Source organism: Streptomyces sp. NPDC048370, assembly GCF_043200825.1.
GTDB lineage: Bacteria > Actinomycetota > Actinomycetes > Streptomycetales > Streptomycetaceae > Streptomyces.
On sequence record NZ_JBICYI010000011.1, the window covers coordinates 195789 to 251566 of the forward strand.

A 55778-nucleotide genomic window follows, 5' to 3' on the forward strand; every position below is an offset into this window, starting at 1 on the left:
CTGGAGCTCGTCACCGTGCTCGCGCTGCTCGCCGCGCGGGACGGGGAGCGCGCGGCGCTGACGGAAGGGCCCCTGCTGCCCCGGGCGGCGCTGCGCGAGGCGGGTGTCCTGCCCGTACCGGACACGGCCCGCCGCCCCGCCTCGGTCCTCGACCATCAGGAGGAGGGCCCGGAGGGCCAGTTCGCGCTGCTCTAGGGCGTGTCCGACCCTGATCCGCCGGACAGGCCCCAGGGCCGTCTACGCCTGGACGAACGAGTCGAGCGCGCGCCCCAGCGTCCGGTCGAAGATCTCCTCGGGGTCGAGGCGCTCGACCCCGGCCGCACCGAACACGGCGGCCAGCCGGGGGTAGGCGCCTCCGGCGAGCCGCTCCATCAGATAGGCCCCGCGCACGGCCTGTTCCTGCTGCTCCGACCAGGGCAGTCCGCGGGCGCGCTCGGCGAGGGCGAGTTCGTTGGCGACGATCGTCATCACGGTGCCGTTGACGGTCGCGATCAGCTCCATCTTGGTGCCGCCCGGCAGGTCGAGACCGTCCAGGCAGGCCAGGCACCCTTCGAGGAAGCGCAGGGCGTTGGGGCCGAAGGCGTACCCGGTCGTCATCAGCCTGATCACCCACGGGTGGCGGTGCAGGATGCCCCGGGCCTGTCGGCCGACGTGGAGCATGTCCGCGCGCCAGTCCCCGCTCGGCGGGTCGGGGAGCTCGTACTCGCCGCTGACGGCGTCGACCATCAGCTCGTACAGATCCTCCTTGCGCGGCACGTAGTTGTAGAGCGACATCGTGCCGCAGCCGATGTCGGCCGCGATCCGCCGCATGGAGAGCGCGTCGATGCCGTCGGCGTCGGCGATGCGGACGGCGGCGGCCACGATGTCGGCCCTGCTGTACGCCGGTTTCGGGCCACGGCCCGTCCGCTCGGGGCGCGCCCAGATCACTTCAGGTTCGGCCGCTCGGCCCGCCATTGATCATCACCTCGCCCACCATCGTAGTTACGTACAGCGTACGTAGTGGGGTATGGTCGGGCCATGACTACTACGTACGCTGTACTTAGTGAGGGGCTGCAGAAGCGTTACGGCGAGGTCCATGCCCTGCGCGGGCTCGATCTGGCGGTCCCCGAGGGCACGGTCTGCGGCGTCCTCGGCCCCAACGGCGCGGGCAAGACGACGGCCGTACGCGTCCTCACCACGCTGGGCGCCCCCGACGCGGGCAGCGCGCGGGTCGCCGGGTGCGACGTGGTGCGCGACCCGGCGGGGGTACGGAAACGGATCGCGGTCACCGGCCAGTACGCCTCGGTCGACGGCGACCTCTCGGGGGCCGAGAACCTCCGGCTCTTCGCACGGCTGCTGCGCGCCCCGCGCGCCCGCGCCGACGAGCTCCTTGACCAGTTCGGGCTCACGGAGGCGGCGGGGCGGCCCGCGCGCACCTACTCGGGCGGGATGCGCCGCCGGCTCGACCTCGCGGCGAGCCTGCTCGTGCCGCCGGAGGTCCTCTTCCTCGACGAGCCGACGACGGGACTCGACCCGCACAGCCGGAACGGGATCTGGGACGCCGTACGGGGGTTGGCGTCCCGGGGCACGACCGTGCTGCTGACCACGCAGTACCTGGAGGAGGCCGATCAGCTCGCCGACGACATCGTGCTGATCGACGAGGGCCGGGCGGCCCATCGCGGCACTCCGGCCGAGCTCAAGGCGATGATCGGCAGTTGGGCGGAGGTGGTGGTCGCCGACCCCGCGCTGCTCGACGCGGCGGCGGCCGTGCTCGACCATCTGACCGGCTCCGCCCCGGTCCTCGACGCGGAGCGCCGCACGGTCGGCGCGGTCACCACCGACACCACGCTGACCCTCCCCCGGATCGTCCGCGAGATCGACGCGGCCGGGGTCCACATCGTCGACGCCTCGCTGCGTCCGCCCACCCTCGACGAGGTGTTCCTGCGCCTCACCGACCGGAAGGAGCTCGTCGCATGAGCGCGCTCGCCCACGACGGGGTCGCGATCCTGGGCCGTCATCTGCGGAAGGTCCGCCGGGCCCCGGCGATCACCGTCATGACCCAGACGATGCCGATCGTCTTCCTGCTCTTCTTCGGGTACGTGTTCGGCAGCGCGCTCGCCATGCCCGGCGCCGACTACCGGGCGTACCTGGTGCCGGGCCTGCTCGTGGCGACGGCGGCCGGCGGCGTGATGACGGGGATGTTCCAGGCGGCGCAGGACGCGCACCGGGGCGTCATGGACCGCTTCCGGACGATGCCGGTCAGCCGGGCGGCCGTACCGCTGGGACAGGCCCTCGCCGATCTGCTGACCAGCGCGGTCGGCATGGTCCCGATGATCCTGGTCGGGCTCGCCATGGGCTGGCGGATCGAGGGCACCGCCCTGGAGGCACTGGGGGCGTTCGGGCTGCTGCTGCTCTTCCGCCTCGCGGCGACATGGGTGGGGATCCTGCTCGGTCTCGCCTCGCAGAGCGAGGAGGCGGCCGGCCAGCTGGGCAGCGCCACGTTCATGCTGCCGCTGCTCTCCAACGCGTACATCCCGACCGAGAACATGGCGGGCTGGCTGCGGACGGTCGCCGAGTGGAACCCGATCTCGGCGGTCACGACGGCGGTACGGGACCTCTTCGGCAACGCGCCGGTCCCGACGGACGCCGCCTGGCCGGTGGCCCATCCGGTGGCGGGTTCGCTGCTCTGGTCGCTCGCACTGATCGCGGTGTTCGCACCGCTGGCGGTACGGCGGTACGCACGGAGGTGACCCGTGGGGCGCGCGTGACGGGAGGGCGTGACGAGAGCGACGGTGACAAGCCGCCGGGCGCAGGGTAGGCAGGGCATTCATGAGCACTCAGCCACTCCCCCTGGAGGGGATCACGGTCGTCGCGGTCGAACAGGCCGTCGCCGCCCCCTTCGCCACCCGCCAGCTCGCCGATCTGGGCGCCCGGGTCATCAAGATCGAGCGCCCCGACGGCGGTGACTTCGCGCGGGGTTACGACACGGCGGCCCGGGGGCTCGCCTCGCACTTCGTCTGGTGCAACCGTGGCAAGGAGTCGGTGGCCGTCGACCTCAAGGACGGGCGCGGTCTCGACCTGGTCCGCCGGCTCGTGGCCGGTGCGGACGTCTTCGTACAGAACCTGGCGCAGGGGGCGGCGGCACGGCTCGGCCTGGACGCGGCGACCCTGTGCGCCGCGCATCCCCGGCTGATCGCGGTCGACGTCTCGGGGTACGGGCCTGGCGGGCCGTACGCGCACAAGCGGGCCTACGACATGCTCGTGCAGTGCGAGGCGGGGCTCGTGTCGGTGACCGGGACCGAGGAGCAGCCGGTGAAGTCGGGGATCCCGGCGGCCGACATCGCCGCCGGGATGTACGCGTACGCGGGGGTGCTCGCCGCGCTCGTGCGGCGCGGGACGACGGGGCGGGGCGGTCCTGTGGAGGTGTCGCTGCTCGACTCGCTGGCCGAGTGGATGGGGCATCCGTTGCACCACGGGATGCATGGAGGCGAAGCCCCGGCGCGCACGGGGCTCGCGCACGCCGTCATCGCGCCGTACGACGCCTATCCGACGGCCGACGGGAGCCTGGTGCTGCTCTCGGTCCAGAACGACCGCGAGTGGCGGCGCCTTGCGGAACGGGTGCTGGAGCGACCTGACCTGGCGGACGATCCGGCCTTCGCGACGAACACGGCCCGGGTGGCCGGCCGTGCGGCGACGGACGCGGTGGTGGCCGGGGCGCTGGCGCCGCTGACCGCGGCGGAGGCGCTGGCGCGGCTGGACGCGGCGGGGATCGCGTGCGCCCGGTTGAACACGGTGGCGGACCTGGCGGAGCATCCGCAGCTTGCGGCGCGGGAGCGCTGGCGGGAGGTGGAATCGCCGGTGGGGCCGTTGCGGTCGCTGCTGCCGCCGGTGGTCTTCCCGGACGGACCGGATGCCCGGATGGACCGCATCCCCGCTCTGGGCGAGGACACGGATGCGGTGCTCGGGGAGCTGGGCGTCACCCAGGAGGAGCTGCGGGCGCTACGGATGGACGCTGTCGTCGCGTGAAACAGGCGTTGCGGGCGCGGCGGGTGTGACAGGTGCGCGGGCGTGCCGACCCTCAGGGTCGGCAGGGTGGGCGCCCGCCGTCGTTCGGGTTGTGACCACCTTCCCCCAGGGCTTCACCTGGGGGATCCCCAGCCCTGCGGAACGTATGCCCACAACCCTTCCGGGTGGGCGACTAGCCTCTGCTGCCGAACAGGCTGCGGCGGAGGCGCCGCAGAGGGGCGAAGAGCGAGACGCGCGCGCTCTTGCTGCGGCGGGTCTGCGTGATGTCGCGCGAGGTCAGCTCGCGCATCAGCAGCGTCGCCTCGGCCGCTTCGCGCTGAGGCACGACGGGGCCGCCGAGCACCGCGAGATGACGGTCGAGCCGCGAACTGGTCGCACTGCTCCCGCATGTGATGGCAGGCACTCGCGGCCTGCTGCGCATTGCTATCTGTTCCATGACACTCCCCACCCTAACGAGGGCACCCGGCCCGGGCAGGTTAACCCTATCGCTCCGCTGTGACACTCGTGTATCCCGACGGCAGGATTCACCGCACTCGTACGGGGGTTGACGACTACTGTCCGAATCCATCTGATTCCAGGGTGAGTTGGACAGGTCTCGAACACCTGCCGAACCGTCACGAACCATCCTGCACGCAAGGACGTCAGCCGTGGTCCGCTGACGGTGTGTGATCTCCGCCACCAAGATCACTTCGCGATTCCGGGGCGGTGTTCGAAGTCCGCGACCCGGGGGCAGAAATGCTCCACCGGGCCGACCGGATCCGACCGGGACCTACCGGGGCCGACGACGGATGGGGACGCGCCATGACCGTGATCGCGGGGCGTTACCGGCTCCTGGACGTCCTGGGGCAGGGCGGCATGGGCACCGTCTGGCGGGCCAGGGACGAGAGCCTCGGCCGTGACGTGGCCGTGAAGGAGGTCCGCGCCCCGGCCGGGCTGAGCGGCCCCGACGAGCAGCGGCTCTACGCACGCCTGGAGCGGGAGGCCTGGGCGGCCGCCCGGATCACCCACAGGAACGTGGTGACGGTCTACGACGTGGCCACCGAGCACGGCCGCCCCTGGATCGTGATGGAGCTGGTCCACGGCCTCACCCTCTCCGACGTCCTGGACGCGGAGGGGCCGATGCCGCCGCGGCGCGCCGCGCTCATCGGCGCCGAGGTCCTCGCGGCGCTGCGCGCCGCGCACGAGGCGGGGGTGCTGCACCGGGACGTGAAGCCGGGCAACGTCCTGCTCTCCAACGACGGCCGGGTCGTGCTGACCGACTTCGGGATCGCGGCGGTGGAGGGTACGTCTCCGCTGACGATGACCGGCGAGCTGATCGGCTCGCCCGAATTCCTGGCCCCCGAGCGGGCGTTGGGCCGCACTCCGGGCCCGGCCTCGGACCTGTGGTCGCTCGGCGTCCTGCTCTACGCGGCGGTGGAGGGCAGTTCGCCGTTCCGCCAGGACACGCCCCTGACCACGCTGCGCGCCGTCGTCGACGAGGAACTCCCGCCACCGCACCGCGCGGGCCCGCTCGCCCCGGTCATCGAGGGCCTGTTGCGCAAGGACCCGCACGACCGGCTCCAAGCGGACGTGGCCGAGCGGCAGTTGAGGCTGGTCGGCGCGGGCGGGTCGCCCCGGTCGGGACCGGTGCACGCCTCGGAGCCGTACGGAGCCGGCGGCCGGCCCTCGGACGACGAACCGGGCCGGACCGCACCCACGGGCCCTACCCCGACTCCGCCCCTGCCGTTCCCGTCGCCCGGGTCCGCCGGCGCGCACGACCCGGCGCCGCCCCCGCCTCCGCACGGCCGGGAGTCGCAGGACCGCTCCGGGCGGGCGGTGGCCGTTCTCGCGACGGGGGTGGTCCTGCTGCTGCTCGCCGTGGGCGCCCTGACGTACGCGCTGCTGCGGAACGAGGGCGGCGGGGGCACGGGCGGTCACCCGGTGACGAGTTCACCGGCGACGGGCACGCCCTCGACCGGCTCGCCCACCACGGCGACCACCACGGCCCCCACGCCGACACGACCGACGGCCACGGCCACCACCACCGCTCCGCCCGCGGCGACGGTCCTGGTGTACGTACGGGCCGTGCGCGGGAACTACAGCGGCCCCTGCCCGCCGGCCGAGGACCGGGCCCCGGCCTTCGCCGCCACGCTCACGGTGGGCCGGACGCCCGCGTCGGTGGAGTACCGCTGGGTCACGGAGAGCGGGGAGACCTCGGCCGAGAAGGGCTGGCGGACGCTGGAGTTCCCGGCGGACGGCCCGCGGGAGAAGACCGTCGAGCACACGGAGCTGACGTACCGGGCGGACGAGACATGGCGCGACCGGATCAGGATGGAGGTGCGCGCTCCGGTCGAGAAGCGCTCGAACCGGGTGGAGTTCTCCGTGACCTGCGAGGAGGCGACCCCGACGGGCGGGGCCACCTCCCCGGACGCACCGAGCGACTCGGCTACGCCACAGCCCTGAAGCTGGGCAGGTAGCCACCGGACTGGCCGGCGGCGGTGGGGTGGTAGGACTCGCCGATGTTGAGCCAGTTGACGCTGTGCAGCCAGGACGCGCTGGAGCAGATCTCGTGGTTGGTGAAGGCGGGGACCACGCTGGAGAAGGTGTAGCCGTGGTCGGCCGCGCGCTTGGCGGTGGCCTCGTTGAGGAGGTCCGACCCCTCGTTGATGGCGCGCCGTTCGTTCTCGCTCAGCCCGGCGACGCAGCCGCCGCCGAGCTTGTAGAAGCGCGGGTAGCCGAGGACGACGACCCGGGCGTTCGGGGCCTTGGCTCTGATGGCCGAATACACCGAGTCGAGCTTCCCGGGCAGGGTGCTGTCGACATAGGCCTTGGCTTGATTCACTCGGTTGATACAGGCGGACTCCGACTGGAGGACGCAGGTGGTCATGACGTCGGCGAAGCCGGCGTCATTGCCTCCGATGGTGAGGGAGACCAGGTCGGTGGCGGTGGAGAGGGGTCCGAGCTGACCGCTCGTGACATCACCCGTTCGGGCGCCCGAGCATGCCGTGAACGCGAAGGACGAGGGTGAGTTCGCGTTCTTCCAGAGGACGGGGAAGGCCTTCGTGGAGCGCTTGCAGTCGCCGCTGGCGCTGTCGTAGCTCCCCGCTCCGACGCCGGAGGAGTACGAGTCGCCGAGCGCCACATAGTCGAGAGCGGCGGTTTCGGCGGCCTGAACGGCTCCCGCCCCGGTGAGGGCGAGGACGGCACCGAGCAGGAGCGAGGACGAGAATGCCGCGAATCGGGACAGTTTCATGGAACCTCCCTGTAGCAGGATCTCTGCGTTACTAGGTAGTAGCAGCCGATCCGGCCTTGCTGGAAGTGTCCATGCCAAGAAGATTTGGCGAGATCTTGCCGACCCCCCGTCAGCGACCCTCGATGACCGTCGAGTTCAAGCCACCTGATGGATCATGGATCGAAAAGAATTCGCACAACAATGTGCAGAAGTTCAATTCGACCTCAATGGCACCACCAGAAAAGCGGATTGCGAAAAACCGATCGGGACGCTTCCGTATCTGACCGCCGAAGGCTCGCCAATTACCGGAAACGGGAGCATCAGATCCAGGGCTTGCCATACAGTCGCATTCATCAATACCGTCGTACATCTCACCCGCATCGACCCGTCGCGCTACAGCTCAGGGGAGGGCTCAAGCGACGCGACGGAGTCGGGGCGGGGCGCGGTAGGGGGGTGCTGTGCTCGGCGTGCGCAAGCGTGCGCCGGGTCGCGTGCCGCGCGGTCTGAGATGCCAACCCACCCATGCCCGGACGGCGATCGTCGCTGCTCGGACGGGGTGGGGACCCCCCTTTCGTAACCGGACAGACCACGGGACAGCCCGGGGGCGGGCGGTCCACCGGACGAGAGGGAAACACCACTCATGAGCTCATTCCTGCGCCCGGCCGTCACCGACCACGAAGCGGTGGACCCGAGCGATCAGCGCCGAATAGCGGCCCAATACAAGGCGATCACCTCGCATTTGGCGATCACACCGCCGGTGAGCGTGGTCATCCCCGCGATGAACGAAGCGGAAAATCTTCCGTACGTCTTCAAGTCCCTGCCGGACTGGATCCACGAAGTCGTTCTGGTCGACGGAAACTCCACCGACAACACCGTGCACGTGGCCCGCGAACTCCGGCCCGACGTCAAGGTCGTCAAGCAGGTCGGCAAGGGCAAGGGCGACGCGCTCATCAGCGGCTTCGCCGCCTGCACCGGCGACATCATCGTGATGGTCGACGCGGACGGATCGGCCGACGGCCAGGAGATCGTCTCCTACGTCTCCGCCCTCGTCGGCGGCGCGGACTTCGCCAAGGGCTCGCGATTCGCCAACGGCGGCGGCACGGACGACATGACGCCGATCCGCCGGCTCGGCAACTGGGCGCTGTGCGCCCTGGTCAACCGCAAGTTCGGCGCCCGCTACACCGACCTCTGCTACGGCTACAACGCCTTCTGGCGGCACTGCCTCGACAAGATCACCCTGGACTGCACCGGCTTCGAGATCGAGACCCTGATCAACATCCGGGTCGTCAAGGCCGGCCTCAAGGTCCAGGAGGTGCCCAGCCACGAGTACCTGCGCATCCACGGCGTCAGCAACCTCAACGCCGTGCGCGACGGCATCCGGGTGCTCAAGGTCATCCTCAGGGAGAAGGGCGTGAGACGCGCGGCCCGCCGCCGGCCGACCGCCTTCTCGGTCAACGTCCCTCGGGGAGAGGTGTCTTGAGCGATCGTCAGTTCTCCGTCGTGATCTGCGTCTACACGGAGGAGCGCTGGGAGGACATCCTCGCGGCGGTCGACTCCGTACGGAACCAGTCGCGTCCGGCGCGGGAGATCCTGCTCGTGGTCGACCACAACGAGCGGCTCCTGGCTCGGCTCACGGAGCGGTTCGCGGGACGGCCCTCGGGACGGCTCCCGGACGGGGCGGAACACGAGGAGGAGGTGCGGGTGCTCGCCAACGCGGGCCCCCGCGGCCTGTCCTCCGGACGCAACACCGGAATCGCCGCGTCCCGCGGTGAGTTCGTGGCCTTCCTCGACGACGACGCCGTGGCCGAGCGGGACTGGCTGCGGTACTTCGCCGCGGGCTACGACGACCCGCACGTCATGGCGGTGGGTGGCCGGACCCTGCCCGCCTGGGCCTCGGGCCGGCGGCCCGACTGGTTCCCCGAGGAGTTCGACTGGGTCGTCGGCTGCACGTACCGCGGCCTCCCGGCCGGACGGGTCAGGGTGCGGAACGTGCTCGGCGGCAACGCGTCCTTCCGTCGTACGGCCTTCGACGCCGCGGGCGGCTTCGCCACCGGCATCGGGCGGGACGGCGACCGGCGGCCGCTCGGCTGCGAGGAGACCGAGCTCTGTATCCGGCTCTCCCAAGCCCTCCCGGACGCGGTCCTGTTGATCGACGACCGGGCCGTCATCCACCACAAGGTCCCGGCCGCGCGCGAGCGCTTCGGCTACTTCCGTACGCGGACGTACGCCGAAGGGCTCTCGAAGGCGCTCGTCTCCAGGAGCGTCGGCGCGGGCCGGGCCCTGGAGGCGGAACGCCGCTACACCACAAGGGTGTTGCCCACGGGTGTGGTGCGCGGCCTGCGGGACGCGCTGCTCGGGCGACCGGGCGGCGCGGGCCGGGCGGGCGCGATCGTGGCGGGCGTGGCGCTCGCGGCGGGCGGCTACGTACGGGCGGCGGTACGGGCGCGCGGGGGCGGGGCGACGTTCTCGTCGGGCCCGATCCCGAACTGGCCGGACGCGCAGGAGGGGGCGGTGCAGGAGGGGCGGGCACAGGAGGGGGCGGTGCAGGAGGGGCGGGCACAGGAGGGAGCGGTGCAGACGGAGGCCGCGCCGAAGAAGGCAGCCGCTCCGGAGGTGGCCGCGTGAACGGACCGGTACCGATCCTGATGTACCACGCCGTGGGCCACGAGCCCGCGCCGGCCGCGCACCGGCTGTCCGTCTCGCCCGAGGCGTTCGCCGCGCAGATGGAGGTCGTGGCCGACCGCGGGCTCACCCCGCTGACCACGGCGGAGCTGGCCGAGGCCTGGCGCACGGGCGGGAGCCTGCCCGCGCGCCCGGTCCTGATCACCTTCGACGACGGCTACGAGGGCGTGCACCGGCACGCGCTGCCCGTGCTCGCCAAGCACGGCTTCGCGTCGACGGTGTTCGTCTCCACGGGCTGGCTGCGCGGTACGTACGACGAGGGCGGGGCCCTGGACACCATGCTCGACTGGGACCAGGTACGTGAACTCGCCGCCGCCGGTACGGAGATCGGCGGCCACAGCCACAGCCATCCCCCGCTCGACCAGGTCGACGACCGGCGGCTCTGGTACGAGACCCTGCGCTGCAAGGAGATCGTCCGCGAGGAGCTGGGCCGGGCGCCGGCCTCCTTCGCCTACCCGTACGGCTACTCCGACCGTCGCGTCCGCCGGACGGTCCGCGCGGCCGGCTACGCCCAGGCGCTCGCGGTGGGCAACACCACCGCGCGTCGCCGCCAGGGACCGTACGCCCTGGAACGGCTGACCGTGCGCCGCTCCACCGACATCGAGCAGTTCGCCCGCCTGGTGGAGGGCCGTGCGATCGGACGGACCTTCGCCAAGGACCGGGCGCTGACCAAGGGGTACGCGATGGTCCGCCGCACACGTGGCGCGGTTCGGGCGGCCGGGAGGTCCGGGCTCTGACGAGGTAGGCCCCTGCCTGTGGCGGGGGCCTGCCTTCCGCCGGGGCGGCCTTGCGCTGGTGCGGCTTTCCGCTGGTGGTGGCCAAAACACGGTGCGCGGGGTGGCCCGTTGCCGGATCATGGGCGCCATGTCAGCCAAGCCAGCCGAGGGGTCCGTCCTGTTCGAACCGTCCGAGCCGTCCGAGCCGTCCGTGTCCTCCGCGTCCGAATCGCCGGTACCGGCGGCGTCGGCCGCGCCGTCGGTGCCGTCCGAGCCGCAGCAGGCGCTGCCCATCCGACTCAACGTCGACGACAACGACTCGCCGTCCGACGTCATCGACGCGCTCTTCCTCGGCCGCTTCACCACCGGCGAGCAGCCGCACGCGCAGAGCACGACCCTGGACCGGGTGAAGCCCGCCGCGACGCTCCTTCCCGCCGGGGCGAAGGTGCTGCGGGCCGCCAAGGACGACGACCGGGCCGCCGTGCTCGCCGAGGGCGCGGGCTGGACGCTGCTCATCTCCCGCTGGAACCGGGGCGCGGACGTCACCGTCACCGCGACGGACTCCGAGTTGGCGGAGCGGATCCTCAAGGAGGCGACGGACGGGGCGAAGGACGAACCCGAGCCGCAGCCCGAGAACGTCACGATGGGCTTCTGGTACGTGTCGCCCCGGCGCGGCCCGCACCGGACGACCCGGCAGATCAGCGCGGGGACGTGGGAGGAGATCCGGCCCAACTACACGGCGCCGGTGGCCGATGCGATGGACCGGCTGATGAAGGTCACCCCGGACGACATCGCCGGGCGGCTCCTGCTGCTCCACGGGCCGCCGGGGACCGGCAAGACCTCGGCGCTGCGCACCCTGGCCCGGTCGTGGCGGGACTGGTGCCAGGTGGACTGCGTCCTCGACCCCGAGCGGCTCTTCAACGACGTCGGCTATCTGATGGACATCGCGATCGGCGAGGACGAGGGCACGGCGAAGGGGCGGTGGCGGCTGCTGCTCCTGGAGGACTGCGACGAGCTGATCCGCGGCGAGGCGAAGCACACGGCGGGGCAGGCGCTGTCCCGGCTCCTGAACCTCACGGACGGGCTGCTCGGTCAGGGCCGTAACGTCCTCGTCGGCGTCACCACCAACGAGGACCTGGAGCGGCTCCACCCCGCCGTGGTCCGCCCCGGCCGGTGCCTGGCCCGGATCGAGGTGGGCGGGCTCACGCGGGCGGAGGCCGTGGGGTGGCTCGGGGCGGAGGAAGGCGTGGGGCGCGAGGGCGCGACGCTGGCGGAGCTGTACGCGCTGCGTCGCGGCACGTCACCCACGGGCATCCCGGAGTCCCGCACGCCGGAGGCGGGGCTCTACCTGTAGGGCGGTGGGCCACCGCCGAACGGCCCCGTGAACCGGGGCCGTTCGGCGTGGTGTCGGGCTCGGGCCGGCCCCGTGGGAGTGGTCGACCCGGCCGCCCCCGTGGGAGTGGTCGACCCGGCCGCCCCCGTGGGGGCGTCGGGCCCGGCCGCCCGCGACGCGGGGTCAAGCCCCGTACGTCGCCCGCAGCGCGTCCGAGATCGCCGCCGACGCCGCCTCCCTGGTCAGGCCCAGGCGCTTCGCCTCCGTCGCGTACGTCGCCGCCGCGCTCGCCGCCCGGCGGGCCGCCGCGTCGCCCGCCGCCGCGACGAACGTGCCGAGGCGGCCCCGCGTCTCGATGACGCCGTCCGCCTCAAGGGACTTGTACGCCTTGGCGACCGTGTTCGCCGCGAGGCCGAGGTCCTCCGCCAGGCCCCGTACCGTCGGGAGCTTGTAGCCGACCGGCAGGGCTCCCGAGCGGGCGCGTTCCGCGATCTGGGCGCGGAGTTGTTCGTACGGGGCGGTCGAGGAAGCCGTGTCCACGGTGATTCGCAATGTCACGCGCCGATTCTGCCCCCGCCCCGGGTGAAAATGGGAGGCGGCCGCGCCACTCCCCCACATAGCCTGCGGCACCATGACTGTGATCGTCCGTGATGTACGCCCTGAGGACGCCGAGGCCTTCGCCCTCGTCCGGCGTGCCGCGCTCCCCTACATGCTCGCCACCGGCACCCAGGCCGCCTTCGACTGGACGCACGCCCATCCCGACGCCCACCAGCGCCCCCTGGTCGCCGAGGTCGACGGGGAGATCGTCGGTACCTCCCAGGTCCGGGTCGCGCACGACGCGCCCGAGCCCGGAGTCGGCTCGGTGAACGTCTACGTCCACCCGGAGAAGCGGGGCCTCGGTGCCGGCTCGCTCCTTGTGCGCGCCTCCGAGGAGCACCTCGCGGAGCACGGGGCTTCCACGCTGTACAGCTGGGTGCTCGACGAGCCGGAGTTCCGTGCCTTCGCCGAGCGGCACGGGTACGAGGCCCGCCGTTCCGCGCACTTCCTCCGCCTCGACCTCACCGCCGGTCTGCCGCCGCTGCAGGAGCCGCCGGCCGGCGTCGAGCTGCGGACCGCCGCCTCGTTCGCCGCCGATCCCCGTCCGCTGTTCGTGCTCGACGCGGTGACCACGGCCGACGAGCCCGGCGACGTCGGTGCCACGCTGACGGACTACGAGCACTGGCTCGCGACCACGTGGAACCACCCGCTGTTCGACCCCGAGCTGACCACGGTCGCGGTGGTCGACGGCCGCGCCGCCGCGTTCAGCGCGGCCCAGACCGACGGCCGGGGCCGGTACAGCACGGGGATGACCGGCACCGACCCGGCGTTCCGGGGGCGGGGGCTCGCCAAGCTCGCCAAGAACGACTCGCTGCACCGGGCCCGCGCGGCGGGCTGCACGGAGGCGTTCACCGGGAACGACGCCGGGAACGAGCCGATGCTGGCGATCAACAAGTGGTTCGGTTACGAGATCTGTGCGACGGAGGTGCGCCATGTCCGGACGCTCGGTTGAGGTCGAGGTCGAGGTAGAGGTAGAGGGCCGGAGCGCGGTCGAGGTCGTACTCGTGAAGGGCGGGCGGACGAAGATCCGGTATCCCGCCGATGTCGTCGCCGACGACGGCTCACGGCTGACCGTGCGCGCCCCCTGGGCCGCCGACGGGGTCCGGGACTTCGGCTTCGTACGGTTCGAGCCGGGCGACGTGTTCGTCGAGCACTACTGGCGGGACCGCTGGTTCGCGGTCAAGGAGGTCCGGTCCTCGGACGGGACGCTCAAGGGCTGGTACTGCGACATCACCCGGCCGGCCGTCGTCGACGGCTGCGAGGTCGTGGTCGAGGACCTGGACCTGGATCTGTGGGTGTCGGCGGACGGCAGCGAGGTGCTGCGCCTCGACGAGGACGAGTTCGCGGCGAGCGGCCTGGCCGCCGCCGACCCTGCGGCGGCGGCCCGCGCCGTCACGGCCCTCGACGAGCTCGAACATCTCGGCCGCGAAGGGCTGGTCCGGCTGCTCGGCGGGCGGACGGCCGTCAGCCGAGGATGACGTCCGCCTCCTCCGCCGCGAGGAATCCCGGCATCGGCACGCCCAGCGGGCCCGAGGGCGTGAGCTGCATCAGGGTGGCCTTCACCTGGGCGGCGCCGGTCCGGTAGGCGGGCTCCTTCACGACGCCCGAGTTGGACCAGTCGTGGACCTGGCCGTCGCAGACGGCCCGGGTTCCGCCGATCCCGACGGAACGGTCCTTCTGGACGAGGGTGCTGCTGACGAAGACCGGGCCCGCACTGTCGTCGAGGCAGCGGTACGTGCCGGAGAGGGTGACCGTGCCGTCGGCGGCGACGGTCCCGTACGCGTCGACGGAGAGGGCGTCGGCGGGGCCCGCGTGGGCGGTACCGGCGGCCGCTGCGACCAGCAGCGAGCCGAGGGAGAGGGCGAGACGGATACGCATGAGGGGTGATCCCTTCGAGGTGGGGGGTGTATCGCCCGCCAGGGATACCGGATCACGCCATGAGCTGGCCGAAACTCACCCTATCGGGGGCGAGTTGAGGCACTCACTGCACTGCATACGATCGTACGGTCGGTTCACGCCACCCGCGCCCACCGGTGTCCGGGTGGGCGCGGGGACGGATCACGCCGAGGCGTCGCGGCGGCGGACGATCACCTTCTTCAGCAGCGGCCAGGCCAGCAGGAGCGCGACCACGGCGTAGACCGTCACCGAGAACGGCGTGTTCACCAGGCCGGTCAGCGAGCCGTCGCTGATCTGCAGGGCGCGGCGCAGCTGCTGTTCGGCGGCCGGGCCCAGGATGACGCCGATGACGGCGGGCAGGACGGGAAGTCCGTACCGTCGCATGCCGAGGCCGATCAGGCCGATGACCAGCAGGATGACCAGGTCGAGCGCCTCGCCTCCGACCGCGTACGCGCCGACGGCGGCGAAGAAGAGGATGCCGGCGTAGAGGTACGGGCGCGGGATGCGCAGCAGCTTGGCCCAGACGGGCGCGAGCGGCAGGTTGAGCGCGAGCAGCAGGACCATGCCGACGAAGAGCGAGGCGATCAGGCCCCAGACCAGGTCGGGTTCGCGTTCGAAGAGCAGCGGTCCCGGCTGGATGCCGTACTGCTGGAAGGCGGCGAGCATCACGGCGGCGACGGCGGTCGTCGGCAGGCCCAGGGTCAGCATGGAGACGAGCGTGCCCGCGGCGGAGGCCGAGGCGGCCGACTCGGGTCCTGCGACGCCCTCGATGGCGCCCTTGCCGAACTGGTCCTTGTGCTTGGAGAGCCGCTTCTCGGTGACGTACGAGAGGAAGGTCGGGATCTCCGCGCCGCCGGCCGGGATCGCGCCGAACGGGAAGCCGATGACGGGGCCGCGCAGCCAGGACTTCCAGGTGCGCCGCACGTCGTCCTTGCCGAGCCACGGCCGGCCGACCGGTATGGCCTCGCCGGCGTTCCGGCGCAGATGGGCGGCGACCCACAGCGCCTCTCCGATGGCGAAGAGGCCGACCGCGACGATCACGACGTCGATGCCGTCGGCGAGCTGGAGCGAGCCGAACGTCAGGCGCTGCTGGCCGGTCATCTGGTCGAGGCCGACCAGGCCCAGGGTGAGGCCGATGAGCAGCGAGGCGAGGCCGCGGATCCGGGAGGAGCCGAGGACTGAGGTCACCGCGATGAACGCGAGGACCATGATGGCGAAGTAGTCGGGCGCGCCGATGTCGACGGCGAGCGCGGCGACGGTCGGGGCGAGGGCGACGAGCAGCAGCGTGCCGATCATGCCGCCGGTGAAGTGGCCTATCGCGGCGGCCGCGAGCGCCTGGGCGCCCCGGCCCGCCTTGGCCATGGGGTTGCCCTCCATGGCGGCGACGACGGCCGCGCTCTCACCGGGGGTGTTGAGCAGGATCGAGGTGGTGGAGCCGCCGAACATGGCTCCGTAGTAGATGCCGGCGAACATGATGAAGGCGCCGGTCGGTTCGAGTCCGTACGTGACCGGGAGCAGCAGGGCGACCGCCATGGCGGGGCCGATGCCGGGCAGGACGCCGATGGCGGTGCCGAGGAGCACGCCGATCGCGGCCCACAGCAGGTTCATCGGGGTGAGGGCCGTACCGAAGCCGTCGATCAGGGAGTTCAGTGAGTCCATGGGTCAGAGCACTCCCATCAGCGGGCCGCCGGGCAGCGGTACTCCGAGCAGGTTGTTGAAGACGACGTAGGTGAGGAGGGAGAGGCCGGCGGCGATCAGCGGGTCGCGGTGGAGGTGGCGGCTGCCGAGGGCGTAGGCCGCGCCCCAGAAGAGCAGGGCTCCGGAGACGGGGAAGCCGACCGGTCCGATGAGGACGGCGAAGGCGAGGAAGACTCCGGCGAGGAGCAGGACCGTGCGCCAGTCGCTGGGCTCGGAGAGGTCGACGTCCTCGCCGCCCTCGGACTCGCCCCGGCCGCCGCGCAGGACGTCGACGGCGAGGAGGACGGCGACGACCAGCAGGCCGGCGCCGACGACCACCGGGACGGTCCTGGGGCCGACGGGGCCGCGCTGTGCGATGTCGACGGTCATGGTGAGGGCGTCGGTGAGGACGAGGACGCCGATGACGAAGAGGAGGAGGCTGACGCCCAGCTCGGAGTGGTCGCGCAGCCAGGACGTCCTCGTCGGTGTCGTGGGGGGCGCGGTGGTCTCGGTGGACCTGGTGGTCGTCACAGTCCCAGCTCCTTCAGTACGGAGGCGACCTGCTTGTCCTGTTCGGCGAGGAAGGTGCCGAACTGCTCGCCCGGCAGGAAGGCGTCGTGCCAGCCGTTCTTCTTCAGCGACTCGCGCCACTGCGGGGAGTCGTGCAGCTTCGTGGCGAGGCCGACGAGCTTGTCGCGCTCGGCGTCGGAGAGGCCGGGCGGGGCGACGATCCCGCGCCAGTTGATGAACTCGGTGTCGAGGCCGGCCTCGCGCAGGGTGGGCGCGTCCAGGCCGGGCACCCGCTCGGGGCCGGTGACGGCGAGCAGGCGCAGCTCGCCGGAGTCGATCTGGTCGCGGTACTCGCCGAGGCCGGAGACGCCGAAGGCGACCTTGTCGCCGAGGATGGAGGCGAGGAGCTCGCCGCCGCCGTCGAAGGGGATGTAGTTGACGCTCTTCGGCGCGATGCCGGCGGCGCGGGCCATCAGCATCGGGGCGAGGTGGTCGGGTCCGCCGGGCGAGGAGCCGCCGCCGACGGGCAGCTTGCCGGGCTCCTTCTTCCAGGTGGTGACCAGGTCCTGGATGGTCTTGTACGGGGAGTTCTTGCCGACCACGACGATGTCGGGCTCCATGGTGAGCCGGGCGATCGGGGTGGTGTCGGCGAGGGTCTTCGGGGTCTTGTTGGTGTGGACCGCGCCGACGACGCCGAGGCCCATGGACATGGCGACCTTGCCGTTGCCGTGCTCGCCGACGAGCCGGGTCAGGCCGACGGTGCCGCCGGCTCCGGGCAGGTTGAAGACCTCGATGTCGGTGGTGAGACCGGCGTCCTCGGCGTTCTTCGCCGCCGTGCGGGCGGTGATGTCGTAGCCGCCGCCGGGTGTGTTGGGGACCATGAACCGCAGTCCGGGGATCTGGGTGCCGGTGTCGGAGCCGCTGCCGGCGGAGAGCAGGGGCGGCCCCACCAACACCAGCAGCGCGGCCCCGAGCAGGGCGAGGGGGGTGCGCAGACGCACGTGTGCCGCCTCTCGATAGATGTGTGAAGTGGCCCACATGTTGCCCGCGCGTTAAGAACCTGTCTCTCTTCCGCAATCAACGGACGTTGTGGTCCTTGTGGTCGCGACCTAGCGTGTCGGCGTGACAAAGGTGCTGGTGGTCGACGACGACTTCATGGTCGCGAAGCTGCACAGCCGATATGTGTCGACTGTGGACGGTTTCTCCGTCGTCGGGGTCGCGCACAGCGGCGGTGAGGCGCTGCGCCTCGCCGACCGGCTGCGCCCTGATCTCGTCCTGCTCGACATCTACCTGCCCGACATGGACGGGATCAGCGTCCTGCGCGAGCTGCGCGGGTCCGGTCTCGCGGTCGACGCCCTGTTCATCACGGCGGCGCGGGACGCGGGCATGATCCGCTCGGCGCTGCGGGCGGGGGCGCTGCACTATCTGATCAAGCCGTTCAACCAGGCCGCGCTGCAGGAGCAGCTGCGGCACGTGGCCTCGCTGCGGACCCGCCTGGACGCGCTGGACGAGGCGCGCCAGGAGGACGTGGACCAGATCTTCGGCACCCGCCCGCCCGGCTCGCGCGAACTCCCCAAGGGCCTCGCCGCCCACACGGCGGACCTGGTGGACGGCATCCTGCGGGCGCACCCGGAGGGCCTGTCGGCGACGGAGTGCGCGGAGGCGGGCGCGCTCTCCCGGGTCAGCGCGCGCCGCTATCTCGAGTACTTCGCGGAGACGGGCCGCGCGGAGATCACGCTGCGGTACGGGGGGACGGGACGCCCGGAGCGGCGCTACCGACGGCTGGGCTGACGGCGGGGCTGACGGCGGGGAGCCTTCGGAGGCCGTGGACGTACGTGCCTGTGGAGGTGCGTCTCTGTGGTGCCGCTTAGCCGCTCCTTAAAGCGACCATAAGGATCGCCATCACCCCCTCCTCGCAGCCGATTTCGCGGTTTTCGGCGGCTAGCTTGCTGAGCAACCCCCACGTGTCCCCCCTCGAAGGAGTTGTTCACCATGACCGCTCGCCGTACCGCGTCCGCCGTCCTCTTCCTCGGTGTCGCGCCGCTCGCGCTCGCCGGGCTCGGCGCCTCTCCGGCCGTGGCGCACGGGTCGATGACGGATCCGGTGAGCCGGGTGTCCGCCTGTTACGCGGAGGGGCCGGAGAGCCCGAAGTCGGCGGCGTGCAAGGCGGCCGTGGCGGCGAGCGGGGCGCAGGCGTTCTACGACTGGAACGCGGTGAACATCGCCAACGCCGCGGGGAAGCACCGCGACCTGATCCCGGACGGCAAGCTGTGCAGCGCCGGCAACGACAAGTACCGGGGCCTGGACCTGGCGCGCGGCGACTGGCCGGCCAGCACGCTCGCCTCCGGCAAGCACACCTTCCGCTACAAGGGGACCGCCCCGCACCGGGGTTCGTTCGAGCTGTACGTGACGAAGGACGGCTACGACCCCTCGAAGCCGCTGAAGTGGTCGGACCTGGAGACGAAGCCCTTCGCGACGGTGACCGACCCGCGCATGGAGAACGGCGACTACGTCTTCGACGGCACGATCCCGAACAAGTCCGGCCGCCACCTGATCTACTCGATCTGGCAGCGCTCCGACTCTCCCGAGGCGTTCTACACCTGCTCCGACGTCGTGTTCGGCAAGGACAACGGAAGCACGGGCGGTGCGCCCGCCCCGACCGCGTCCGCGCCGACGGACGAGGAGATCAAGGAGGGGGAGGACCAGTCCTCCGTGGAGCACGGCGGGCACGGTGACAACCACGCCGGGACCGGCGCGGAGGCGACGGCCGCGGCGCCGCAGTCCTCCCGGCCGGCGCCCCCCTCGGAGCAGGCCGCCACGCCCGCGCCGAACGCGCCCGCCGCGGCGGGCTCCGACACGGGCGAGCGGCTCGCCGAGACCGGGGGCGACGCCACCACCTCGTACCTGGCGATGGGTGGCGCCGCCGTCCTGGCGCTCGGCGCGGCCGTGCTCTTCGGGGCGACCCGCAGGAGCCGTCGCGCCGCGCGCTGAGCGCTGAGCGCTGAGCGCTGAGCGCCCGCTAGCCGATCACGGAGAGGCAGGTGGTCGGGGTCGCGTGGGCCGGGTCGAGGGCGTTGGTCACCTCGTGGAACGTCACCCGGTCCACCGTCCCGATCGCCACGTGTTCCGACAGGTCGAGCGCGCACTTGTCCTGGATGACGACGTTGGTGACGTTCGGGCCGTCGAGGAATCCCGAGGTGTACGGGGTGACGACCTCGTCGTACTTGGTCGTGATGACCGTGTAGGTGACACCCGGAACCGTGTCCCCGCCCTCGTTGAGCTTGGTGATGAACGGGGAGCCGGCGATCTGGTCGGCGAGGCCCGGGGTGTTCTTCGTGACGAAGTCCTCGACGCCGGGGAAGTACGGCAGGAGCTTGGTGAGGCCGAGGAGGGTCGTGCCGTGGTTGTCGGGGGCGATCCCGACGAGCGCGTTGACCTTCTCGGCCCCGCCGAGGAACTTCAGGTAGTGCCGCGGCATCATGCCGCCCTGCGAGTGCCCGACGAGGTCGGCCTCGGGGGCGCCGGTGGCCGCGAGGACCTTGTCGACGTAGACGTCGAGCTGTTCGGCGGACTTGTCGACGGGGCCGAGCCCGTGGAAGAAGGGCACGTTCGGCAGCTGGCCGTAGTCGAGCGAGAAGACGCAGTAGCCCCGGTTGACGAGGTACGGCGCGAGGGCCAGCCAGTTGTCGATGGAGTTCCCGAAGGTGCCGTGGACCAGCACGACCGGGCGCGGGTGGGCGGCCGACGGCTTGCAGGAGAAGTCGTTCCAGCCCCGGCTGGGGGCGGCGGCCTGGGCGGGAGCGGCCTGGGCCGAGGCGGTGGGGGCGAGGGTCGCGGCGGCGGTCAGCAGCAGGACCGAGAGCGTTCTGAGCGCGTGTTTCCAGGGCAGCATCGTGCGATCTCCTTGCGGCTCAAGGGAAATCAGAAACGAACGACGGCAGTAAGCCCTGCGGCCCGGACCACAAGTGGGGATGCTCTGCTTCAGGCCAAGCTACGCACGAGTAGCCTCGGCTGGGAAGTTACGCGTCGGTAAAAACTGACTTCTCGTCAACACGGAGTACACGCCCACCATGGCCGACCGCCCTCCCCTGGGCGGTCGACCTGCGCCGCCGCCCGGCCGTCGCGGAGCGCGCGGAGAACGTCGCGGCGTGGCGGGAGAACGTCGCGGCGTAACCGAACACACCCAGGCACGCCCACCAGCCCCTTCGCGCAGCATCAATCGAACGAACGTGCGAAGATTGAGTTAGAGTGCTTCTCACGATCGAGGCGACACAGATGACGCAGATCGCGCAGATGACGCGAAGGGGGCTCATGGGAAGCAGGAGGTGTGTATGTCGTTTACGCATCTCCGTGCCGCCAGCGGCTACTCGCTGCGTTACGGGGCCAGCCACCCGCACGCCCTCGCGGAGCGGGCCGCCGAGCGCGGGCTCGACGCCCTGGCGCTGACCGACCGGGACTCGCTCGCGGGTGCGGTGCGGTTCGCCAAGGCGTGCGCGGGGGCCGGCATCCGGCCGCTGTTCGGCACCGATCTGGCGGTGCCCGGCGTACCGGCGGGCGATGCGGCGCGCACCCCGCGGCAGCGGACGCCGGCCCGGGGCGGCGCGTTCGTGACGGAGGCACCGCTGCGTGCGGTGTTCCTCGCGCGGAACGCGCCCGGCTGGGCCGGTCTGTGCCGTCTGGTGACGGCGTCCTCGTCGGACCAGGGGCTCGACTGGGAGGAGCTGACCTGCGCGGACGACGAGCTGTTCGTACTCCTCGGAGCGGATTCCGAGGTGGGGCGGGCGCTGGCCTCCGGGCGGCCCGACCGCGCCACGGCGCTGCTCGCTCCGTGGCGCGAGCGATTCGGCCGGGCGCTGCGCATCGAGGTCTCCTGGTACGGACGGTCCGGCACCGGCCCCGGGTCGCTGCGCCTCGCGGCGCGCCTCGCGGGCTTCGCCGCCGAACAGCAGGTGGAGGCCGTACTGAGCAATGCCGTGCGTTATGCCGATCCGCACCAGGGCGAGGTCGCCGACATCCTGGACTCCGCGCGTCTGCTCGTACCGGTCGACACCCGGGACGCGTCCCGGCTCGACGGCGGGCAGCGGTGGCTGAAGGACGCCGGGGAGATGGAGCGGATCGCCGGACGGATCGCCGAGGCGGCGGGCGGACGGGGCGTGGAGGCGCGGCGGCTGCTCGCCGCGACCGAGGAGACGGCGGCGGCCTGTGTGGTCGACCCGGGCGAGGCGTTCGGCCTGGGGCGGCTGAACCTCCCGGAGCCCGAGCTGGTCGGGGTCCGTGCCGGGGCGGCCGACCGGGCACTGGCGGACCGGTGCGCTGCGGGCATGATGGGCCGCGGCTACCACCGGGAGCCCCGGCGCTGGGACCGGCTCGAGGACGAGCTGCGGATCATCGCGGGACACGGTTTCGCCGGGTACTTCCTCACCGTCGCCGAGGTGGCGGAGCAGGCCCGGAAGCTGGACATCCGGGTCGCGGCCCGTGGCTCGGGCGTGGGGTCGCTGGTCACGCACCTGCTGGGCATCAGTCCGGTCGACCCGGTGGCGCACGGCCTGCTGATGGAGCGGTTCCTGTCCGCGCGGCGGTCCGCGCTGCCCGACATCGACCTGGACGTGGAGTCGGCGCGGCGGCTGGAGGTCTACCAGGCGGTCCGTGAGCGGTTCGGGGCCGACCGGGTGGCGACGCTCGCGGTGTACAAGACGTACCGGGCGCGCGGGGCGATCGAGGACGTGGCGCGGGCCCGGGGCATGGACCCCGACGAGGCGGCGCGCCTCGCCAAGGCGTTTCCGCACATCCGGGCGAAGGACGTGCGGGCGGCCCTGGCCGAACTGCCGGAGCTGCGCGAGGTCGCGGCCGAGGACCACGGCCGGCTCTGGGAGCTGGTGGAGGCGCTCGACGGGCTCCCGAACGAGTCGGCGATGCACCCCTGCGGGCTGCTCGTCTCCAACGCCGGGCTGCTGAGCCGTACCCCGGTGGCGCCGACCACCGTGGAGAACATCGCCATGTCACAGTTCGACAAGGAGGACATCGAGGACACCGGGCATCCGAAGATCGACGTCATCGGCGTACGGATGCAGTCGGCGCTCGCCCACGCGGTCGCCGAGATCGAACGCGTCACCGGCGAACACCTCGACCTGGACGACCCCGCGCAGGTACCGCCGGACGACCCCGCCACGTACGCCATGATCACGTCCGGGGACACCCTGGGCACCTTCCAGCTGGAGAGTCCCGGGCAGCGGGAACTGGTCCAGAATCTGCGACCGCGCTCGTTCCTCGACCTGACCCTCGACATCAGCCTCTTCCGGCCGGGCCCGGTGGCGGCCAACATGGTGGCTCCGCTGATCGAGGCCCGCGACGGCCGGAACCGGACCCGCTACCCGCACCCGGACCTGAAGCCGATCCTGCGGGAGACCGAGGGGCAGGTGGTCTTCCACGAGCAGGTCATCGCGATCATGGCGACGATGACCGGGTGCGACCGGGGCACGGCCGACGAGGCGCGCCGCGCCCTGTCCGACCCCGAGCGGCAGGGCAGGATCCGGGCCTGGTTCGCCGACCGGGCCCGGGGCCGCGGCTATCCGGTGCAGGCGGTACGGGACGTGTGGAGCATCCTGGAGGGCTTCGGCAGCTTCGGCTTCGCCAAGGCGCACGCCGCCGCGTTCGCGCAACCCGCCTACCAGTCCAGCTGGTTGAAGGCCCACCGGATGGCGGCCCTGCTCGCCGGGCTGCTCACGCACGATCCGGGGATGTACCACAAGCGCGTCCTGGCCGCGGACGCCCGCCGGCACGGCGTGCCCCTGCTGCTGCCCGACATCAACCACTCCCAGGACGCACACACAATCGAACTGGTGTCCGGTAAGTGGGGGGTGCGGATCGGCCTCTCGCAGGTGCGCGGCATCACCGACGCCGAGAGCGGACGCATCACCGCCGGGCAGCCCTACACCTCCCTCGAGGACTTCTGGCAGCGCGCCCGGCCCAGCCGCCCGCTGGCCGAACGACTGGCGCAGGTCGGGGCGATGGACTCCTTCGGGCTGCCCCGTCGTGAACTCCTGCTCAAGGTCGGCGAGCTGCACCGGTCCGGTCGTGGCCGGGACTCCTCCGCGGGGCAGCTCCCGATGGCGGGCGAAGGCGACGGGGGCGACGGGGCCCCCGGCGACGTCACGGCCACGGGCCTCCCGCCCATGAACGACTCCGAGCAGCTGGCCGCCGAACTGGACGTGCTCGGCATGGACGTCTCACGCCACCTCCTGGAGGACCACCGGCCCCTCCTCGCCGACATCGGTGCGACGCCCGCCGCCGCCCTGCCCGGGCTGCGGCACGGCGCCACCGTGCTGGTCGCCGGCGTCAAGGTCGCCACCCAGACCCCGCCGATCCGTTCGGGCAAGCGCGTCATCTTCGCCACCCTCGACGACCCGACCGGCCTGTCCGACCTGGCGTTCTTCGAGGACAGCCACGCACGCTGCGCCCACACGGTCTTCCACAGCGGCCTGCTGCTCGTCCGCGGGACGCTGACCCGCCGCCCGCCGCGCGCCTTCAGCATCACGGGTACGGCCGCCTGGGACCTGGCCGAGCTCATCGAGCTGTACGGCGACGGAGGCCCGGCCGCCGTCGCGGACCGGCTCGCCCGACCCGCGGCCGCCGCACGCCAGGGCGGTACGCGCCGGGTCATCACCCAGCCGACCGGTTACGCCCTGCACCCCTGGGCCGATCTGAAGCCGCCCGGAACCCCGGCCGCGCTCACCGCTCTCGACGGAAGGACCTTCCATCATGCGAGTCCCGGAAGCGCGGGGTGACCGGCGATGATCCTCTATCTGCACTTCGGCCCGCAGCCCGAGCCCGCATACCTCCAACTCCTCACCATGCTGGGGGAGTTCACACCCGTGACCCAGGCGCTGCCGCCGGATGCCGCACTCGCCGACGTGTCCGGGAGCGTGCGGTACTTCGACCGCGACGCCGCCGGGCTCGCGGCCCTGATCCGGATGCGCGCCGCCGCGGTCCTCGACGTCGACGTGACCGTCGGCATCGCCCCCAACCCGCTGCTCGCCCAACTGGCCGCCCACCGTGGAGCCCCCGGCGCGATCCGCACCGTCCCCGACGCCCCCGAGGCCGTCGCCGCGTTCCTCACCGGCCTGCCCGCCGCCGCACTGCCGGGCGTCGGTCCTGCGACGGCACGCACCCTGGCTTCCTACGGGCTGTCCACCGCCGACCAGATCGCCGCCACTCCCCTGCTCACGCTCCAGCGCCTGCTGGGCGCGACCGCCGGACGCCGGCTCCACCAGCGCGCGGCGGGCATCGACCCCACCCGCGTCACCCCGGGCGCCCCGCCCCGCACGTTCAGCGCCGAGCACCGCTTCGTACGCGACGAACTCGACCCCGGCCGGCAGCACGACGCCCTGACCCATCTCGCCGAGCGTCTCGGGACACGGCTGCGCGGCGAGCGGCAGGCCTGCACGTCCCTGGTCCTGTCCGTCCAGTACGCGGACCGCTCGACGACCACCCGCAGCCGCGCCCTGCCCGAACCCACCGCGCACAGCCCTCGACTCCGCGCGGCGGCCCACGCGTTGCACATGGCCCTGGGCCTGCAGCGCGCCCGCGTCCGCGGCATCACCTTGCGCGCGGAGGGCCTGTGCGACGCGGGTACGGCGTCCCTGCAGCTGACCTTCGGGCCCGACGACGACAAGTCCCGCCGCATCGAAGCCGCGGCCGACCGGGCCAGGGCACGCTTCGGTCCGGGTGCGGTACGGCCCGCCAGCACCGCCGGAATGCCCTGACCGTCATCCGTTCGGCCCCATCCCGCCTGCGCGATCACTCCCCTCCCCGGAGCGTGGGGGCATGAGCCTCGTCGACGAACTGAAGAGTGCCGTCACCCCCCGCGCCGCCCTGCTGGTCGTCGGCGTCTTCGCCCTCCAGCTGCTGTTCATCGCCTCGTACGTCGGGGCGCTTCACAACCCGAAGCCGAAGGACGTCCCCTTCGGCGTGGCCGCACCCCCACGGGTCGCCGCCCAGTTGGTCGGCCAGTTGGAGCAGCTCCCCGGCGAACCGCTCGACGCCCGGACCCTCACGGACGAGGCCGAGGCCCGCGAGCAGATCCTGAACCGGGAGATCGACGGCGCCCTCGTGGTGAACCCGGCCGGGAACACCGACACCCTGCTCGTCGCCTCCGGCGGCGGCACCGTGCTCTCCTCCGCCCTGAACACGCTCGTCACCAGGATCGAGGCCGGCGGCGGGCGGACCGTCAGGACCGTCGACGTCGCCCCCGCCTCACCCCAGGACTTCGACGGACTCTCCGCCTTCTACCTGGTCGTCGGCTGGTGCGTCGGCGGCTACATCTGCGCCGCGATCCTCGCCATCAGCGCGGGGTCCCGCCCCGCGAACCGGGAGCGCGCGATCATCCGGCTCGGCGTCCTCGCGGTCTACGCGATCCTGGGCGGCCTCGGTGGCGCGGTCATCGTCGGACCGATCCTGGACGCCCTGCCGGGCAGCGTCGTCGCCCTGTGGGGTCTCGGCGCCCTGGTCGTCTTCTCGGTCGGCGCCATCACGCTCGCCCTGCAGGCGCTCTTCGGCATCGTCGGCATCGGCCTGGCGATCCTGCTGATCGTCGTCGCGGGCAACCCGAGCGCCGGGGGCGCGTTCCCGCTGCCGATGCTGCCGCCCTTCTGGAAGGCGATCGGCCCGGGGCTGCCCCCGGGCGCCGGCACCTGGGTCGCGCGCTCGATCGCGTACTTCAAGGGGAACGACGTCACCTTCTCGCTCCTGGTCCTCTCCGCCTGGGCGGTCGTCGGGAGCGCGATCACGCTGGTGATGGCCTCGCTCAAGCGCAAGCCGGGCACCGAGCCGATCGCCGAGGAGCTCGGCGCCGCGGGCGGCGCCGCCGGGTGAACCTCCGCTCACCGTCGGGCCCCGCCCCCATCGCCGAGCAGGCGGTCAGGCGCCGTAGTACGCCCGGGTCATCAGCTCCTTCATCTCCTCGATCATCGGCATCCGCGGGTTGGCGGGCGCGCACTGGTCGGCGTACGCGTTCATCGCCTGCTGCGGCAGGGCCTCCAGGAAGGCCGCCTCGTCGACGCCCTCCTCCTGGAAGGAGGCCGGGATCCCGCACTTCGCGCGCAGTTCCTCGACGGCTCTCGCGTACGACTCCACGCCCTCCTCCGGCGTCGCGGCCGGCAGGCCCAGCATCTTCGCGATCTCCTGGAAGCGTTCAGGAGCCCGGTAGACCTCCGCCTTCGGCCACGGCGTGGCCTTGCCGGTGACCCGGCCGTTGTGCCGGATGACGTGCGGCAGGAGCAGGGCGTTGGTGCGGCCGTGGGCGACGTGGAAGGTGTTGCCGAGGGTGTGCGCCATTGCGTGGACCAGACCGAGGAAGGCGTTGGCGAAGGCCATTCCGGCGACGGTCGACGCGTTGTGCATCTTCTCGCGTGCCTCGGGGTCCTTCGCCCCGTTCACCACGCACCGCTCCAGGTTCTCGAAGACGAGCTTGACGGCCTGGAGGCAGAGCCCGTCGGTGTAGTCGTTGGAGTAGACCGAGACGTACGCCTCGGTGGCGTGGGTCAGGGCGTCGAAGCCGGAGTCGGCGGTGACGTTCGCCGGGAGCCCCATCGGGAGCACCGGGTCGACGATGGCGACGTTCGGGGTGAGCGCGTAGTCGGCGAGCGGGTACTTCTGGGCGGCCGCGGGGTCGGAGATGACGGCGAAGGGGGTGACCTCGCTGCCGGTGCCCGAGGTGGTCGGGACCGCCACCATCTGCGCCTTCTCCCCGAGCCCCGGGAACTTGTAGGCGCGCTTGCGGATGTCGAAGAACTTCTCCTTCGTGTCCGCGAACTCGACCTCCGGGTGCTCGTACATCAGCCACATGATCTTCGCCGCGTCCATCACCGAGCCGCCGCCGAGGGCGACGATCGTGTCGGGTTGGAAGTCCCGCATCCGCGCGGCGCCGGCCTGGACGGTCGCCAGCTCGGGGTTGGGCTCGACGTCGCCGATCACCTGGAGGACGACCGCCGAGGGGCGGGCCTGGAGGATGTCGGTGACCTTCTGGACGAAGCCGAGCGTGCCCATGGTCCTGTCGGTGACGACGGTGACCCGCTTGAGGCCGTCCATCTCGCCGAGGTGGCGCAGGGAGTTGCGCTCGAAGTAGATCTTCGGCGGGACCTTGAACCACTGCATGTCGGTGTTGCGCCGTCCGATCCGCTTGACGTTGATCAGGTTGACCGCGGTCACGTTGTTCGAGACCGAGTTGTGGCCGTACGAGCCGCAGCCGAGGGTCAGGGAGGGCAGGAAGGAGTTGTAGACGTCCCCGATGCCGCCGAAGGTGGAGGGGGCGTTGACGATGACCCGGATCGCCTTGACCCGCTTGCCGAACTCCTCGGCGAGCTCCTCGTCCTCCGTATGGATCGCGGCGCTGTGTCCGAGTCCGTGGAACTCGACCATCCGCGCGGAGAGTTCGAGGCCGTGCTCGGTCGTGTCGGCCTTGAGGGCGGCCAGGATCGGGGAGAGCTTCTCGCGGGTGAGCGGCTCGCCCTCGCCGACCTCGTGGCACTCGGCGAGCAGGAGCGTGGTCCCGGCCGGGACCTCGAAGCCGGCCTGTTCGGCGATCCACTGCGCGGACCTGCCGACGACGGCCGCGTTCAGCTTGGCGCCCGCGCAGGTGGTGGCGTAGGCGGTGGTCCCGAAGACGTACTCCTCCAGCTTGGTCTTCTCGGCGGCGGTGACGACGTACGCGCCGAGCCGCTCGAACTCGGCGATGCCCTGCTCGTACACCTCCCGGTCGAGGACGACGGCCTGCTCGGAGGCGCAGATCATGCCGTTGTCGAAGGCCTTGGAGAGCACGATGTCGTGGACGGCCCGCTGCAGCTTGCCGCTCTTCGTGACGTAGGCGGGAACGTTGCCGGCGCCGACGCCGAGGGCGGGCTTGCCGCAGGAGTAGGCCGCCTCGACCATCGCGTTGCCGCCGGTGGCGAGGATGGTGGAGACCCCGTCGTGGTGCATGAGGAGGCCGGTGGCCTCCATGGAGGGCTCCTCGATCCACTGCACGCAGTCCGCGGGCGCTCCGGCGGCGACGGCGGCGTCGCGGACGATCCGGGCGGCCTCCGCGGAGCACTTCTGCGCGGAGGGGTGGAAGGCGAAGACGATCGGGTTACGGGTCTTCAGGGCGATCAGCGCCTTGAAGATCGTGGTCGAGGTGGGGTTGGTGACCGGGGTCATCGCGCAGATGACACCGACGGGTTCGGCGATCTCGGTGATGCCGTTCAGTTCGTCGCGGCGGATCACCCCGGCGGTCTTCAGGCCCGCCATCGAGTTCGTGACGTGCTCGCAGGCGAAGAGGTTCTTGACGGCCTTGTCCTCGAAGAGCCCGCGGCCGGTCTCCTCCGCGGCCAGCTTCGCGAGTTCGCCGTGGGCGCTCAGCGCGGCGAGCGACGCCTTCTTGACGATGTGGTCGACCCGCTCCTGGTCGAACTCCTCGAACCGCCCGAGCGCCGCGAGAGCCCCTTGGACGAGTCCGTCCACCATCTCCTTGGCCTCCATGGCAGGTACTCCTTCTTCGATCCCTTTTTCCGATGCCTCCATTCGACACCCGGGGTCCGCCGAAATGGCTCGAACAAAGCCCCCGGAGGACCGGACGAAAGCCCCTTAAAGATCGCCCAACCTTCCAGGAAACAGCTCTTGACCTGCACAAACACCGAGGGACTTTAGCCCTTTGCGGGCTTGTGAAGACTTTCACAACTATTTCGCCGATTCCGGGCCGCTAGGCTCTCCTGCCATGGGAAAGCATGTGCGCACCGACGACGGCCGCCTGCTGCTGGCCGAGGAATGGGGAAATCCCACCGGGACCCCCGTACTGCTCCTGCACGGCACCCCCGGCAGCCGCCTGGGCACCGCGCTGCCCGACCTCCCCGCACACCGCCCCGACCTGCGGTTCTTCGCCTACGACCGGCCTGGATACGGGGGTTCGGACCGGCACCACGGACGCCGGGTCGCCGACGCCGCCCGGGACGCCGCGGCCGTCGCCGACGCGCTCGGCATCGAGCGGTTCGCCGCCGTCGGGCGCTCCGGCGGCGCCCCGCACGCGCTGGCCTGCGCGGCCCTGCTGCCCGAGCGGGTCCGGGCCGCCGCGGCGCTCGTGAGCATCGCGCCCCGCGACGCGGACGGGCTCGACTGGTTCGCCGGCATGACCCCGTTCAACGTGCGCGAGTACGGTCTGGCCGCCGAGTCGCCCGAGCTCCTCGACGCGGACCTCGCCGCCCGGGCGGCGGCCATCAGACAGGACCCGGAGCGGCTCGTGGAGGACCTGCGGGCCGAACTCTCCGACCACGACCTGCCGGTCGTCTCCGACCCCGCCGTACGCGCCACGCTCCTGCGCACCTACCGCGAGGCGCTCGGCGCCACGCACCACGGCTGGACCGACGACTGCCTCGCCTTCACCCGCCCCTGGGGCTTCGACGTCTCCGCCGTCACCGCCCCCGTCCTGCTCTGGCACGGCCTGGACGACGCCTTCTCGCCACCCGCCCACACCCGCTGGCTGGCCGGCCGGATCCCCGGAGCGAGCCTCGAACTCGTCCCGGACGCCGGCCACTTCGCCGCCCACCACGCCCTGCCGAGCGTCCTGGAGTGGCTACGGAACCAGGAACACCTGCACGGCCTGGAAGGTCAAGCAGGCCAGGGAGGTCAGGCGGGCGGCGGCAGATAGGCGGTCGAGCGGGCGCCCTTGAGGCAGTTCATGATCCGCTCATGGCTGTCGCCGACGGTGTCCACGACCCGCAGCCGGACATGGAAGGCGTCGACCTCGTCGACGAAGCGCCGGGAGAAGGCCCCCATGTCGACGGTCTCGTACGTCCCCGTGCCCACCAGTGGGAAGTTGCCGTAGAGGGGGATCTGGAAGTCCTCGCCCGCGACCAGACCGGCCCCGGTCAGGATCGCCACGGCCCCCGGGAGGTCCGTCCACGGGGTCGCGTCCGGGTCGCTCTCCCCGGCCAGGACGACCCGGCAGTCGTACCGCTCGATCACCGCCGTGTGCTGGCCGCCGTTGTAGACCCCGGCCCGCCATTCGACGGCGCTCCCGCGCAGCCGGCCCGTCGTCCAGTCGCTCCGCCAGCCCAGACTGGGCCGTACGGCACGGGCGTACTGCGCCCGCCCGAGGACGGCGGCCGCCGCGACCGCCAGCAGGCTGCCCAGCGGCTCCATGTCCAGTAACTGCAGCCGCCACGGCCAGTCGGCCCTGGCCTGCTCCGACATGTTGGCGCGGACGATCTCCCAGCCGAGGACGGCGGAGAGCAGACAGAGCAGCACGATCGGGGCCGTGAAGAGCAGCGGGCTGCGCCGGACCCTGCGCTGGGCGTCGGATTCGGGTATCGGCCCACCGGGACGGACGGTCACACGCTTCTCCCCACCACGATTCCACGCATCGGGTCCCCCGGCCACGAGAGGGCAGGGGGACCCGACTTCGGTTCGGATCATGGTGCTACGGAGCAGGGTCCTCCGCCTAGTACGGCGTGGTACGGCGCACTCAGGCCTAGTAGACGCTGACCCCGTACGCGCTCAGCGCCTCGGTGACCGGCTGGAAGAAGGTCGTACCGCCGCTGGAGCAGTTGCCGCTGCCGCCGGAGGTGAGGCCGATCGCGCGGCTGCCGGAGTAGAGCGGGCCGCCGGAGTCGCCGGGCTCGGCGCACACGTTGGTGCGGATCATCCCGTACACGATGTCGCCGCCGCCGTAGTTGACGGTCGCGTTGAGGCCGGTCACCGAGCCGCTGTGGGTGCCGGTGGTGGAGCCGCGGCGGGTCACGGACATGCCCACGGTGGCGTTGGCGGCGCTGGTGATGTCCACGCTGCCGACCGTGCCGGACTTGGTGACGCTGGTGTTGGTGTACCGGACGATGCCGTAGTCGTTGGTCGGGAAGCTCGATCCCGAGGTGGAGCCGAGGACGGTCGTGCGGCCGGAGTTGGAGTACCAGGTGCCCGCGCCGTCGGTGCAGTGACCGGCGGTCAGGAAGTAGTAGTTGCCCGCGCTGTCACGGACGTTGAAGCCGAGGGAGCAGCGCCAGCTGGTGGCGTAGATGGCGTCGCCGCCGGAGATCAGCTTGTTGAACTTGCCGGGGGTGCGCTCGATGCGGATCGCCCCGGCGTTGGCGCCGGCCTCCCGCTTGATCTCGGCTATCTCCGCCTGGGAGACGGTGGAGTCGGCGGTGACGACGAGGGTGTTGGTGGCCTTGTCGACGTGCCAGGCGGTACCGGCCACGTCGGCGGCGAGGACGGCGTCGCCCGCGGCAGAGAGCTGCGACGCGCCGAAGGTCTGCGCGGTGTCGGCGTTCGCGGCGGGGACCGCGACGGCCGCGGCGGCGGCGAGACCGGTGGCGACGGCGAGCAGACGGATGGTTCTCGTGGGGGTGGTGCGCTTGATCCTCACTTGACGTTCCTCCAGAGGGGAATCGGGGGTCCGCAGTGGGGTGTCGGACCCGTGAGGCGCGGCCAGGGGCCGGCGCTGTGGGGGAGTCTCGGGCCGCCCGGCCGACCGCCGCAAGGGCGCCTTTCGGCCGTACGACACTCAACTACCGCGCACCACAAGGCAGTTCGGTGATCTTCGGTCGGGCGGCACATGGAAGGGGCGCCGGTGGCCCGTGCGGCCACCGACGCCCCTTCCGTGTGCCGCCCGGTCGGGACGGCCGGGTTCAGCCCTCGACCAGCCGCCGCTCCCCCGCCGGTACGCCCGTGTCGAGCGTGTTCCCGGGCGGCGGGAACGGGCAGATGAAGTGGTCCGCGAAGGCGCACGGCGGCAGCAGGGCGCGATTGAAGTCGACCGTCACCGAGCCGTCGGGAGCGGGCGCCGCGGGGCGCAGGAACCGGAAGCGGTAGCTGTCGCGGCCGCTGGTCGCGTCGGCGAAGACCGCCCACAGCGTGCCGTCCTCCTCCACCGCGACCTGCAGGGTGTGTTCGACTCCGCGCAGCTCGAAGGCGAGTTCCCCGGCGAGCCCGAGCCCCCGCTCCTTCCCGTCCGCGTTCTCCACCCGGACGCTCCGGGAGTCCTCGTACGCCCGATAGCTGCCGGGCACCGCCCAGGTCGCGTCGTACGGGGTGGCCTCGATGCCCCGGAAGGCACGGCGCGCCGCGGACTCGGGGTCGAAGTCCCGTACCGCCCACAGCCCTTCGCGCCGCATGACGACGAGCCGCCGGCCGGCCGACTCGGCGCGGGACTCGTGGATCGGGGGGTGGTCGGCGGTGAGCCGGACGCTGCCGATCAGGGGCTTGCCGTCGACGGTGACGGCGTCCTCGGCACCGGCCGTGAGGACCACCTCGTCGCCCTCGTCCCGCCACCGCCCCGGAACGGCCGGAATTCGACCCTCCGGGTAGTCGGAGAGCCAGTACGTGCCGGTGAGGGAGAGCGGACCGTACGACGAGGAGACCGCCGCCGTGCGCTGCTCGTGCCAGTGCTGCCAGTCCTGCTGGGGATCGGTGCTGTCGGTGCTGTCCTCGCTCATGGTGCTCCACCCTTCCATACGGGTCCGGGATGCCCCGGAAACGACGCTTCGGGGGTGCGGGTGAGGTCAGGTGGCCGACGGGGCGGTCCTGGACAGGTCGCGCAGGAAGGCCAGGGCGGTCCGCGCGGTCGCGTCGTTCTGCCGGAACGGGAGCCCGTTGGCGCCGGGCCGGGGGAACCCTCCGGCGCCGCTCGCGTCGGTGTGCGGGCCGAGCGCGAACCGCCGGGGGTACGGCGTCCCCGTCCGGTCCAGGACGCGCCCGTCGACGGGGTCGACGGCGAGGAACCCCGCCGGGGTCGCCGCCGCGCCGTCGGCGTACAGCGCCCGGAGCAGCGGGTCGCGGGTGGCCACCACCGTGGGCTCGGGGAGCCGTGCCTCGACGAGGGCGCGGGCCTCGGTGACCCGCCCCGGCAGCGTGGGGCTCAGCGCGCGGAACACCCCGCCCTCGGCCACCACCCGGAGGTCCGCGCCGAGGAACCGGACGATCCCCGCGCGCGAGAGCGCGAGCAGGTTCCGCAGGCGCGGGTCCGGCGGCCCGGATGCCAGGTAGCTGAAGAAGCCGTGCCACCAGGTGCCGAGGTCACCGAGGCGCGCGAGCTGCTCGTATACGGCCGGCAGGGCGTGGGAGAGGGCGAGGGCGGGGCTGTGCGCCGGGTCGCGGCGGCGGGCGAGGCCGTCGGCGATGTACCCGCGCAGGTGCTCCTGGAGCGCCTCGTCGGTGGTGTGGCGCACCCCGGCGAGGGGGCGGTCGAGCGCGGTGAGGTCGAGCCGGTCGGCGGGGTCGGGCACGGCGGAGGCGACGAGGGCGTGGAGCTCGGGACCGCCGTGCGGGAGGGCGGCGTGGGCGCGGTCGAACTCCGCCCACGGGAGGCGGGTGCGCTCGGGGTGCGCGGTGAAGAGGCGGTGGTAGTGGGCGAACCCGAGTTCCTTGGCGACCAGCGGCCAGGCGTCACGCCGGAAGTCGAACCCGCCGGGCAGGGCGAGGAGCCGGTCGATCTCCCGAGGCCCCAGATGGCGGGGCAGCGGCGGCCGTTCGCCCACGAGCGGGTACTCGATCTTCGCGTGGTACGGGACTCCCCGCCGCGATCCCACGTACAGGACCGGCTCGCGCCCCGAGGGCACGTACTCCCCGTCCTCGTACCGGCCGCCGCGGCCCTCGGTGAGCAGCACCATGAGGTCGACGAAGGCGAGGCCGAAGCCGCGCACGATCACGGGCGCGCCGGGTGCGAGCCCGGAGAGGTCGCTTTCGGCGGTGAACTCGGGCGGCAGGTGCGTCAGACCGTGGCGCGCGGCGTAGTCCGCCAACCGCGTCTGCTCCTCGTCGAGTTCCGCGTCCAGGTGGCCCTGGGTGAGGATGACGAGGTCGGCGGCCAGCGGGGTGTCGACGCCTTCCAGCCGGACCGTCTGCCGCTCGGTCCGCGCGCCGTCGACGCGCAGCGCCCTGTGCGGATGGTGGTGGACGACGACCCCGTCCGGCAGGGCGGCGACGGCCCGTTCGTACACCCAGCGCAGATAGCCGCTGTGCTCGCGGCGGCCGACGAAGGCCCGGCCGTCCCCGCCGGCCCACTCGTGCACGGTGGGGCCCGGCAGGACCGGGCCGGCCATCTCCACGGTGGCGTCGGTGAACATCGTGACGTTCCGCGCCTGCGAGTTCATCCGGAGCAGCGGCGACTGGTCGTGGCGCCAGATCCGACCGCCGCCGGGCGGGTACGGGTCGACGACGTGGACGTCGAGGCCGGAACCGTCGTACAGCTCGGGCACGTTGGCGGCGATCCGCTCCAGCACCCCCGTCCCGCGCGGCCCGGCGCCGACGATCACCAGTGCGCGTCGCGTCGGCGGCTCCGAGGGATGCGCGCGAGGCTGTGAGGGGAGGGGAGCGGGCGCCATGGGACTCAGCAGCCGCAGTCGCACCCGCAGTCACAACCGTCGCAGCAACCCCCGTCGCCCTCCCCGCCCCCGCAGCCGTTGCAGTTGCTGCAGCAGTCACAGCAGTCGCAGCAGTTGCCCAGGTCGTTGCAGAGCCCTTCGCGCCGCTCCCGGCTCCAGGGATCCTCGTGTCCGCAGCACAGCTGGCACGTACACGCCAGGCCCATCCAGACCGCGCAACCGGCCATCAGACCGCGGCGCCGGTTCGGCGGCTCGGGCGGCATCGGACCTCCCGGACCGCCGGGGCCACCCGGCCCCGGGGCGTACGGGTTGCCGGGCACGGGACCGGGGGCGTACGGACCCGGCTGGTACGGCCCCGGCTGGTGCGCTCCCCCGGGAGCACCCGCCCCGTGCGAACAGCTCGTCGTGCCGAAGGCGCGGTCCACCGCGACCCGCAGCTCGTGCGCGAGCAGCACGTGCACCAGTCGGCCTGTCACGAAGTCCGCGTCCCGCAGGGCGAGGCGGATCCCGTGGAGCGCGTCGTCCGCGAGCCTGCGGGCCTCGTCGAGCGAGGTTCCGGTCGCGGTGAGCGGGTTCCAGGCGCCCGCCGCCGCGTCGGTCTCCCGGTCCTCCACGGCGTCCAGCAGGTGCGCGAGCCGCCCGAAGAGCCGGCCCGCCTCCGCGAGCGGCGCGGCGTTGCCCGGCCGGCCGGCGAGCACGGCGGTGTGCGCGAAGGCCGCGGCCGTCGCCGTCTCGGTCGGTTCGGTCACGGCGAGGAGCGGGGTGCCGAGGCCCGCGAGCGTCTCGATCCCGGTCTGCCGGTCCACGGCGTCCACCAGGACGGCGGTGTCGAAGCCGAGCTCCCGACCGGTCCGGGCGCCCGCCCGGTCCCAGGACCTGGCGACCCGGCGGGCCGCCGCGGCGACCGGGCGGCGGGCCAACAGCCCGTCCCGGTCGGCGACGTGGTCGCGGACCTTCGCCGAGGCGAGGACCAACGAGACGGCCGCCGCGAGGCGCGCGCCCTCGCCCTGGGCGACCGGGGCGGTGCGCATCCCACGCAGCGGGCAGGGTCCCGCGGTGCGGCGCAGCCCCTCGACCGGGCCGGTCTGAGCCTCCGTCAGAACCGAGACGATGAGCCCGTCGTAGTTGGTGACCACCCGGGCGAACTGTCCGTGGTCGGCCCGAAGTGCCAGGCAGAGGCCGCAGAGATGGGCCATCCACTCGACCTTGAGCCCCTCGGTGAGCCGATGGGTGCAGGGCCTGACTATTCCGAACAAGAGACTCCCCCGTGAGTCGCGCGCATGTGCGGTGAAGCGGTGTGCGGGGCATCGTATCGAGCACCCCGTTCACCCGGACGCTCCGGCCGTCACCCTTCTGGCCCGACTTTCATATTTTAAGTTGCACAGCTCCTGCGGAACCTCCGTCAGGCCCCGCATACCGCAAGATTCCTGACGAATCGCCAGAAACCGGGCCTCACGTTCTGCACCAGTACCGTCACGAAACCCGCGCGCGCCGACTATCCACTTGGCGCGCGATCCGCATCATGGACGACGATAGGTATTGCGGAACCACAAGTGACCGCGCTGAAAGGAGGCGTCCATGGGATCGGTGCGTAAGGCGAGCGCCTGGCTGGGACTCGTCGAGGACAACGACGAGCGTTACTACGACGACGAGTACGCCGAGGGTAACGAGAGCGGCGACGCCTGGGTGACGGACCCCCGGGTCCGGGTTGCGTCCGACTCGGCCCAGGAGCAGGGCCGCCGGATCGCGACCGTCTCCCCGGACGGCTTCCGGGACGCCCGGGGCATCGGCGAGCTCTTCCGGGACGGCGTCCCGGTCATCGTGAACCTCACGGCCATGGAGCCCTCCGACGCCAAGCGCGTGGTGGACTTCGCCGCCGGTCTCGCCTTCGGTCTGCGCGGCTCGATCGAGCGGGTGGCGACGCGGGTCTTCCTGCTGACGCCGGCCGACACGCAGATCATCAGCGGAGACCCCGCCGCGCGTGCGCAGGACGGTTTCTTCAACCAGAGCTGAGCGGTGGGCGCGCCTTCCGGCCGCGCCGGGGGACGCCCACCGAACGTCGGCCGGTGCCTCCGGCGCGCCTCAGTGCGCCGGGCGGCCGGAGCCGGCGGGCTCGACCGCCTCACGGCTGGCCGGCACCCGCACCTTCTCGGGGACCGCCGCCTCAGGGGCCGTCTCCTCCTGGACCGCTCCTTCGGCCGGCGCCACCAGGTCCTCCGGATCGACCGTGCACTCCATGACCCGCGGCAGCCGCAGCGCCATCAGCGCCCCGACCAGCAGCAGACCCGCGCTCACGAACAGGGTGATGTGCAGGCCGTCCACGAAGGCGTGCCGGGCCGCGTGGTACAGCGCCGCACCCGCCGTGCCGCCGAGCTGGTCGGCGATCTGGTAGGCCTCGCCGAGCGAGTTCGCGGCGGCCTTGCTCGCCTCGGCCGGCACCTCGGGGACGGAGGCCAGGCCGGGGGCGTACGCCGCGTTCATCACGCTGCCGAGCAGTGCGATGCCCATGCCCGCGCCGAGCTGGTACGAGGTCTCGCCGATGGCCGCCGCCCCGCCCGCGCTCTCCGGCGGTGCCTCGCTGAGCATCGACTCGTAGGCGGAGAAGAGGGTGGTCTGCAGCCCGAAGCCGAGCAGCACGAAGCCGCAGGTGAGCAGCGCGGGCCGGTCGGTCTGGCCCATCAGGACGAGCAGCAGCACGGCGGCGGCGGTGAGGACGAAGCCCCAGCCGACCATCCGGCGCGGTCCGATCCGGCGCAGGGTGTACGAGCCGGTGGCGCCGGCCGCCATGGCAGCGAAGGTGAGCGGCAGCAGCCTGAGCCCGGTCTCCAGCGGGCTGAGCCCCAGGACGAGCTGGAGGTACTGGACGGCGATCAGCTCCAGGCCGACCAGGGCCAGCATGGCGAGCACGATGCAGCCGACGGACGTGGTGAAGGCGGCCCGGGAGAAGAGCCGCATGTCGATCAGCGGGTGCGTCCGGCGCTTCTGCCGCCGTACGAAGAGGATCAGCAGCGCGGCGCCGATGAGCAGCGGGCCGCAGGTCGCCGGCGCGAAGAGGTTCTCGCCCGCGCCGATCCGCTTCACCCCGAGGACCGCGCCGAGCACACCGGCGGCGGCCATCAGCGCGCCGACGACGTCCCAGGGGCCGTCCCCGCGCCCCTTGGACTCGGGGAGCAGCCAGCGGCCGAGCGGCAGGATCAGCGCCATCAGCGGGATGTTGATCAGGAAGACCGAGCCCCACCAGTAGTGCTCGACCAGGAAGCCGCCGAGCACGGGACCGGTGGCGGCGCCGACCGCGGCGACCGCCGTCCAGATGCCGATGGCGGTGGCCCGCTCGCGCCGGTCGGGGAAGACCGCCCGGAGGATCGAGAGGGTGGCGGGCATGATCATCGCGCCGCCGACGCCGAGGAGGGCGCGGGCGCCGATCAGGACGCCGGGGGCGGTGGCGAGGGCGGCGACGGCGGAGGCGACGCCGAAGAGCGCGTACCCGAGGAGCAGGACCCGCCGCCGGCCGACCCGGTCACCGAGCGTGCCGAAGAGGATGAGCAGCGAGGCGCAGATCAGCGGGTAGGCGTCGACGATCCAGAGCAGCGCGGTGGAGCTCGGGCGCAGGTCCTCGGTGAGAGAGGGGACGGCGACGTGGAGCACGGTGGCGTCGAGCGCGACCAGCAACATGCTGACGCAGAGGACGACGAGGACGACCCAGCGGTTGGCTCCGCCGTCGGCGGCACGGAGCCGTGCTCCGGCCGTGATCGTCCGCTGCATGTACGTACCTCCCAATGAAGCCCTCGCACTCGGCGGGCACCGGCCGGGGTTCGGGTCCTCGGGGCGGCCCGGCATCGACGGGCGAGCGAGCCGTCAGCGTACGCGAGTTCAGGGCACGAGCGCGTGGTGCAGCTCTCACCCCGGCGGGCCGCCGGGTGTGTCGTACGCCACTCCACCAGGGCCGCGCGTCGGGTCGAATTCCGCCCGTACAACCGTTTGAGAAATTTACGTGACGTACAAACAGACTTCCGTAAAGTCGACTGCGCTCAATAGGGCAGAAGGTCATCGGATTCTCAGACGTACGCCAGGAATAAACCCCGGACTGAGACCTACTCCACATCACATCGTCATCACGAAGAGACCGGATCGACCAAGGTCGACACTCACTCCCTGTAACGTCGATTGAGTGCGAACCGACATCTTTGCCCGGCTGGACCGGGAGCCGGAACCGCCGAAGATAGAGGTCCCGCGGATGACCCGCACGCGTCTCGCCCTCTTCGGCGGGACGCTGGCGTTCTATCTCGCCATCGTCGTGGCCGTGCTGCTCTCGACCTGGCTGGTGACCCTCGACTGGAAGATCATGCTCTTCCGGCCCTATCAGCAGTGGCCGGACCTGCACCCCTTCCTCGACTACTACGTCGTCCTCGGCCAGCGCGGCCCGACCGCCGTGATGGTGGCGGCCTGGCTGGGTTGGCGCTCCTGGCGCCAGCACACCCTGCGGCCCCTGCTCACCCTCGGCGCGGCCCTGCTCCTGCTCAATGTCACCGTCGGCGCGGTCAAACTCGGACTCGGCCGCCTCGGTCCCCACTACGCGACGCAGATCGGCTCGGCCGAACTCTTCGCGGGCGGCGATATATTCCCTTCGGGACACACCGCCAACGCGGTCGTGACCTGGGGAATCCTGGCCTATCTGGCGACCACCCCGCGCGCCAGGCGCTACCTCTCGGCGCTCTCCGCCGTGGTCGCGCTCGGCGTCGGCCTGACCACCGTCTACATCGGTACGCACTGGCTGAGCGACGTGCTGCTCGGCTGGGCCGCCGGGCTGCTCATCCTGCTCGCGCTGCCCTGGTGCGAGCCGCCGATCAGCCGCGTGGAGGCGATCGTCCTCAGCGCCCGCGACCGGCTGCGCGAGCACCTGCGGGCCCGCCGCCGGCTGGTCCCCTCGCTGCCCGTGGCGGCCGGTGGGCCCCGCCCCTCGCTGTACCCGCAGCGCCCGACCGCGCCCCAGGAGCCGGTCCGGGAGACCGTCGGCGCCCGCAGCGGGCGTTCCCCGTCGGCCCCGCGCGGGGACGGCCGGGTCGCACCGCCGCTCACCAACCCCCGGGCGCACGCGACCCACGCCGGGCACGCGGGACACTCCGCGCGCTCGGAGCGGACGCCGGTCACCCCGGCCGGCAGCCGCCGCCCGGGGCACTCGCGGCCGCTCACCGGCGGCTGAGCCGACGGCCCGTCGACGTACGGACGCAGAGGGAAGGGCCCCGGCGAGACGCCGGGGCCCTTCCTCGTGAACCGGCTCCTAACCGAGCCAGCAGCGCGTGACGGCGCCGTCGGTCACCTCGAAATTGATACGGCCCTCCAGGTACTCCATCGTGATGATCGAGCCCGGCGGCAGTGAACGGACCACGCTCCAGCCGTGGTCACGGGCGAGCCGTTCGGCGTGCTCCCGGTCGAGACCCACATAGTCTTCCGGCGGTACGGGGGAGGTCGGCTTGGGTGTCATGGGGCTCACGTTAGTCCCTTACCGGTCACGCTTGTGTCACAGCTTCTCGACATATGTTTGACACGAGCTCCGTCACTCGTAAGTGCAGTTTCCGGCCGATTCGCCAGCAATTCCAGGCCCCTTGCGGCAGTTCCCACAAAGGCCTCCCGAATTCCGTCGAACCGCCTGGTCAGGCGAATTCGGGGCCGACCGACGCCCTCGCGGTTTTCACGATTTCCCCGCATGACGCGCACACGTTCGGCCGACCGGAGCAGCCCGGCGGCCCGCCTCCCGTGTCCCCGCCCCCGGGGCGCGCATCATGTCCGGACGATCGGACCACCGGAGGCATCGATGGGCACCGACACCGCGACCGCGGCCGTCGAATCACCTCGGGAACGGCATGGGCGGGTCCTGATCGACTGGCTCACCACGACCGACCACAAGAAGATCGGGCACCTCTACCTGGTCACGTCGTTCCTCTTCTTCCTGGCCGCCGGGGTGATGGCGATGCTGATCCGGGCCGAGCTGGCCCGCCCCGGCATCCAGCTGCTCGACAACCAGACGTTCAACCAGGCGTTCACGCTGCACGGCACGATCATGCTGCTGCTCTTCGCGACGCCCACCTTCGCGGGCTTCGCCAACGAGCTGGTGCCGCTCCAGATCGGCTCCCCCGACGTCGCCTTCCCGCGGCTGAACATGTTCTCGTACTGGCTGTTCCTCTTCGGCGGCCTGATGGTGATCGGCTCGCTGCTCGTGCCGAGCGGGCCCGCCGCCTTCGGCTGGACCGGCTACGCCCCGCTCAACAGCCTGGAGCGCTCCCCCGGCATCGGCCCCGACCTGTGGATCATGGGGCTCGCGCTCTCCGGCTTCGGCACGATCCTCACCTCGGTGAACTTCCTGGCGACGATCATCGGGATGCGGGCGCCCGGCATGACGATGTTCCGGATGCCGATCTTCACCTGGAACGTCCTCTTCACCGCGATCCTGGTCCTGATGGCCTTCCCGGTCCTCGCCGCCGGGCTGCTCGTCCTGGAGTCGGACCGGCGGTTCGGCTCGCTGGTCTTCCAGCCCGGGAACGGCGGGGCGCTGCTGTGGCAGCACCTCTTCTGGTTCTTCGGCCACCCCGAGGTCTACATCATCGCGCTGCCGTTCTTCGGCATCGTCAGCGAGATCATCCCGGTCTTCGCCCGCAAGCCGATCTTCGGCTACTCGACGCTGATCGCGGCGACGATGGCGATCACCGGGCTCTCGGTGGTCGTATGGGCGCACCACATGTTCGCCACCGGGGCGGTGTTGCTGCCCTTCTTCTCGCTGCTGTCGTTCCTGATCGCCGTGCCGACCGGGGTGAAGTTCTTCAACTGGACCGGCACGATGCTCAAGGGCTCGCTCTCCTTCGAGACGCCCATGCTCTGGTCGGTCGGCTTCCTGGTGTCGTTCCTCTTCGGCGGTCTCACCGGCGTCATCCTCGCCTCGCCGCCGATGGACTTCGCGGTGACGGACTCGTACTTCGTCGTCGCCCACTTCCACTACACGGTCTTCGGCACGGTCGTCTTCGCGACCTTCGCGGGCTTCTACTTCTGGTGGCCCAAGTTCACCGGCAAGATGCTCGACGAGCGCCTCGGCAAGGTCCACTTCTGGACCCTCTTCGTCGGCTTCCACCTGACGTTCCTGGTGCAGCACTGGCTGGGCGCGGAGGGCATGCCCCGGCGGTACGCGGACTATCTGGACGCCGACGGGTTCACGGCGCTCAACACGGTCTCCTCCATCGGCGCGTTCCTGCTGGGCAGCTCCACGCTGCCGTTCCTGTACAACGTCTGGCGCACCGCCCGCTACGCGCCGATGGTCGAGGTGGACGACCCCTGGGGGTTCGGCCGCTCGCTGGAGTGGGCGACCTCCTGCCCGCCGCCCCGGCACAACTTCGACGCGGTCCCGAGGATCCGCTCCGAGGCACCGGCCTTCGACCTGCACCACCCGGAGTTCGCGACCTACGAGCGGATGCGGATCACCGCTCCGAGCGATCCACGGCGCGGGAAAGCCGGTCCCTGAGCATCCGGACCCGGTCGTCCAGCTCCCTGGGGGCGACCACCTCGAACTCGACGCCCAGCATCAGCACATGGACGACCATGCCCGCGAGGCTGCCCGCGCCCGTGCGGAGCAGACAGGCTCCGTCCCCGTCCGCCTCCAGGACGCCGTCCATCGGGCCGACGGCCGAGGCCGCCTCGGCGAGCGGGACGTGCAGCCGGATCGTGGCCTCGGCCGCGTAGGCCGCCCCGGAGATGCCCTTCGCGACATAGCCGGCCAGGTCCTCCGCGGGCGGCTCGCGGGGCGGGAAGCGGGGGCCGTGGGGCGGCCTCGGGTCGATGCGGTCGGCCCTGAACGTACGCCAGTCGGCCCGGTCCACGTCCCAGGCGACCAGGTACCAGCGGCGTTCGGTGCAGACGAGCCGGTGCGGTTCGACCGTGCGGCGGGTGGCCGTGCCGCCGTGGTCGCGGTACTCGAAGCGGAGCCGCTCGCTGTCCCTGCAGGCGTTGGCGAGGTCGGTCAGGACGGTCGGGTCGACCTGGTTCGCCGGGGTGCGCAGCATCGGCACGGTGAAGGCGTTGAGGGTGCTCACGCGGCGCCGCAGCCGTCCTGGCAGGACCTGTTCCAGCTTGGCCAGGGCGCGTACGGAGGCCTCGCCGATGCCCTCGACGCCCTGCCCTGCGGCCGTCCGCAGCCCGACCGCGACGGCGACGGCCTCGTCGTCGTCGAGCAGCAGCGGCGGCAGCTCGGCGCCCGCGCCCAGCTGGTATCCGCCGCCCGTGCCGGGGCTCGCGTCGACCGGGTAGCCGAGCTCGCGCAGCCGGTCGACGTCCCGGCGTACGGTCCGGGTGGTCACCCCGAGCCGCTCGGCGAGGTCGGCGCCGGACCACTCGCGATGGGCCTGCAGCAGCGAGAGCAGGCGCAGCAGCCGTGCGGAGGTCTCCAACATGGTGCCGAGTCTGCCAGCCGTCGCGGACAGCTACGGTCCTCGACGGCTGCCTGCCTGGCGACAAGAGCCGGTGTTCAGCGGAAGCGGCGGACGAGGACGCCGACGCGGCGCTTCAGCTCGTACACGGCGTCGACCACGGTGCCGACCGCCCGGTGGCGGGCCTCGCTCAGCGGGCCGTGGGCGCGGCCGCTCGCGCCCCGGGCGACCAGCTCGCTCCAGATCTCCTCGTGGCGGGCCGCGATCCGGGCCGGGTCGAACCGTTCCGACGCGGAGAGCGCGGCACGCGCGGTCTTGGCGCGCAGCTCGTCGTCCTCGATGAGTTCGAGCAGGGCCCGGGCCACGGCCGCGGCGTCGTCCACGGGCACCAACCGGCCGTCGACCCCGTCCTCGACGATCTCGCGGGGGCCGTACGGGCAGTCGGTGGAGACGACCGGCAGACCGCACCGCATCGCCTCGACGAGGGTCATGCCGAAGGACTCGCGCCGCGAGGTGACGGCGGCGATGGAGCCCTTGGCCCACTCCGGCTCCATCGGATTGGCCATGCCCATGAGGAAGACGTTCTCCCCGAGGCCGAGCTTCTCGATCTGCCGGGTGAGCGCCGGCCTCGTGTTGCCGCCCTGGTCGCCCTCTCCGTAGATCCGCAGCTTCCAGTCCGGGCGGGCCGCGGCCACCTCGGCGAAGGCCTCGACCAGCACGTCGTACCGCTTGACCGGGGTCAGCCGCCCCGCCGCGACGACGATCTTCGAGGCGGGGTCGGCGGGCGGAAGGCCGGGCGCGGGCACGCTGTTGGGCACCGCGTCGATCCGTACGCCCGGCAGCCGCAGCCGGGTCCTGTACGAGCGGGCGTCGGCCTCGGTGACCGTGGTGACGGCGTCGAGGAGCGCGTACCGATGGGCGATCTCACGCCGGAGCCGGTAGGTGTGGCCGTCCAGGGTCAGGTGTTCCTGGCCGACGAGGACCGGGCCGCGCCGGGTCTGCCGGGCGAGGTGGACGTTGAGTCCTGGCCGGGTGGAGACCACCACGTCGGCCTCGACGGACGCCAGGTGCGCGCCGATCCGGGCGTCGGTGAGCGCGCTGTACTGCTTCCAACGCCCGTCGCCGCGCGGGAAGACCCGGGCGGGACGGGAGATGTCGGGGTGCGCGCCGTCGTAGTCCCGGCTGTCCTTGCGCAGGTCCACGAGGTGACGCAGGGTCACACCGGAGGGGAGGCCGAGCACCGGCTCGTCGCGGTGCCGGAAGACGGAGACGATCTCCACCTCGTGCCGCTCGGCGAGGACCTGGGCGAGGGTGAACGTCGTCCGGATGGTTCCGCCGATGTGGTAGGCGTTGTGGAGCAGGAACGAGATGCGCATCGGTCCGCCGATTCCCCCGGTCAGTGTGGTCGGTAGGTGGCGACTGTACTGCGCCGCCACCCCTGGTTCACCGTCGGTCGCCTCACGGACGGGCGCCTGACGGTCGGTCGCCTCACGGCCGGTAGCCGAGCTGGGGGACGGTGGCGCAGTCGGTGTTCATGTCGCCCTGCGTGACCCAGCCCCGTCCGTCCTGCCAGCGGGCGACGGAGAGACAGGTCTCCCTGGTCTTCGGCGGCTCGGGAAGCTTCTCGAAGCGGACGGGCAGCAACAGCCCGCGGGCGGTGTACGGTTCGACCCGGTTCACGTACTCCTCGACGCAGACGCGGGTGAGCCGGTCCCCGCAGGAGAGCGCCGCGTCCGTGAACCACATGGCGGCCGCCCAGCCCTCCAACTGCCACTGCGACAGCGGCCGGTCACCCATCGCCGCCCGGAACTCGCGGACCGCCGGGTGTCCGGTGTCCGCGTGGTTGCGGCTGGACCCTGTGACGAAGAGCGAGGCCCGGCAGGAGGGGGACCCGGCGTAGTCGCGCGGCACGGTCGAGGACCAGTTCTGCACGTTCGTCACCTTGGCGGTGACCTTGACCCCCATCGCCTCCATCGCCTCGCAGAGCCGGGCGTTGCCGTGGGTGTCCAGGGCGTCGAAGACGAGGTCCGCGCCCTGCGCCCGCAGATCGGCCGCGACGGCGCGGAAGTTGGGCAGGGCGAAGTCGACCTGCTCCTCGACGACCCGGTACCCCTCGGCGCGCAGCCCGTCGGAGATCAGCCGGGCGTACGCCGTCGACGCGGCCTGGTTGTAGGCGACGACGGCGGCGGTACGGGCGGAGTGCTCGCGCTTGAACCAGCGGTAGACCTCGGTCCCGCCGTACAGGACGCCGTTCCAGCCGGGCGCCGCTCCGGTGCGCGGGGCGAGGCTGCCGTAGATCCCGTACAGATGCGGATAGGTCTCGTACGCGGGGGTGAGCGGCTGCCCCCCGATGTCGGGGACGCCGGCCTTGGAGACCAGCGGGGCCCCGGCGTAGTCGAGCGCGGTGGTGGCGACGAGCGCGAACACCTTCCGTTCGTCGATCAGCCGGTGCACGCACTCGTTGTTGCCGACGCCGCTGCCGCCGTCGTCACAGGTGACGACCTCGACCCGGCGGCCGTTCACGCCGCCCCTGGCGTTGAGGGCGTCGAACCAGGCGCGGGCGCCTTCGCCCGGACCGGTGAAGGCGTCGCCGCCGACGGGGCTGGTGGCGCTGGAGATGATGCCGACCCTGAGCGGCTCACCGCCGGAGGGGAAAGTGGCGGTGGGCCGCGTCTGGAACGCGCGCTCCGGAAGCCGGCTGCCGCACGCCGTGGTCAGGGCGAGCAGCGTGGCGAGGAGCAGCGCCGCAGCACCCTCAGCAACCCGGAACGGTCGCACCGCTGAGCTGCGCCAGGCCGCAGAGGGTCTTCACGGACACCTTCCAGGTGTCCTCCTGGAAGACGGAGGTGCCCTTGGAGTCGGGCACGGCCATGGTCCCGGCGACCAGCAGGTCGTAGGTCACGTTCGCGTCGTTCGGCGAGGTGAACTCGATCACCTTGACCTTCGCCGTGGCCTGGGACGCGGCCTGGTTGCCCAGGAGGGCCTCGAGGGCGGGCCGCATCTGCTCGCCGTTCTCCAGCAGCTTCGCCCGCTCCGCCACCGGGGTCTTCGGATCGAAGAAGGCGGCCCAGTTCTTGGTGATCTCGGCCTTGGCGGCGGCGGGGTCGGCGGGCTCGCTCGCGACCGTCTCCGTGGCCACCGGGTCGCCCGCGGTGTCGTCGTCGCCGCAGCCCGCGAGGACGGGCGCGAGCACGAGGGCCGATGCGGCGGCGAGGGCCGCGAAGGAGGAGCGCGAGCGTCGACCGCGTCGCTTGAGAACCATCTGGCTCACCACCGGGTGTCCGTCGGGGCCGAGCGGCCTGATGATTCCAGGGTGAGCCGCATCCGGGCATAGCGCAAAGGAAGCGAACATCCAGGGCGAAAAGGGCGTCGGGGGCCGAGTCGAGGGAGGTCCCGTGCCGACATCCCGCGTACTGCTGTGGGGCGGCCTCGCGGCGGTCGCCGGGGGCGCGGTGCTCTGCGTCCTGGGGTGGTACGGGATCTCGGGCGAGCGCTTCGCGGAGCGCCAGCTGCCCTACCTCGCCTCGTGCACGGTGCCCGGGGCGGCGCTGATCGTGGCGGGGGCGGTGCTGCTGGTCGGGGCGGTGCGGGACCTGGCCCCGGCGACGCTCGGACCGGAACCTCCCGCCGAAGCCCCGGAGGAGCCCCCTCCCCCGCCCTCCTCCACCGAACCCCCGGTCCGGGTGCCCGGCGGGACACTGGCCCACCGCCCCGACTGCCCGCTGGTGGCGGGCCGGGCGGACACCGAACCGGCCGGGGAGGCGGAACTCGACCCCTGTCCGGTGTGTGAGCCGTGGCCTCGCTGACGTACGACCTCACCCTCGCCGGGCTCGCGGTCGGCAGCGCGGCCGCGCTCACCGGCATCGGACTGATCGTCACCTACCGGGCGACCGGGGTGCTCAATCTGGCGCACGGCGCGATCGCCATGGTCTGCGCGTACGTCCTGCGGCAGCTGGTGGTCGAGTGGAACTGGCCGCTCCCCGTGGGCGCCCTGGTGACCCTGCTCGTGGTCGCGCCCGGGATCGGTCTGGTCCTCGACCGCGCGGTCTTCCGGCCGCTCGCCCTCCTCGGCTCCAACCCGGCGCAGACCCTGGTGGCCTCCATCGGGGTCTTCGTGCTGCTGGTGGGCGGGGCTGCGCTGCTGTGGGGCACGGGGGCGCGGTCGGACGCGCCTGTGCTGCTCGGCGACGACCCGTGGACACAGCTCGCGGCGGTGGTCCTGCTGGCCGTGGCGGTGGGCGCGGTGACCCGGTGGACCCGGTTCGGGCGGGAGCTGCGGGCCGTGGTGGACAACCGGCCGCTGGCGATGCTCGGCGGGATCGACGCGGACCGGGTGTCGGCGGCGGGGTGGGCGTTCGGCGCGTTCACGGCCGGTCTGACGGGGGTGCTGCTCGCCCCGTACGTACGGCTCGACCCGTACGGGATGCCCCTCCTGGTCCTCGAGGTGATCGCGGTCGCGGTGGTGGCCCGGATGCGGAGCCTGCCGGTCGCGATCGTGACGGCCCTCGCGCTCGGCGTGGCGCAGGCGCAGCTGACCCGCCTCCACCCCGAGGGATGGGCGGGACCGCTGGTGCAGGCGCTGGGGACGAACCTGTTCGTCGTGGCGCTGCTGGTGGGCGCGCTGGTCGTGCCGGGGGTCGGGGGGCGCGGCAGGGACGCGCTGCCGCCGCCGTCCGTCGCGCCCAGGACCCCGCCGGGCGTGTGGCTCACGGTCGGGGTGCTCTTCCTGCTCCCGCTGGGCTTCGCGGGCACGGACCTGCACACCTCGGTCCAGGTGCCGGCGCTCGCGATCGTGCTCCTGTCGCTGGTGGTGGTGACGGGACGCGGCGGGCAGATCGCGCTCGGCCAGGCGGCGTACGCGGGTCTGGGGGCGCTGTTCACGGCGCTGCTCGCGGCGGGCGGCGTCCCGGAACTGCCGGCCCTTGGACTCGCGGTGCTGCTGGTCGCCCCGTTGGGCCTGGCGACGGGATGGCCGGCGATCCGGCGCCACGGCCTCGCCCTGGCGCTCGTGACCCTCGCGGTCGGGGTCGCGGTGAGCCGGTTCGTGTTCGCGCAGCCGTACGCGACGGCGGGTCTCGAGCTCGGTCGCCCGGCGGGCTTCGCGGACGACCGCCTCTACTACGCCCTGGAGCTCGTGGTCCTGGCCGGCTGCCTCGTCCTCGTCGGGGCGCTGCGCCGGGGCCGCACGGGCCGGGCACTCGCCGCGCTCCGCGACCACGAGGCGGGCGCGGAGGCGTCCGGGGTACGGGTCAGCCTCCTCAAGGTCCTGGCCTTCGTCCTGGGCGCGGCCCTGGCGGCCCTGGGCGGCGGTCTCCTGGGCATGGGCCTGCGCGCCTTCGACCCGGAGGCGTACGACCCGGTCCGCGGCCTCCTCTGGTTCGCCGCGATCATCGTCCTGGGCGCTGACAGCCTCCTCTCCCCGCTGGCGGCCGCGGCCCTCCTGGTCGGCCTGGACGCGGGCACGAGGGGCGGCGTGGCAGCGGCGACGATCGGCGTCCTGGCAGCCCTGACAGGCCGAATCCCACCCCTGACGTCCTGGCTCCCCCGAGGCCGCCCCGCGGCTTCGCCGGCCGGCAGACGCGGCGCGCGGCTTCCCCGAGGCCGCCCTGCGGCGGCGGGGGCCACGGCCTCGCCGGCCGGCAGGCGCGGCGCGGTAGCCGCCGACGGCGCCGAGCCACCCGCAGGTGGACCCGCGGACGAACTTCCTACTCGGACGGGTGGTGCGGACGGGAACCCCAGCCCGGCCGAAGGCCGGGCGCACCCCCACGGAGCCGCACCCACCCCCACCCCCACCCCCGCGAGGCCCGCCAGGCTCCACGCCCACGACCTCACCCTCACCTACCCCGGCGGCGTCACCGCCCTCTCCCACGTCACCCTCGCCCTCGCCCCCGGCCGCGTCACCGCCCTCGTCGGCCCCAACGGCGCGGGCAAGAGCACCCTCTTCGACTGCCTCGCCGGCACCCTCCGCCCCACCGACGGCCGCGTCACCCTCGACGGCGCCGACATCACCGGCCGGCCCGCGCACACCCGTACCCGCCTCGGCGTCGCCCGTTCCTTCCAGCAGCTCGCGGTCTTCCCCTCCCTCACCGTCGAGGACAACGTCCTCCTCGGCGCCGAGCAGGGCCACGCCCCCTCCCGCACCGCCGCCGAGCAAGCCCTCCGGCTCCTCGGTCTCGCGGGCCCCGTCCGCCACCACCCCGCCGCCGACCTCCCCACCGGCACCCTGCGCCGCGTCGAGCTGGCCCGCGCCCTGGCCGGCGGCCCGCACACGCTCCTCCTGGACGAACCCTCCGCCGGTCTGGACGCCGCCGAGACCGACGCCCTCGCCCGGATCCTGGCCGCCCTCGCGGCCGACGGCCTCACCGTCCTCGTCGTCGAGCACGACCCGGAACTGGTCGCCGGCCTCGCCCACACCGTGCACACCATGGAAGGAGGCCGGATCGTGTCATGAGCGTCGAGATCGCCCTGCGCGCCGCCCGCGTCCGCTACGGCCCCCTGGAGGCCCTGCACGGCCTCGACCTGCCCGTCCCCGCCGCGACCGTCACCGTCCTCGTCGGCCGCAACGGCTCCGGGCGCACGACCGCCCTGCGCGCCCTCGCCGGCACGGTGCCCCTCGCCTCCGGCCGGGTCCTGTGGCGCGGCGCGGACGTGACCCGTCTGCACGCCCACGCCCGGGCGCGGCGCGGACTCTGCTTCGTACCGGACCTACGGGCGGTGTACGCGACGCTCACGGTCGCCGAGAACCTGGATCTCACCCCCGAGAACCCCGAACGAGCACGGGATCGGGCACGGGACCCGGCACGGGATCGGGCACGGGATCGAGCACGGGACCCGGCACGGGATCCGGCACGGGATCCGGCACGGGATCCGGCACGGGATCCGGCACAGGATCGGGCCCGGGATCCAGCACGGGATCGGGCCCTGGAGTCGTATCCGGAGCTCGGCCCCCTCCTCGCCCGCCCCGCCGGCACCCTCTCCGGCGGCGAGCGGCGGATGCTCGCCCTCGCCCGGGCCCTGCTGACCCCCGCCCGCGTGGTCCTGGTCGACGAGCCGACCCTCGGCATGTCGCCCGAGGTCTCCTCCCGTACCTACCGGCTGCTCGCCGCCCTCGCCCGGCCGGGCGGCGCCGCCGTCGTGCTCGCCGAGCAGCGCCCCCCGCCCGGGCTGCCGCCCGGCACGCTCCTGCACGAACTGCGCCGAGGCGTCCTGGCGTTCAGCGGGGAGGCCGCCGAGTTCGGCGCGGAGCGCCAGGGCTGAGCCGGCGGCTCACCGCAGCACGGTGAGCGGCGAGATCCGCAGCATCGTGCCGACGAGGAGCCGGTTCGGGTCCGCCCCGACAAGGCTCCGGTTGGCCTTGTACAGCGCCTGCCAGCCGCCCGCGATCCCGAAGCGCCTGGCGACCGAGCTGAGCGTGTCGCCCGGCTGCACCACATGGGCCCGCCCGCTCAACCCGTACCGCTTCGAGCAGACCGGCCACGCCTCCCACCCCTGGGTGCGCAGCACCTCCTCGGCGATGGTGATCTGCTGCGGACGGGTCGCGAGGTCGGCGCGTGCGGCGTACCGCAGTCCGCCGTGCTCGACCCAGGTCGGCTGCCAGAACTGCAGCCCGCCGTAGAAGCCGTTGCCCGTGTTGATGTGCCAGCGGCCGCTGCTCTCGCACAGGGCGACACAGCCCCACGGCCACTGGTCATCGGCACAGGCGTAGGCGGGCGCCGCGGCCTCCGGCCGCTCGGCCCGTGCTTCCGACGCCCACGCCGGCGCCGGGAGGAGCGCCATCAGCGCGGCTGCTGACGCACCGGCTGCCCACAATCTGATCTTCGACATCGCGGCAGGCTAGGCAGCACAACCGCGTGCCGACGCCGTGCCGCGCGGAAGGACGCGCATCCCCCACCCGGTCGGAGTCACACAAGTTGCCGCACCCGGACGCGTGACCCCGGCCGATCCTTCCCCGTTGAACTCGTCATGAGACGAGCCGGGAATCGCCCGGCGTCGCACGTACCGAGTCCAGGGAGCCCCCCGTGCCGCGCATGCTCGACGTCAGCGAGGACGTACGCGCCGAGATCGGCGACGAAGAAGCCGACCGGCTGCTCGCCGGCGACAACGCCCCGGGCAGCTACGACTGCACCTCCTGCCGCACGCCGGGCGACTCCGAGCAGGAGCGCACGAGCACGGTGCTGTTCGTCGGCGAGGAGACCGCCGTCCTGGCGTTCGCCCACGCCAGCTGCATCCCGTCCCAGGTCGTCAAGGTCGCCGAGGAGCAGCTCCAGGGCGCCGTCCGCTCCATCGCCGCGACGGACGCGGCGGACGAGCTCGGCGCCGCCCACCCCGAGCAGGCGGTCCTGGGCGTCACCAGCGGTCTCGTCCTGATCGGCGGCGAGCTGCACCCGGCGCTCGTCGTCGAACCGACCGCGCCGGTCGCCCGCCCTGGCACGGACGGGCTGAGCGACGAGTTCCTGCCGCTCCTCGTCGAGCAGGGCTTCCAGCCGATCGCGGACGTGAACCAGAAGCCGGGCACGCTCCCTGGCTGGTCCGTGCTCGTCGCCATGGGCCAGCTGCACTCGGTGCTCCAGCCGGGTACGGGCAGCACCGGCCAGGCCGCCTGGTGGCAGGCGCACCAGCCGCTCCAGGTCACCGAGGGCTGGCGCGCGGCGGCCAACAAGTCGCACACGGTCCTGGTCTTCGCCGCCCCGGTCGGCTCGATCGGCCAGCAGCCGCGCGAGGACCTGCTGCGCGACGCCCTGGAGAAGGCCGCGGCGAACGGCCGTCTGGTGGCCGCCGCGATGCCGCTGGCCGGCACGTGACGGAGCACGGGCGCCCCGCCATAGGACGTCCGCACGGCCCAGGTGGCCAGGGGGTTCCCACCGTGCCCCGGCCACGCCAGGCGCCTCATTCCGAGAGCCGCCCGCATCCGACGGAGGGCGGGGTCGTTGGCACATACGTGCACACATACGACCCACCCCGCCAGCCCTATCCGAGTCCGATCCCCTCCATGCGCCCGGCGCAGGACCTCGTGGGGGGCCAGTCGACGACGCCGATCTACGACGCGCTGTACTCGGAGTACCGCCGGTCGTTCCGCACGCTGCCGGGTGACCGCAGCGGCGAGGAGGATCTGGGCTTCCGGGCCTTCGGGACGCCGGTGGGCACGGGTCTGTACGGAAGCCAGGGGCACCGGTACACGGCGCATCCGACGGCGTGGTCGGCGCAGCACCACGTACCGGCGGCCCTTCCGCCGGGGCCCCGCAGGGGGCTGTAGGACCGAGCGGGTACGGCGGAGGGCCGGGGCGCATCGCCCCGGCCCTCCGCCATGCCGCCTTGTTACTTCTTGCGGCCGCGCTTCTCGCGGACCCGCACCGAGATGTGGATCGGCGTGCCCTCGAAGCCGAACTCCTCGCGCAGCCGGCGCTCGACGAAGCGGCGGTAGCCGGCCTCCAGGAAGCCGGAGGCGAAGAGCACGAACCGGGGCGGCTTGGTGCCCGCCTGCGTACCGAAGAGGATGCGGGGCTGCTTGCCGCCGCGGATCGGGTGCGGGTGGGCGGCGACCAGCTCGCCGAGGAAGGCGTTGAGACGGCCGGTGGGGACGCGGGTCTCCCAGCCGGCGAGCGCGGTCTCGATGGCCGGGACGAGCCGGTCCATGTGGCGGCCCGTCTTGGCGGAGACGTTGACGCGGGGCGCCCAGGAGACCTGCTGCATCTCGGTCTCGATCTCGCGCTCCAGGTAGTAGCGCCGCTCCTCGTCCAGCTCGTCCCACTTGTTGTACGCGATGACGAGCGCGCGGCCCGACTCCACGGCCATCGTGATGATGCGCTGGTCCTGGACCGAGATGTTGTCGGTGGTGTCGATCAGGACGACGGCGACCTCGGCCTTCTCGACCGCGGCGGCGGTGCGCAGGGAGGCGTAGTAGTCCGCGCCCTCCTGGAGGTGGACCTTCTTGCGGATGCCGGCGGTGTCGACGAACTTCCAGACCTTGCCGCCGAGCTCGATCAGCTCGTCGACCGGGTCACGGGTGGTGCCGGCCATCTCGTTGACGACGACGCGGTCCTCGTTGGCGACCTTGTTCAGGAGCGAGGACTTGCCGACGTTCGGGCGACCGATGAGGGCGATGCGGCGGGGGCCGCCGATCGCGTTGCCGAAGAGCTGCGAGGGGGCCTCGGGCAGGGCCTCCAGAACGGCGTCCAGCATGTCGCCCGTACCGCGGCCGTGCAGCGAGGAGACGGGGTACGGCTCGCCGAGGCCCAGCGACCACAGGGCGGTGGCGTCGGCCTCGCCGGAGGGGCCGTCGACCTTGTTGGCGCAGAGGACGACGGGCTTGCCGGCGCGGCGCAGCAGCTTGACGACGGCCTCGTCGGTGTCGGTGGCGCCGACGGTGGCGTCCACGACGAAGACACAGGCGTCGGCGGCCTCGATGGCGTACTCCGCCTGGGCGGCGACGGAGGCGTCGATGCCGAGGACGTCCTGCTCCCAGCCGCCGGTGTCGACGACCTTGAAGCGGCGGCCGGCCCATTCGGCCTCGTAGGTGACGCGGTCGCGGGTGACGCCGGGCTTGTCCTCGACGACGGCCTCGCGGCGACCGATGATCCGGTTCACCAGGGTCGACTTGCCGACATTGGGGCGGCCGACGACGGCGAGCACGGGGAGCGGGCCGTGCCCGGCCTCCTCGATCGCGCCTTCGACCTCCTCGACGTCGAAGCCCTCTTCCGCGGCGAGCTCCATGAACTCCGCGTACTCGGCGTCGCCAAGTGCCCCGTGGTCGTGCTGGTCGTTCATGAAGTCCGTTCCTTGATCATTCGTGGTCGGTGGGTCCCCGAGCCTCGGGGCCCACTACTCAGAGTCTCGCTCAGCGCCCGGTGAGGCGCCTGGCGTTTTTCAGGTGGGCGGTCAGCCGCTCCTGAATACGTACGGTGGCCTCGTCCAGCGCCTTGCGGGTGCGGCGGCCGGTGCCGTCGCCCGCCTCGAAGGCCTCGCCGAAGACGACGTCGACCCGGCTGCGCAGCGGCGGCAACGCCTTCACCAACCGTCCGCGCCTCTCGGAACTTCCCAGTACCGCGACGGGGACGATCGGCGCGCCGCTGCGGACGGCGAAGTAGGCGAGGCCCGCGCGCAGGGAGGCGAAGTCTCCCTCGCCGCGGGTGCCCTCGGGGAAGATCCCGAGGACGCCGCCGTGCTCCAGGACCGCGAGGGCGTTGCCTATCGCGTTCCGGTCGGTGCTGTCCCGGTCGACCTTGAGCTGCCCGATGCCCTCCAGGAAGGGCCCGAGGGGCCCGACGAAGGCTTCCTTCTTGATCAGGAAGTGCACCGGGCGTGGGGCCGTGCCCATGAGCATGGGGCCGTCGATGTTGTGCGCGTGGTTGACGGCGAAGATGACGGGGCCGGTGGCCGGCACCCGCCAGGCGCCGAGGACGCGCGGCTTCCACAGGCCGTACATCAGCCCGATGCCGATGCCACGCCCGACGGCGGCGCCCTTCTCGGAGGGCTGGGTCACTTCGCGGCCGCCCTCTTCTCCTCCACCAGCGTGACGACGCACTCGATGACCTGGTCGAGCGTGAGGTCGGTCGTGTCGACCTCGACGGCGTCGTCGGCCTTGGCGAGCGGGGAGGTCTTACGGCTGGAGTCGGCCGCGTCCCGCTTGATCAGGGCCTGCTGGGTGGCGGCCACGTCGACGCCCTTGAGCTCGCCGGAGCGGCGGGCGGCACGGGCCTCGGGGGACGCGGTGAGGAAGATCTTGAGGTCGGCGTCCGGCAGGACGGTGGTGCCGATGTCCCGGCCCTCGACGACGATGCCGCCCTCGGCCTCCTTGGCGATGGTCCGCTGGAGCTCGGTGATCAGGGCCCGTACCTCGGGGACGGCGCTGACGGCGCTGACCTTGGAGGTGACCTCTTCGGTACGGATGGGCCCGGCGGCGTCGGCACCGTCGACGGTGATCGTGGGCCGGGCCGGGTCGGTGCCGGAGACGATCACGGGCTTGGAGGAGGCGTTGGCCACGGCCTCGGCGTCGTGGACGTCGACGCCGTTGCTGATCATCCACCAGGTGATCGCCCGGTACTGCGCACCGGTGTCCAGGTAGCTGAGCCCCAGCTTGGCGGCAACCGCCTTCGAGGTGCTCGACTTGCCCGTGCCGGAGGGCCCGTCGATGGCGACGATCACGGTTTCCACGGTGGGGAACACCTTCCTGGGGTACGCGGTAGGGCCTCGCGGGACGCGGGGGGCCACCCCAAGGTTACCGACTGACGACCACCCGTTCGGCCCCCACCGTTGTGGGCAGGCGTTCCGCGGGCGGAACGGGTGGGCACAACCCACGGATCCGGCGCCCTTCCGGGGGCCTCCGGCACCGGGCCCAGGGCGGCCGTAACCCCTGGGCCCCGTTCGGCCCGAGCACTGCTAGCCCGCCCTGAGCGCCCAGCCCCG

At 72.5% G+C, this 55778-nt stretch carries 51 protein-coding genes (2 of these 51 cut by a window edge); 25 read left to right on the forward strand and 26 right to left on the reverse strand.

Annotation, left to right across the window (positions count from 1 at the left end; translation table 11 throughout):
• A protein-coding gene (locus tag ACGFYP_RS23855; RefSeq protein WP_393497212.1) for a type ISP restriction/modification enzyme crosses the window boundary here: on the forward strand, nt 1-195 show its 3' end. Its footprint begins 960 nt before the window's first position; 195 of the gene's 1155 nt are visible here — the last part of the coding sequence; the start codon falls outside the window, past its left edge; the stop codon is at nt 193-195.
• A 42-nt stretch (nt 196-237) separates the two neighbouring features.
• On the opposite strand, the gene ACGFYP_RS23860 is transcribed toward ACGFYP_RS23855, so the two are convergent.
• Nucleotides 238-954 carry a TetR/AcrR family transcriptional regulator gene (locus tag ACGFYP_RS23860; RefSeq protein WP_393496957.1) on the reverse strand — a complete coding sequence of 239 codons (717 nt, stop codon included), beginning with the start codon at nt 952-954 and terminating at the stop codon, nt 238-240.
• Nucleotides 955-1017: 63 nt separating this feature from the next.
• On the opposite strand from ACGFYP_RS23860, the gene ACGFYP_RS23865 reads away from it, so the two are divergent.
• The 3 genes from ACGFYP_RS23865 to ACGFYP_RS23875 all read left to right on the forward strand — a co-directional run bounded on the left by ACGFYP_RS23865 (nt 1018) and on the right by ACGFYP_RS23875 (nt 4005).
• Nucleotides 1018-1956: an ATP-binding cassette domain-containing protein gene (locus ACGFYP_RS23865; protein WP_393496961.1), complete on the forward strand. Its 939-nt coding sequence runs from the start codon at nt 1018-1020 to the stop codon at nt 1954-1956.
• Complete coding sequence (locus tag ACGFYP_RS23870; RefSeq protein WP_393496963.1) at nt 1953-2729, forward strand: ABC transporter permease; 777 nt, start codon at nt 1953-1955, stop codon at nt 2727-2729. The genes ACGFYP_RS23865 and ACGFYP_RS23870 overlap by 4 nt, the downstream gene beginning before the upstream one ends.
• 79 nt (nt 2730-2808) lie before the next feature.
• Nucleotides 2809-4005 (forward strand): CaiB/BaiF CoA transferase family protein, encoded by a 1197-nt coding sequence (locus ACGFYP_RS23875; protein WP_393496966.1) that lies wholly within the window; start codon nt 2809-2811, stop codon nt 4003-4005.
• 172 nt (nt 4006-4177) lie between these two features.
• Here ACGFYP_RS23875 and ACGFYP_RS23880 read toward each other — a convergent pair whose 3' ends face one another.
• Nucleotides 4178-4441 (reverse strand): hypothetical protein, encoded by a 264-nt coding sequence (locus tag ACGFYP_RS23880; protein ID WP_361964737.1) that lies wholly within the window; start codon nt 4439-4441, stop codon nt 4178-4180.
• 365 nt (nt 4442-4806) lie between these two features.
• Between ACGFYP_RS23880 and ACGFYP_RS23885 the strand changes: the two genes are divergently transcribed.
• A complete protein-coding gene (locus tag ACGFYP_RS23885) occupies nt 4807-6447 on the forward strand; it encodes a serine/threonine-protein kinase (protein ID WP_393496971.1) in 1641 nt (546 codons plus the stop codon).
• On the opposite strand, the gene ACGFYP_RS23890 is transcribed toward ACGFYP_RS23885, so the two are convergent.
• Nucleotides 6431-7237 (reverse strand): SGNH/GDSL hydrolase family protein, encoded by an 807-nt coding sequence (locus tag ACGFYP_RS23890; RefSeq protein ID WP_393496974.1) that lies wholly within the window; start codon nt 7235-7237, stop codon nt 6431-6433. The two genes, ACGFYP_RS23885 and ACGFYP_RS23890, sit on opposite strands and share 17 nt — an antisense overlap.
• 619 nt (nt 7238-7856) lie before the next feature.
• Between ACGFYP_RS23890 and ACGFYP_RS23895 the strand changes: the two genes are divergently transcribed.
• From ACGFYP_RS23895 to ACGFYP_RS23910, 4 genes are all read left to right on the forward strand, one after another.
• Nucleotides 7857-8696 carry a glycosyltransferase family 2 protein gene (locus ACGFYP_RS23895; RefSeq protein WP_393496977.1) on the forward strand — a complete coding sequence of 280 codons (840 nt, stop codon included), beginning with the start codon at nt 7857-7859 and terminating at the stop codon, nt 8694-8696.
• The gene (locus tag ACGFYP_RS23900; RefSeq protein ID WP_393496980.1) at nt 8693-9841 is read left to right on the forward strand and encodes a glycosyltransferase family 2 protein; all 1149 of its coding nucleotides are present in this window, start codon (nt 8693-8695) and stop codon (nt 9839-9841) included. Before ACGFYP_RS23895 ends, ACGFYP_RS23900 begins: the two co-directional genes overlap by 4 nt.
• Before the next feature lie 20 nt (nt 9842-9861).
• The gene (locus ACGFYP_RS23905; protein ID WP_393497216.1) at nt 9862-10635 is read left to right on the forward strand and encodes a polysaccharide deacetylase family protein; all 774 of its coding nucleotides are present in this window, start codon (nt 9862-9864) and stop codon (nt 10633-10635) included.
• A gap of 127 nt (nt 10636-10762) precedes the next feature.
• On the forward strand, nt 10763-11968 hold the full coding sequence (locus ACGFYP_RS23910) for a DUF5925 domain-containing protein (protein ID WP_393496983.1): 1206 nt from the start codon (nt 10763-10765) through the stop codon (nt 11966-11968).
• Nucleotides 11969-12130: 162 nt separating this feature from the next.
• Here the strand turns inward: ACGFYP_RS23910 and ACGFYP_RS23915 are convergent, their stop codons facing one another.
• Nucleotides 12131-12505, reverse strand: coding sequence for a GntR family transcriptional regulator (locus ACGFYP_RS23915; RefSeq protein ID WP_393496986.1), 375 nt, complete (start codon nt 12503-12505; stop codon nt 12131-12133).
• A gap of 73 nt (nt 12506-12578) precedes the next feature.
• Here ACGFYP_RS23915 and ACGFYP_RS23920 point away from each other — a divergent pair, with 73 nt between their 5' ends.
• Together ACGFYP_RS23920 and ACGFYP_RS23925 are read left to right on the forward strand one after the other, a co-directional pair.
• The gene (locus ACGFYP_RS23920) at nt 12579-13496 is read left to right on the forward strand and encodes a GNAT family N-acetyltransferase (protein WP_393496989.1); all 918 of its coding nucleotides are present in this window, start codon (nt 12579-12581) and stop codon (nt 13494-13496) included.
• Nucleotides 13477-14022, forward strand: coding sequence for a DUF402 domain-containing protein (locus tag ACGFYP_RS23925; protein WP_393496992.1), 546 nt, complete (start codon nt 13477-13479; stop codon nt 14020-14022). Before ACGFYP_RS23920 ends, ACGFYP_RS23925 begins: the two co-directional genes overlap by 20 nt.
• On the opposite strand, the gene ACGFYP_RS23930 is transcribed toward ACGFYP_RS23925, so the two are convergent.
• From ACGFYP_RS23930 to ACGFYP_RS23945, 4 genes are all read right to left on the reverse strand, one after another.
• Entirely contained in the window at nt 14009-14422 is a 414-nt protein-coding gene (locus ACGFYP_RS23930; RefSeq protein WP_393496995.1) for a DUF6299 family protein, read from the reverse strand. The genes ACGFYP_RS23925 and ACGFYP_RS23930 overlap by 14 nt on opposite strands.
• A gap of 180 nt (nt 14423-14602) precedes the next feature.
• Nucleotides 14603-16099, reverse strand: a complete 1497-nt coding sequence (locus tag ACGFYP_RS23935) for a tripartite tricarboxylate transporter permease (RefSeq protein WP_393496998.1) — start codon at nt 16097-16099, stop codon at nt 14603-14605.
• Between the two features lie 3 nt (nt 16100-16102).
• Nucleotides 16103-16648: a tripartite tricarboxylate transporter TctB family protein gene (locus ACGFYP_RS23940; protein ID WP_393497001.1), complete on the reverse strand. Its 546-nt coding sequence runs from the start codon at nt 16646-16648 to the stop codon at nt 16103-16105.
• Nucleotides 16645-17628 carry a Bug family tripartite tricarboxylate transporter substrate binding protein gene (locus tag ACGFYP_RS23945; RefSeq protein WP_393497004.1) on the reverse strand — a complete coding sequence of 328 codons (984 nt, stop codon included), beginning with the start codon at nt 17626-17628 and terminating at the stop codon, nt 16645-16647. Before ACGFYP_RS23945 ends, ACGFYP_RS23940 begins: the two co-directional genes overlap by 4 nt.
• Before the next feature lie 121 nt (nt 17629-17749).
• On the opposite strand from ACGFYP_RS23945, the gene ACGFYP_RS23950 reads away from it, so the two are divergent.
• Together ACGFYP_RS23950 and ACGFYP_RS23955 are read left to right on the forward strand one after the other, a co-directional pair.
• The gene (locus tag ACGFYP_RS23950) at nt 17750-18418 is read left to right on the forward strand and encodes a response regulator (RefSeq protein ID WP_393497007.1); all 669 of its coding nucleotides are present in this window, start codon (nt 17750-17752) and stop codon (nt 18416-18418) included.
• 201 nt (nt 18419-18619) lie between these two features.
• The gene (locus tag ACGFYP_RS23955; protein ID WP_393497010.1) at nt 18620-19618 is read left to right on the forward strand and encodes a lytic polysaccharide monooxygenase; all 999 of its coding nucleotides are present in this window, start codon (nt 18620-18622) and stop codon (nt 19616-19618) included.
• 28 nt (nt 19619-19646) lie between these two features.
• On the opposite strand, the gene ACGFYP_RS23960 is transcribed toward ACGFYP_RS23955, so the two are convergent.
• Complete coding sequence (locus ACGFYP_RS23960) at nt 19647-20519, reverse strand: alpha/beta fold hydrolase (protein ID WP_361964762.1); 873 nt, start codon at nt 20517-20519, stop codon at nt 19647-19649.
• Nucleotides 20520-20958: 439 nt separating this feature from the next.
• On the opposite strand from ACGFYP_RS23960, the gene ACGFYP_RS23965 reads away from it, so the two are divergent.
• From ACGFYP_RS23965 to ACGFYP_RS23975, 3 genes are all read left to right on the forward strand, one after another.
• On the forward strand, nt 20959-24411 hold the full coding sequence (locus tag ACGFYP_RS23965) for a DNA polymerase III subunit alpha (protein WP_393497014.1): 3453 nt from the start codon (nt 20959-20961) through the stop codon (nt 24409-24411).
• 6 nt (nt 24412-24417) lie between these two features.
• Entirely contained in the window at nt 24418-25389 is a 972-nt protein-coding gene (locus tag ACGFYP_RS23970; protein WP_393497017.1) for a hypothetical protein, read from the forward strand.
• Nucleotides 25390-25450: 61 nt separating this feature from the next.
• On the forward strand, nt 25451-26497 hold the full coding sequence (locus ACGFYP_RS23975; protein WP_393497020.1) for a DUF3533 domain-containing protein: 1047 nt from the start codon (nt 25451-25453) through the stop codon (nt 26495-26497).
• Nucleotides 26498-26542: 45 nt separating this feature from the next.
• On the opposite strand, the gene adhE is transcribed toward ACGFYP_RS23975, so the two are convergent.
• Nucleotides 26543-29137: a bifunctional acetaldehyde-CoA/alcohol dehydrogenase gene (gene adhE, locus ACGFYP_RS23980; RefSeq protein ID WP_393497023.1), complete on the reverse strand. Its 2595-nt coding sequence runs from the start codon at nt 29135-29137 to the stop codon at nt 26543-26545.
• A 235-nt stretch (nt 29138-29372) separates the two neighbouring features.
• On the opposite strand from adhE, the gene ACGFYP_RS23985 reads away from it, so the two are divergent.
• Entirely contained in the window at nt 29373-30299 is a 927-nt protein-coding gene (locus ACGFYP_RS23985; protein ID WP_393497026.1) for an alpha/beta fold hydrolase, read from the forward strand.
• Here ACGFYP_RS23985 and ACGFYP_RS23990 read toward each other — a convergent pair.
• The 5 genes from ACGFYP_RS23990 to ACGFYP_RS24010 form a co-directional block, all read right to left on the reverse strand.
• Nucleotides 30278-30985: a hypothetical protein gene (locus ACGFYP_RS23990; RefSeq protein ID WP_393497029.1), complete on the reverse strand. Its 708-nt coding sequence runs from the start codon at nt 30983-30985 to the stop codon at nt 30278-30280. The genes ACGFYP_RS23985 and ACGFYP_RS23990 overlap by 22 nt on opposite strands.
• Nucleotides 30986-31121: 136 nt before the next feature.
• Entirely contained in the window at nt 31122-32012 is an 891-nt protein-coding gene (locus ACGFYP_RS23995) for a S1 family peptidase (protein ID WP_393497032.1), read from the reverse strand.
• Nucleotides 32013-32274: 262 nt separating this feature from the next.
• The gene (locus ACGFYP_RS24000; RefSeq protein WP_393497035.1) at nt 32275-33081 is read right to left on the reverse strand and encodes a DUF1684 domain-containing protein; all 807 of its coding nucleotides are present in this window, start codon (nt 33079-33081) and stop codon (nt 32275-32277) included.
• A 66-nt stretch (nt 33082-33147) separates the two neighbouring features.
• Nucleotides 33148-34968, reverse strand: coding sequence for an FAD/NAD(P)-binding protein (locus ACGFYP_RS24005; RefSeq protein ID WP_393497038.1), 1821 nt, complete (start codon nt 34966-34968; stop codon nt 33148-33150).
• Between the two features lie 5 nt (nt 34969-34973).
• Entirely contained in the window at nt 34974-36224 is a 1251-nt protein-coding gene (locus ACGFYP_RS24010; RefSeq protein ID WP_393497041.1) for a DUF5685 family protein, read from the reverse strand.
• Nucleotides 36225-36546: 322 nt separating this feature from the next.
• Between ACGFYP_RS24010 and ACGFYP_RS24015 the strand changes: the two genes are divergently transcribed.
• Nucleotides 36547-36981: a cell division protein SepF gene (locus ACGFYP_RS24015; RefSeq protein ID WP_361964783.1), complete on the forward strand. Its 435-nt coding sequence runs from the start codon at nt 36547-36549 to the stop codon at nt 36979-36981.
• 69 nt (nt 36982-37050) lie between these two features.
• On the opposite strand, the gene ACGFYP_RS24020 is transcribed toward ACGFYP_RS24015, so the two are convergent.
• On the reverse strand, nt 37051-38730 hold the full coding sequence (locus tag ACGFYP_RS24020) for an MFS transporter (protein ID WP_393497045.1): 1680 nt from the start codon (nt 38728-38730) through the stop codon (nt 37051-37053).
• Nucleotides 38731-39136: 406 nt separating this feature from the next.
• On the opposite strand from ACGFYP_RS24020, the gene ACGFYP_RS24025 reads away from it, so the two are divergent.
• Nucleotides 39137-40168: a phosphatase PAP2 family protein gene (locus tag ACGFYP_RS24025; protein WP_393497048.1), complete on the forward strand. Its 1032-nt coding sequence runs from the start codon at nt 39137-39139 to the stop codon at nt 40166-40168.
• Nucleotides 40169-40246: 78 nt separating this feature from the next.
• Here ACGFYP_RS24025 and ACGFYP_RS24030 read toward each other — a convergent pair whose 3' ends face one another.
• Complete coding sequence (locus tag ACGFYP_RS24030; protein ID WP_361964789.1) at nt 40247-40450, reverse strand: proteinase inhibitor I78; 204 nt, start codon at nt 40448-40450, stop codon at nt 40247-40249.
• A gap of 330 nt (nt 40451-40780) precedes the next feature.
• On the opposite strand from ACGFYP_RS24030, the gene ctaD reads away from it, so the two are divergent.
• The gene (ctaD, locus tag ACGFYP_RS24035) at nt 40781-42475 is read left to right on the forward strand and encodes a cytochrome c oxidase subunit I (RefSeq protein ID WP_393497053.1); all 1695 of its coding nucleotides are present in this window, start codon (nt 40781-40783) and stop codon (nt 42473-42475) included.
• Here ctaD and ACGFYP_RS24040 read toward each other — a convergent pair.
• The 4 genes from ACGFYP_RS24040 to ACGFYP_RS24055 form a co-directional block, all read right to left on the reverse strand.
• A complete protein-coding gene (locus ACGFYP_RS24040; protein WP_393497056.1) occupies nt 42432-43400 on the reverse strand; it encodes a helix-turn-helix transcriptional regulator in 969 nt (322 codons plus the stop codon). The two genes, ctaD and ACGFYP_RS24040, sit on opposite strands and share 44 nt — an antisense overlap.
• 74 nt (nt 43401-43474) lie before the next feature.
• Entirely contained in the window at nt 43475-44752 is a 1278-nt protein-coding gene (locus ACGFYP_RS24045; protein WP_393497059.1) for a glycosyltransferase, read from the reverse strand.
• 112 nt (nt 44753-44864) lie between these two features.
• On the reverse strand, nt 44865-46154 hold the full coding sequence (locus tag ACGFYP_RS24050) for an ABC transporter substrate-binding protein (protein ID WP_393497062.1): 1290 nt from the start codon (nt 46152-46154) through the stop codon (nt 44865-44867).
• Nucleotides 46132-46638 (reverse strand): hypothetical protein, encoded by a 507-nt coding sequence (locus ACGFYP_RS24055; protein WP_393497065.1) that lies wholly within the window; start codon nt 46636-46638, stop codon nt 46132-46134. Before ACGFYP_RS24055 ends, ACGFYP_RS24050 begins: the two co-directional genes overlap by 23 nt.
• Before the next feature lie 133 nt (nt 46639-46771).
• Here ACGFYP_RS24055 and ACGFYP_RS24060 point away from each other — a divergent pair, with 133 nt between their 5' ends.
• From ACGFYP_RS24060 to ACGFYP_RS24070, 3 genes are read left to right on the forward strand one after another with little or no spacing between them, the layout of a single operon-like run.
• Nucleotides 46772-47182 (forward strand): hypothetical protein, encoded by a 411-nt coding sequence (locus ACGFYP_RS24060; protein ID WP_393497068.1) that lies wholly within the window; start codon nt 46772-46774, stop codon nt 47180-47182.
• Entirely contained in the window at nt 47170-49827 is a 2658-nt protein-coding gene (locus tag ACGFYP_RS24065) for an ATP-binding cassette domain-containing protein (protein ID WP_393497071.1), read from the forward strand. The genes ACGFYP_RS24060 and ACGFYP_RS24065 overlap by 13 nt, the downstream gene beginning before the upstream one ends.
• Nucleotides 49824-50633, forward strand: a complete 810-nt coding sequence (locus ACGFYP_RS24070; protein WP_393497075.1) for an ATP-binding cassette domain-containing protein — start codon at nt 49824-49826, stop codon at nt 50631-50633. Before ACGFYP_RS24065 ends, ACGFYP_RS24070 begins: the two co-directional genes overlap by 4 nt.
• A gap of 9 nt (nt 50634-50642) precedes the next feature.
• Here the strand turns inward: ACGFYP_RS24070 and ACGFYP_RS24075 are convergent, their stop codons facing one another.
• A complete protein-coding gene (locus ACGFYP_RS24075; protein WP_361964808.1) occupies nt 50643-51200 on the reverse strand; it encodes a transglycosylase family protein in 558 nt (185 codons plus the stop codon).
• A 194-nt stretch (nt 51201-51394) separates the two neighbouring features.
• Here ACGFYP_RS24075 and ACGFYP_RS24080 point away from each other — a divergent pair, with 194 nt between their 5' ends.
• Both ACGFYP_RS24080 and ACGFYP_RS24085 read left to right on the forward strand, forming a co-directional pair.
• The gene (locus ACGFYP_RS24080; protein ID WP_393497080.1) at nt 51395-52177 is read left to right on the forward strand and encodes a hypothetical protein; all 783 of its coding nucleotides are present in this window, start codon (nt 51395-51397) and stop codon (nt 52175-52177) included.
• A gap of 188 nt (nt 52178-52365) precedes the next feature.
• Complete coding sequence (locus ACGFYP_RS24085; protein ID WP_393497082.1) at nt 52366-52629, forward strand: hypothetical protein; 264 nt, start codon at nt 52366-52368, stop codon at nt 52627-52629.
• Nucleotides 52630-52691: 62 nt separating this feature from the next.
• Here ACGFYP_RS24085 and der read toward each other — a convergent pair whose 3' ends face one another.
• From der to ACGFYP_RS24105, 4 genes are all read right to left on the reverse strand, one after another.
• On the reverse strand, nt 52692-54140 hold the full coding sequence (gene der / locus ACGFYP_RS24090) for a ribosome biogenesis GTPase Der (RefSeq protein ID WP_361964814.1): 1449 nt from the start codon (nt 54138-54140) through the stop codon (nt 52692-52694).
• A gap of 70 nt (nt 54141-54210) precedes the next feature.
• Nucleotides 54211-54855 (reverse strand): lysophospholipid acyltransferase family protein, encoded by a 645-nt coding sequence (locus tag ACGFYP_RS24095; protein ID WP_361964903.1) that lies wholly within the window; start codon nt 54853-54855, stop codon nt 54211-54213.
• Complete coding sequence (cmk, locus tag ACGFYP_RS24100) at nt 54852-55538, reverse strand: (d)CMP kinase (protein WP_393497087.1); 687 nt, start codon at nt 55536-55538, stop codon at nt 54852-54854. Before cmk ends, ACGFYP_RS24095 begins: the two co-directional genes overlap by 4 nt.
• Nucleotides 55539-55751: 213 nt before the next feature.
• Nucleotides 55752-55778, reverse strand: partial view of a prephenate dehydrogenase gene (locus ACGFYP_RS24105; RefSeq protein WP_361964818.1) — the end only. The gene runs 1062 nt beyond the window's last position; only the last 27 of its 1089 coding nucleotides appear in the window; its start codon lies beyond the right edge, outside the window; it ends in the stop codon at nt 55752-55754.

Bases quoted from the DNA above. Each gene is read 5' to 3' on its own strand.
- ACGFYP_RS24020 (WP_393497045.1), bottom strand. From the start codon at position 38,730: ATGCAGCGGACGATCACGGCCGGAGCACGGCTCCGTGCCGCCGACGGC.
- ACGFYP_RS23895 (WP_393496977.1), top strand. From the start codon at position 7,857: ATGAGCTCATTCCTGCGCCCGGCCGTCACCGACCACGAAGCGGTGGAC.
- ACGFYP_RS23975 (WP_393497020.1), top strand. From the start codon at position 25,451: ATGAGCCTCGTCGACGAACTGAAGAGTGCCGTCACCCCCCGCGCCGCC.
- ACGFYP_RS23985 (WP_393497026.1), top strand. From the start codon at position 29,373: ATGGGAAAGCATGTGCGCACCGACGACGGCCGCCTGCTGCTGGCCGAG.
- ACGFYP_RS23910 (WP_393496983.1), top strand. From the start codon at position 10,763: ATGTCAGCCAAGCCAGCCGAGGGGTCCGTCCTGTTCGAACCGTCCGAG.
- ACGFYP_RS24040 (WP_393497056.1), bottom strand. From the start codon at position 43,400: ATGTTGGAGACCTCCGCACGGCTGCTGCGCCTGCTCTCGCTGCTGCAG.
- ctaD (WP_393497053.1), top strand. From the start codon at position 40,781: ATGGGCACCGACACCGCGACCGCGGCCGTCGAATCACCTCGGGAACGG.
- ACGFYP_RS24000 (WP_393497035.1), bottom strand. From the start codon at position 33,081: ATGAGCGAGGACAGCACCGACAGCACCGATCCCCAGCAGGACTGGCAG.
- ACGFYP_RS24005 (WP_393497038.1), bottom strand. From the start codon at position 34,968: ATGGCGCCCGCTCCCCTCCCCTCACAGCCTCGCGCGCATCCCTCGGAG.
- ACGFYP_RS24030 (WP_361964789.1), bottom strand. From the start codon at position 40,450: ATGACACCCAAGCCGACCTCCCCCGTACCGCCGGAAGACTATGTGGGT.
- ACGFYP_RS24045 (WP_393497059.1), bottom strand. From the start codon at position 44,752: ATGCGCATCTCGTTCCTGCTCCACAACGCCTACCACATCGGCGGAACC.
- adhE (WP_393497023.1), bottom strand. From the start codon at position 29,137: ATGGAGGCCAAGGAGATGGTGGACGGACTCGTCCAAGGGGCTCTCGCG.
- ACGFYP_RS23970 (WP_393497017.1), top strand. From the start codon at position 24,418: ATGATCCTCTATCTGCACTTCGGCCCGCAGCCCGAGCCCGCATACCTC.
- ACGFYP_RS23935 (WP_393496998.1), bottom strand. From the start codon at position 16,099: ATGGACTCACTGAACTCCCTGATCGACGGCTTCGGTACGGCCCTCACC.
- ACGFYP_RS24055 (WP_393497065.1), bottom strand. From the start codon at position 46,638: ATGGTTCTCAAGCGACGCGGTCGACGCTCGCGCTCCTCCTTCGCGGCC.
- ACGFYP_RS23965 (WP_393497014.1), top strand. From the start codon at position 20,959: ATGTCGTTTACGCATCTCCGTGCCGCCAGCGGCTACTCGCTGCGTTAC.
- ACGFYP_RS23920 (WP_393496989.1), top strand. From the start codon at position 12,579: ATGACTGTGATCGTCCGTGATGTACGCCCTGAGGACGCCGAGGCCTTC.
- ACGFYP_RS23905 (WP_393497216.1), top strand. From the start codon at position 9,862: ATGTACCACGCCGTGGGCCACGAGCCCGCGCCGGCCGCGCACCGGCTG.
- ACGFYP_RS23955 (WP_393497010.1), top strand. From the start codon at position 18,620: ATGACCGCTCGCCGTACCGCGTCCGCCGTCCTCTTCCTCGGTGTCGCG.
- ACGFYP_RS24070 (WP_393497075.1), top strand. From the start codon at position 49,824: ATGAGCGTCGAGATCGCCCTGCGCGCCGCCCGCGTCCGCTACGGCCCC.
- ACGFYP_RS23880 (WP_361964737.1), bottom strand. From the start codon at position 4,441: ATGGAACAGATAGCAATGCGCAGCAGGCCGCGAGTGCCTGCCATCACA.
- ACGFYP_RS23885 (WP_393496971.1), top strand. From the start codon at position 4,807: ATGACCGTGATCGCGGGGCGTTACCGGCTCCTGGACGTCCTGGGGCAG.
- ACGFYP_RS24075 (WP_361964808.1), bottom strand. From the start codon at position 51,200: ATGTCGAAGATCAGATTGTGGGCAGCCGGTGCGTCAGCAGCCGCGCTG.
- ACGFYP_RS23930 (WP_393496995.1), bottom strand. From the start codon at position 14,422: ATGCGTATCCGTCTCGCCCTCTCCCTCGGCTCGCTGCTGGTCGCAGCG.
- ACGFYP_RS23890 (WP_393496974.1), bottom strand. From the start codon at position 7,237: ATGAAACTGTCCCGATTCGCGGCATTCTCGTCCTCGCTCCTGCTCGGT.
- ACGFYP_RS23925 (WP_393496992.1), top strand. From the start codon at position 13,477: ATGTCCGGACGCTCGGTTGAGGTCGAGGTCGAGGTAGAGGTAGAGGGC.
- ACGFYP_RS23960 (WP_361964762.1), bottom strand. From the start codon at position 20,519: ATGCTGCCCTGGAAACACGCGCTCAGAACGCTCTCGGTCCTGCTGCTG.
- der (WP_361964814.1), bottom strand. From the start codon at position 54,140: ATGAACGACCAGCACGACCACGGGGCACTTGGCGACGCCGAGTACGCG.
- ACGFYP_RS23865 (WP_393496961.1), top strand. From the start codon at position 1,018: ATGACTACTACGTACGCTGTACTTAGTGAGGGGCTGCAGAAGCGTTAC.
- ACGFYP_RS24015 (WP_361964783.1), top strand. From the start codon at position 36,547: ATGGGATCGGTGCGTAAGGCGAGCGCCTGGCTGGGACTCGTCGAGGAC.
- ACGFYP_RS23875 (WP_393496966.1), top strand. From the start codon at position 2,809: ATGAGCACTCAGCCACTCCCCCTGGAGGGGATCACGGTCGTCGCGGTC.
- ACGFYP_RS23860 (WP_393496957.1), bottom strand. From the start codon at position 954: ATGGCGGGCCGAGCGGCCGAACCTGAAGTGATCTGGGCGCGCCCCGAG.
- ACGFYP_RS24085 (WP_393497082.1), top strand. From the start codon at position 52,366: ATGCGCCCGGCGCAGGACCTCGTGGGGGGCCAGTCGACGACGCCGATC.
- ACGFYP_RS23870 (WP_393496963.1), top strand. From the start codon at position 1,953: ATGAGCGCGCTCGCCCACGACGGGGTCGCGATCCTGGGCCGTCATCTG.